Origin of the sequence: Thioclava sp. GXIMD4216 (assembly GCF_037949285.1) — a bacterium.
GTDB classification, from domain to species: domain Bacteria; phylum Pseudomonadota; class Alphaproteobacteria; order Rhodobacterales; family Rhodobacteraceae; genus Thioclava; species Thioclava litoralis.
On the sequence record NZ_CP149927.1, the window covers coordinates 375686 to 433356 of the forward strand.

The window sequence follows — 57671 nt, forward strand, 5'->3', positions numbered from 1 at the left end:
GGGCATCCGTATTCCTTTATACGACAGCGGATATTGCCCCTATGCGCGCGGTCGGGTCGGTCCCGATCCGCCTGATCCGCACCGATCTGCCTATCGCCGCATCATGGGCGGCAGGAGGCACCAACCCCAATCCATGCCAGAACCGGAGGAGGATCACATGGCTTTACGGACACATATCGACCGCGTTTCATCGCAGATCATCGAGAATTTCGAGGCGATCGAACATCGTTTCCTGAGCGCTAAGCTCAAGGACAAGAAACTGATGAACGTGCTTCTGGAGCGGCTGATTGCCTCGGGGTCGCTATGTGCGACATTTCCGGCGGGCACCCTGTTCGAGACGCAGGACGAGCGGGATTGCCTTTACGGGCTGTATGACGATATCCGGCATATTCTCTGTCTGCGCTCGCGCGCGCGGACGGAGCCGCAATCGGTCACGTTCAAATTCCGTCCGGTCGGCGTGGATATCGTGATCATACTCGATCCGCAAGCCAGCGATTTTGTGGACGGGATGACCTTTGTCCTGCGGGCGGCGGTGGATGATTTCGAAGATCTCACCCATGTCGTGCATTGCGATAAAGGCATGACGCCGCGCCTGTTCTTCGACGAGGCGTAACGCTGCAAAACCGCCCGTTCGGTCGTCAGGTTCAGGCCGTCAGGTTCAGGCCGCAGAGGCCGCGAGCAAAAGCCGCACAAAGGCCAGTTCGACCGTTTCGGTGCCGCCATTGGTGACACCGCTTTGCCAAAAGCTGGCACCTGCCGCGTAAAGCCCCGGTGCCAGCCCGCCCTGCACGCATTGGCTGACGACGCGCACCGGAAGGCCGCGTGCGACGGCCTCGGCCACAGCGGTCACAAGTGCCGGATCCTCGGGAAAGGTCCCTGCCCCGTAGATGCGCAAGACGACCCCGTCGAAACAGCCCAGCAGTGCCGTCAGGGCCTGTCCCGACAGTCCCGGCGTCAGGGTGAGCACGCCGATCTGCGGCCCTGTGCCGAACCGCGCGCCGGTGGAGCGAGGGGCTGACGGGGCCTGCGGCACTGACACAAAGGCTGCGCGGGCGTGACTGTCGGTCTTTGTCACCCCTTCGGCCTCAAGGATCTGGCCATTCACGGCCACCCGCACACCCGCCTGTCCCGAAAGCAGATACTCCAGCGCCTGCGCGAGGCTTTCTTCGGCATCGGCATTCTGGCCCAGCGGCTGCATGGCGGCGCACAGGACCACCGCGCGTTCGGGGGCGATCACCTGCGACAGGGCTGCGGCGCTAAAGCCCAGCGTATCGGTGCCATGTGTGATCAGCACGGGTCCGTCATGTTCGGCAATCAGATCGGCCAGCCGGTTCCAGTCCGCGGGGCGGATATTGGCACTGTCGATCAGCGGGTCGAAGGTCACGACATCCAGTGCGGTGCCCTGTGGCAGCGCCGCCCGCAGATGCTGTTCAACGACACCCGCACCGGGCACAAGCCCCTGTTCGGAAGGCACCATGCCGATGGTGCCGCCAGTATCGATGAGACGCAATATCTGCATGACGCTCTCCGCTTGGAATTTCTTGCCCCCGCATCTGGCAGGCAAAGCGGCATTTGACAACATGCTTTAGCGGCGTTTGATCCCGTAACGCTGCATCTGCCGGTGGATTGTCGAGCGGTTTACCCCCAGCCGTCGCGCGGTTTCGGAGATATTGCCGCCGGTCTGTTGCAGGATATGGTTGAGGAGCGCCGCGTGGCCGTGCTCTTTCGAGGCTGCGTCCTGAACATAGTCACGGGCCAGATCGGCCAGCTGCAGCCCTTGTCGGGGCAAAGCACCGTTTTCCACCAGACGGTCAGCGCTGTGACGGGCGAAATCACGCAATTCCAGCAGGTTGCCCGCCCATTCTTGCTGCGTGATCCAGCTGGCAGCCTCTGCGCCGAGTGTTACTGGCTGGGTGAATGCCTCGGAAAGTGCGGTTTCGGCCAGCCAGACCAGATCCTGCCGGTCGCGCAGGGCGGGCAGGTCCAGCACCGTGCCGCGCAGCGCGAAATACAGGTCGCGGCGCAGGCGCCCCTCGGCCACGGCCTGTTGTGCCGGCATGCCAAGCGAGGCGAAGATCCGCATATTGGCTTTTTGCGCCCGCACCGCCCCGATCGGACGCCATGCCCCTTCCGAGATCAGTGCCAGAAGCCGTGCCTGTGCGCGAGGGGGCAGCTCTTCGAGCTTGTCCAGAAACAGCGCGCCCCCTTGCGCCTCGTCGATCATGCCGGGCTCTGTCAGGCCACGGGTTTCGCGCCCGAAAATTGTGGCCTCTTCCTCGGCCAGAAACTCGCCACAGCGCAGGGTGACAAAGGGGCCACCGATGCCCGCCTCGTGGATGGCGCGGGCGAGATGGCGTTTGCCACTGCCCATCGGGCCGGTCAGCAAAACCGCCCCCTGCCCGTTGACCAGACCGGCAGCCTGCGTGATCACGCGCGCCATCGCCGGATCATTCTGCGCCAGATCCCGCAACCCCTGCGGCACCGCAGGCAGGCTCGTGCCGCGATAGGCCGTCACCCGCCGCACAGGCTCGCGTCGGGGTTCGATCGCATGGGCAAAAAGCCTGTACCCATTACGGGTCTCCACATTGCGTTCACGGGCCGGACTATGGCGGGTCAGCGCCTCGATCCCGTTCAGATCCAGATTGAAACTGTCGGAAATCGGGCGCCCCAAGAGCAGATCGGGGCGCCGCCAGTCGCAGCCCAGAGCCGCCGCCATCACCCGTGCCGCGCCATGCGTCATGCCGGTCACCCGCCCCGACGCATCCAACCGGATCGCTGCTTCGGGATCGGTGTCCAGAAATTCGGCGCTGGGGCCAAGGCGTAACACCCAGTCGCGGCGGCTCTCGGCCATGATATTGGCCATTTCAATCCGGCGCGCGGTTTGTTTGACAAGGTTGAGCGCCAGATACTGGCTGGCCCGCGGCCGCGGCGAGGACAGAAGCGAGATGTCGAGCACCGCGCTCAGCCGTCCCGACAGGTCGTGGATCGGGGCGGCTGTGCAACTCAGCCCGCTATGGGTGCTGTCGAAATGGTCGCTCTGATGGACGATGATCGGCTCGCCGCCCTCGATACAGGCCCCCAAGGCACAGGTGCCCGCCCGCGCCTCCGACCATTCCGCGCCCAGATAAAGGCCCGAATGCTGCAGATCGGCCTTGCGCTGGTCCTGCCCCAAAAACTCCACCGTGACACCGGCCGCATCGGCCAGAAGCAGCACATAATCCTGTTCGGCCACCAGTTTATAAAGCTGTTCGATCCCCGAGCGCGCGATAGAGATCAGATCGCCCGAACGTTCCCGATGCTGGCGCAGGATGCGGCTGGGAACGATATAGGCTTCGGAGCGGCGGGCCGGATCGAGTTTGTGCTCTTGCAGGCAGCGCCGCCAGCTTGCGGCCACGGCAGGATCGCGCCCGACGGCCCCCCCGTTCGAGACAGCCTCGATTTCGCGGATATGTTCGCTTACCCTGTGCATGCCGTCCCCTTCCAAGGCCCTCGCGGCCAAGAAAGCCTAATCGACAATGGCTTGGCTGGAAACGGGGTCGTCTGCATGGTGCAGCATTCATGCGGCATCGCAGCATAGCTGTTGCAACCAGATGCAACAGGTGCGGCAGAGAGTGCAACAGGTCAAATTAGCAAGCCATTGAAAACCTTGCTCAAGATAAGTCGGGCTATTTTGTCGCAGACAAGCGCGCATCATGAGAGCCGTAAGTGAGAAGGAGAAGCGTCAATGAAAGCGCTACGTTTCCACGCGGCAAAAGATCTGCGTGTCGAAGATATCGAAGATGTTGCCAAACCCGGTCCGGGCCAAGTGGCGGTGAAGAATCGCTTCGTTGGGATTTGCGGGACCGATTTGCACGAATACGCGCATGGGCCGATTTTCATTCCAAAAGAACCTCATCCTTATACGGGGGCGCATGGACCGCAGATTCTCGGTCATGAATTCGGCGGAACCGTCACAGCCGTTGGCGAGGGAGTGACAAATGTCAAAGTCGGGGATCGGGTTGCAATTCAGCCGCTCATTGGCCCCCGCACAGGAGAATATTTCGGTGAACGCGGCTGGCTGAACCTGTCGCCTGTGCTGGGTCTTGTCGGGCTTAGCTGGCAATGGGGGGGGATGGCTGAAGCCTCCATTCTGAACGATTATAACGTCTACAAAATTCCGGATGCACTCAGCGACGAGGAAGCCGCTCTGGTCGAGCCGACGGCTGTCACCGTTTACGCCTGCGACCGCGCGGGAGTTCGGGCCGGCGATAGCGTGCTGATCACCGGCGCAGGGCCGATCGGTATCTTGGCTCTGCTGACCGCCAAGGCCTTCGGCGCGACAAAACTCTTTGTTTCTGACATGAACGAGACGCGATTGAAGCTCGCGAAAGAGGTTCTGCCGGAGGTGATCACGGTTAATCCGGCGAAAGACAATCTGACCGAGGTTGTGCAGGCGCATACACAAGACAATTTGGGATGTGACATTGCCATCGAATGCGTTGGCAATGAACATGCCCTTCAATCCTGTCTCGATGCGGTCCGGAAGCAGGGGACGATTGTCGCCACAGGTGTGCATCCGGGCGTGGGCAAATTGAACTTCTTTGATGTAACGTTCAAAGATGTGACCCTGAAGGGGTCTTGGTGCTATCCGGCGCATAGCTGGCCGCGGGTGATGGACCTGATTGCCTCTGGCGCTATTCCTTCGAAAAAAGTCGTCACCAAGAAAATCAAGCTCGATGATGCCGTCAAGGAAGGCTTTGACGCGCTGCTTGATCCGGCTGGCAACCACCTCAAGATCCTGATCGATCTGGAGGCCTAATTCACTGCGGCGGCGGTTTTTTGCGGGGGCACGGGGTTTGAGGAGGCTCCGCCCGCAGGATCCGCCGCGGCTTCACCGGAGCCAAGGGAGGAGAACCCATGCTCGATACGACCCAACACGGCGCTTTGCAGGCGCTCGTGAATGATCTTGAACGCGCAATGATTGCCTGTGATGCGCAGGCTGTGGCCAACCTGTTTCTGGAAACGGGATACTGGCGCGATCTTGCCGCCTTTACATGGAACCTGAAAACGCTGGAAGGCCGTCCGGCCATTGCCGATATGGCCGCAGTCCAGCTGCCGGTGATCCGCACGCATTCCATCCATCTTGATCCCGCCGAAGCGGTGAGCGAGGCCGATGGCGTGACCGAAGGGTGGTTGCAGCTGGAGACCTCTCTGGGGCGCGGCGTGGGCTATATCCGTATGAAAGAGGGGAAAATCTGGACCCTTCTGACCACGCTGCACGAACTGAAAGGTCATGAAGAGCCCCGCAAGCTGCGCAGACCTATGGGGGCAGAGCATGGCCATGACCCGAACCGCCTGACGTGGAAGGAAAAGCGCGAGCACGAGGCATCGACCCTTGGTGTGGAGACCCAGCCCTATGTGCTGATCATCGGTGGCGGTCAGGGCGGCATCGCTTTGGGGGCGCGGCTGCGCCAGCTGGACGTGCCGACCATCGTGGTCGATGCGCATGAGCGTCCGGGCGACCAGTGGCGCAAGCGGTATAAATCGCTCTGCCTGCATGATCCGGTCTGGTATGACCACCTGCCCTATATTCCCTTCCCCGACAACTGGCCGGTTTTTGCCCCCAAGGACAAGATCGGGGACTGGCTCGAGATGTATACCCGTGTGATGGAGCTGAATTACTGGTCCTCCACCCGTGCCAAATCCGCGACCTATGACGCGGCCAAAGGCGAATGGACGGTGGTGCTGGACCGCGCGGGGGAAGAGATCACGCTGCATCCCAAGCAGCTTGTGATGGCCACGGGCATGTCGGGCAAGCCCAATATTCCGAGCTTCAAGGGGCAGGATGTCTTCAAGGGGGAACAGCAGCATTCCAGCCAGCACCCCGGGCCTGATGCCTATCGCGGCAAGAAGGTGGTGGTGATCGGGGCGAATAACTCGGCCCATGATATCTGTGCCGCCCTTTGGGAAAACGGCGCGGATGTGACGATGGTGCAGCGGTCCTCGACCCATATCGTCAAATCCGACAGCCTGCGCGAGGTCTGTCTGGGCGCGCTCTATTCCGAAGAGGCGGTGGCCAATGGCATCACCACCGATAAGGCGGATATGATCTTTGCATCGCTGCCCTACAAGATCATGCATGAATGGCATGTGCCGCAATATGCCGAGATCAAGAAACGCGATGCCGATTTCTATCGCGACCTTGAAAAGGCGGGGTTCATGCTGGATTTCGGGGATGATGAATCCGGTCTGTTCATGAAATATCTGCGTCGGGGGTCGGGCTATTATATCGATGTGGGGGCCTGCGATCTGGTGATTGACGGCTCGATCAAGCTGCAATCGGGCAAGGGTGTCAGCCACCTGACCGAAGATGCGGTGGTGCTGGAAGATGGCACCGAGCTGCCCGCCGATCTGGTGATCTATGCCACGGGCTATGGCTCGATGAATGGCTGGGCGGCGGACCTGATTTCGCAAGAAGTGGCGGACAAGGTTGGCAAATGCTGGGGCTTGGGGTCCGATACCACCAAAGATCCCGGCCCGTGGGAAGGCGAACAGCGCAATATGTGGAAACCCACGATGCAGGAAGGGCTGTGGTTCCACGGCGGCAATCTGCATCAGTCGCGCCATTATTCGCGCTATCTGGCCCTGCAGCTCAAGGCACGTCACGCGGGGATCGAGACACCGGTTTACGGGCTTGAGCCGCCGCATCATCTTAGCTGACCTGCACCGCGACAAAGCTCCGGCCCCGCATGGCATATGCGGGGCCGGAGCGCATGGGATGACAGGCCGGCGCATCCCGGGATTGCGCAATCAGCCGTCGCCCCGATCCTTATGCTAAGTGCATAAAATGCCGCGATCCTTGCATCGCACTCCCCGACAGTCCGAAAGCGCGTGCTCTCTGGAGCTGTTTCAGCGGGGTGTTCCGCCCGATCCCGCCCGATCCCGTGCGTGCCGCGCGGCGTTACCGTGTCTGCGCCATCAAGGCCACATCTTGGGCATAATACTGGCGGATCTTTGCGCGGATCTCGTCTGGAAAGAACGATTCTGCCTCGATCATCGGCAGTTTATCCAGTACTTCGGGCAAAAGCTGGTCTGCCCCGAAATGCGCTTGCCCGACGCCGCTGCCGGAGCGGTTCACCGGCGGGCGTTTGAGCTCGATCCCCGACATCTGCTCCAGATCCTGCACGGCGCGGTCGAGATGGTCGAAGTCGTAAAGCGCGCTCCAGCGATGTGCGCCCAGATACAGATGCTGAGGCCGCCAATGCGGGTCCAGCTGCTCGGGCGGTTGGGACAGGATATGGTTGACGAAATCCCGAAACCGGATGCCGCGATGGTAATCGGGGGTCTCCAGCCCCTGTGCTTTCTGGACAGCCTCGATGACCGGTCCGGTATGATAGCGTAGATTGGCCGCATCAAGGCGGTTCACCACGAATTTCTCGATATAGGCCGATAACAGGCGGCGCAGCGGATCGCGCAGGATCGCGAAACTGTAAAGATCGGGGTCGCGCCAGATCGCATCAATCTCTGTCTCGCTATAATCCGAAAGCTGCAGGCCCGTGCAGATATGATCGGTCAGTTGGTGGATCGACCGGTCCAGCACCGCCCGCGCGGGATGCTGGGCCAGCGTGACCATCGCCCGCTTGAAGAAACTACAGGCATTCTTGCCGATGGGGCAGTAGAGGATGCCAAGATCGCGCGCGATGAAATATTGTCGCTCCGGCCAAGGCAGATTGGTCTTTTGCGCTTGTGCCGAGGCCAGAAATTCTTTCGAACCGAAGAGCGCACCGATCAGGGCGCCGAAATCCGCAAACTGGTTCCGGGCTTGCGGGTTCGGGTCGCGTTGCAGGAAAAGCTGGAACGCATCACGCAGAAGTTCGGGCGGCACGGAGGGGGCTGTCTTTTGGGTGGTCAGGGTCATTCCGCAGCCTCTTTCGGGGCGTGATCAAGCTCTGCCAGTATCTCCTCAAGCCGCGCATTGTAGCGTGTAGCGATGGCTTCTGCCGAGAAATTCCGGCGGATATGATCCAGCGCATGGGCCGTTTTGGCTGCCCGTGCCACCGGATCGTCATAGACGCGGCGCAACTGTCGGGCCGCCGCCTCCACATCGGGTTCGGCCCAGACCGCCCCCTTCGGCGTAAAGATGTAATCGCCCTTTTCCAGACCGATCTCGGTGCAGGGCACAAGCCATGCCGTTTGCGCATCGCAAAATTCCAGATTGCCGGAATAGGCCGAACAGACCACCGGCACACCAAGGCTCATCGCCTCGATCATCCCGAAGCCCCATCCTTCGGAGCGATGCAGCGAAAGGTAGCAATCCGAGCCCTTCTTGAGATGCAGCAGATCCCTGTAGGTCAGCGTCTCGTTCATCAGCAGGATACGCGGATCGCGGGCCATCATGGCTTCCATCTCGTCCCAGATCCGGATCTGCACCGGATCGAAAACCGACTGCCGGTTCTGGGTTTTGACGATCAAACGCGCATCGGGCACCCCCGCGAAGGCCTTCTGGAAGCTGCGCAGCGCGTTGAGCGGGTTCTTGCGCTGCACGAACGAAAAACTGTCGAAGGCCACCAGACAGATGAAATGCCGCGCCGACAGACGGAAGCGTTTTTCGACGAATTTCCGTGCCTCCTGCCGGTCGATATCGTCATTCGGTTCGAAACACATGCCGACATTGCAGACGGGGCCGTCGAATTCGGGGCGGTAAATCCGCACGCCGTAATCGGACGAAAGCCAGATTTCATCCAGCATCTCCAGGGCCAGATAGTGGCAGGCGGCGGGGCGGTCGAGCTCCCAGTAGAAATAGCCGATATTATAGGCGCCAGAGAAGACATCAGGCTGATAGGCAAAGGCCAGCGGCACGGATTCGGCATTGAGATGGATCAGATTGACTCTGGCCGGACCATAGGCATCCATGCGCGCCTCCGAGCTGAATCCCTCGGGAGCGGGGTTGTCCATGTCGAAATCGACACAGCGCAGGTGTTTTCCGGTGCGCGAGAGAATGTCTGCCGACAGGCGCGCGGCCTGCCCCAAGCCCGAAGCCTTGGCCAGAGGGCCGATCAGCTGGATATCGGCCAGCGCCCCTTGCGGCACGGGCAGGGCTGCGGCTTCCAGCCGGTGGCCCGCGTCGCAACAGGTCAGGAAGGACAGGCTGTCGAGGTCGAACCCCTTGAGGCGCACGCTATGGGCAAAGCTGGCAAGCGGGAAGGTGCAACTGTCGCGCTCCAGAAGCTGCGCCAGAAACAGTTCCAGTTCGGAACGGCCCTGCCCGTCAACGGGGGTCAGCAGCCGCATGAACAGCTCGCGCGGGATGTAGCGCAGAATATCCGGCCGTTTGAGGGCCATTACCATCAGGATCAGATATAGCTGCTTGCGGCTTTCGGCACAGCGTCCGGGGGCCAGAAAATGCAGCGTGACCGTCGCATTGAAAAACCGTTCGCTGAAGGTGGTCAGGGGCCAGTCGTCGCAGAGGCGCGAGGGCTGGATATGGCGCATCAGATCGGCCATCTTCTGCGGCACAAGGCAATCTTCCAGTTTCAGATGGGCCGCATCCTGCCAGAGCCACCAGAAGACCATCCGCACATAAGAGGCGCGGTCGTTCAGGTCCAGATCGGCCAGCAGATCCCGCCGCCCGCACAACCGCCACCACATGGCGCGGGTCAGGCTATGGCGCACGCCTCCCATGACAAGCGGCTCGTTGAGATAGGCGATATCCTCCGCGCTCAGGGGAATGCGCTGTTTTCGGGTCGCATTATAGGTGGTGAGGTAGAAATACAGAAAGCGGTCACGCTCTGTGTTCTCCGGCGTGACGGGGAATTCCTGATCGACGCGATTGCGATGGCGGGTGAATTCCAGATAGCCGGGCAGGCCGCTCGGGGCACATTGGTCAGGGGGAATAACGGGATCTGTCGCAAAAAGCGCCTGATGCGGAAGCAGCATAGGGGCGGGCGACGGGGCCGCTGTCTGGGGGGGCGTCTCCTCATCCAGAACCCCTGTGAGACCGGCCAGATCCTCGGTCAGGAAGCGGCGGATCAGTGTCGTCATCTCGGGGGTTGCGGGGGCGGTTTCAGGTTGGGGGGTAAGGTGCAGCCGACCGATCTCGCGCTCGGTCGTGCCATGTGTCCGGATCACCACCTCGCCGCCGGCCTGTCTGATCTGGTCCAACAACGAGGCAGAGAGCGCAAAGGCAAACCCGCACTGAACCGTGCAGCCGTAATGTGCTTTGACATCATCGCGCGGATGCTCGACCGCCACCACATCCAGCAGCAGATCTCCCGCATAAAGGCCGATGCGCAGGTCCGACTGCTGCGGCTGGCGAGTGTCATAAATCCACCCGCGCAGCGTGCCGTCCTGATCGAAGACACCCTCGACATGGCCACGATAAGGGGCCTGTTTGCGACGTATTTCGCGGCGCAGCTTCAGCGTTTTGCCGTAAGACAATGCCTTGCGCCCGTAAGACCAGACACCGCCTGCCTTGCGCAGGCCACGCACCGCATTCCGCATGGGTTCCCTCCCTTTGACGACGCTTTCCTAGAGGCCTGCCGCCGAGCGCGCCTGCCCTAGCGAAGCTGCCTTGCCTGCGCATCGTAATCGGCTTTCGCCATCATCATGGCGAGGCTGCGCACATCTGTTTTGGCCTTCCAGCCCAGTTCGTTACAGGCTTTCGAGGGATCCCCGAGCAACAGATCCACTTCGGCGGGGCGGTAGAATTTGGGATTGACCTGCATGAGGCGGCGCCCGCTGAGACGGTCGTAAGCGGCTTCCTGTGGCCCCTCTCCTTCCCAGATCACCTCCATATCCAGCGCTTCCCCGACATAGGTGAAGAAATCGCGGATGGTGGTGCTGGTACCGGTGGCCAGAACGAAATCGCCAGCATTTTCGCGCTGCAGCATCCGCCACATGCCTTCGACATAATCCCCCGCAAATCCCCAATCGCGCTTGGCTGCCATATTGCCAAGTTCCACCGGCGCATTGGCCCCATGCGCCAAAGCCGCCAGACCCATCGAGATTTTACGGGTGACGAATTCCTTGCCACGCAGCGGGCTCTCGTGATTGAACAAGATCCCCGAGGAGGCATGCATGCCGAAACTCTCGCGGTAATTGACCGTCATGTAATGGGCGAAGACCTTCGACACGCCATAAGGCGAGCGGGGATAGAAGGGTGTGCTTTCCAGTTGCGGAACGGCCCGGACCTCACCGAACATTTCCGAGGTCGAGGCCTGATAGAAACGGCATTCGGGGCGCAGGCTGCGCAAGGCATCGAGAATGCGCACCACGGCCATGCCGTCGATCTCGGCGGTGTAAACGGGAAGATCCCACGAGGCCCCGACAAAACTTTGCGCGGCAAGGTTGTAGAATTCATCCATCGGCACATCGCGGATAGTGCGGAAGATATTGTTGGAATCACTCAGGTCGAAATCATGGAAATGGACCTGATCTGTAATTCCCAGCGCATCAAGCCGTGCCATGTCCGGCTGTGAAATCCGCCGCACACCCCCATGAACTTCATAGCCTTTTTGCAGAAGGAGGCGGGCAAGATAGGCTCCGTCCTGTCCGGTCACGCCGGTGATAAATGCAGTCTTGGTCATTTGTCCCTCATTGAGAAATCTCAAGGATCAACCCGAAAGTGCAACATACTGAACGCTAGGGTAAGGATAGTTAACAAAAGCTTACTTGGGAACGGCTTTTCTCTTTCAGGTTGTCTTTTCTGGCCGAGGGGCGATCAGAACTGGCAGCTGTCATAATCGATTTCGCTGATCAATGTGTTGCGCAAGACCACCTCGACATCCTGATCGATGAAAATCGCATCATCCCCCTCTTGCGAGAACTGGGCACGGATATCCTCGATGCTTTGATAGCCAAAGCCTTCAAAAGACAGGCAATCCCAAGGTTGATAATCCACTACCAGATGCGTGCCCGGTGTGTCGGCGGAAAACACGAAGCGGTCCGCCATCATCCCGCCAAACAGGATATTGTCTCCCGCTCCGCCCTCAAGCTGGTTCCACTCGCCCTGATCGACCATCCAGTTTTTCAGCGGGTCCGCCATCTGTCGCGTAAATTCGCCGCTTTGCGAGAACCCTTCCACCACATCGGCGCGGCTCCAGCCCTGATCTTCCATCCGTGCGCACCAGTCGGCCAGCCCCGCCGAACCGGGTGCCCGCCCCAGAACGTTCTCGTAAAGCAGCGTGACGAAGGCTTCGTTGTCCAGTTGGCCATAGCTTTGCTGGAATTCGGTCGAATTGACGAAGCCGGAGACGACATCCTCAAAGGGCGTGCCCTGCGACAGGGCAGTGGTCCATGCGGTGATCCCCCCGAGGTCGGGCGCCCGTCCCAGCGTCGCTTGATAGAGGCGGAACACATCATCCACCCAGTCCGACTGATACCCCGCGCGCGACATGTCCAGAACCTCGGATTGCATGGCGCGGCTGAATTCGGTGCTTTCGGAAAAGCCCACCACCACATCGGCGCGGGTCGTGCCGTCCTGCGCAAGATAGGTCGTCCAGCTTTTCAGACCGGCGGCATCGGGGGCGCGCCCCAGCACGTTCTGATACAGCTGGGTGACGAATTGCGTGTCATTCAGCTCGCCGTAAGTGTCCTGAAACTCGGCAGAATCGACAAAGCCCTGCGCCACTTCGGTCAGCGTTTTCTCTCCGGACAGGATTTGCGCGGTCCAATCCAGATGGCCTTCGGCATTGGGGGCGCGGTCCAGAGTGGCCTGAAACAGCCGGACAACCTGCGCGGAGGCCGTATCGAATTTGCCCTCTTCGATCTCGCCCAGCAGAAGGTCATTGCCCTCTCCTCCCAGCAAGGTGTCGGCCCCGCGCCCGCCGGTCAGCGTATCCGCACCGCTATCCCCCTCGATCCAGTCATTCTGGGCCGTGCCGACCAGATGCTGCGGCCCGACCGTGAGACTGCTGACATCGACATGCCAGATATCGCGCAAATCGGAAATGTCGAAATCGGCGGCGCTCAGGCTTCTGCCATCTGAGGACATCACCGTAAGCGTTTCGCCCCCGATAGTGATCTGCGCCCCGCCCGTGATGGATTTTATCGTCAGCGCATCGACAGTGTAGAACCGCCCGATCTGGGACAGGTCGATCCGGTCGACCCCCACCTCGAAATCCTCGATCCGGTCGGTCGCGCCGTCTTTGGTGAAGACGAATATATCCGCCCCCGCCCCGCCCCACAGCCGGTCGGCCCCCGCGCCATCGGTCAGGATGTCATCGCCCGCCCCGCCCCTGAGCGTGTCCTTGCCGTCGCCGCCCATCAGCACATCATCCGCGCCGCCGCCCGTCAGGGCAGATCCTGCATCCTCGGCCAGCAAGGTCAGACCGGGATCGACCTCGACCCGATAGAGCGAGAGCGCCGCGACACCGCTTTCGGCCTCGCCACGCCCTGCCGCATACAGTCGCAATTCGCCGTCCACCACGGCCAGTTCCAAGGCCGAAGGGGCCTCCAGCGCCATGCCTGTGGTATCGGCCAGCGTTTCAAGATGGACCAGACGCCCGTCGGGCAGCAGGGTCATCAGACTTATGCCGTCATCACCGCCACCGGCCACCACATAGGCGCGCCCGTTGTGATTGATCGCCTCCAGAACGGTGAGTTGCCCGAAGCGCGTCGTGAGATCGTCATTGACCTGATCGGTGATGGTCAGCCGTCCATCCGCTCCCAGAGCCGCGACGGAGACAGAGCCCGATCCCTGCGCGCCGACCAGCACAAAGACCTGATCGCCCAGTGTAACCTGTGCCAGAGCCACCGGATCAGAGACGGCCAGCCCGTCATTCAGGTCAAGATCGCCTTTGGCGGTCACCTTGCCCGTATCGGACAGGCCATAGCAGTTCAGCGAGGGGGGCTGGCCCGAGAGCGCCAGAATATAGCTTGCCCCGTCGATTGTGACGGTTTCCAACGCTGTCAGGTTGCCCGCTGCGATATCGGCCCGTGCCGTCAGGGTGAGCCCGTTATCCGCGCCGACAGACCACACCGAGAACCCGCCCTGCGCGCGCCCTGCGCCCACCAGAAAGTTCTGGCCGCCCTGTGTGACGACTTCCAGTTGGTCGAGGGCGTCAAGGCTCCCGTAATCAAGCGTGAACGCCTGATTGAGCGTGCCATTATTGGCCACCCAATAGCCTGTGACGCCGCTGCTATAAGGCCCCGAGACCAGCAACGCGGCCTTTCCGTTCAGGTCGCAAAGCGCGATTTCGACAGATCCGGACAGGCCGGACCCGCTGGGATAGGCGGCCAGATCCAGCAGTTTGGCCCCCGTTTCGGCATCGCGCACAACGATGCCCCCTCCCTCGCCGGAGGCCTGATATAACAGGCTGCCATCCAGCGACAGCATCAGATCGTCGATTTGCGTCATGTAACGGCTGGTGCCAGAAGTCACCATGCCCAGATGCGTCAGATACCCCATCACCTTTATCCCGACCCAGCACGAGGCCATGACCAAGCGCCCGACCCCGTTTGTTCCCCACATTGCCAAACATGCAAACAAAGCCTGCCCGAAGCCGGATCAAAATGAGAACGAAACAAGGCTTTTCGCTTGGATTTTCGTCAAATGCGGTATGTCGGGACGGGGCTTGCGGCTGCCAGTGGCCCGCGCTCTGGCTTTGGGTCCGGCCCCGGATGTGCGCTGGACAAGCGCTGTGCCAAGGCGCAAAGATGGCCCCATGACCGGACCGCTGACTTCTCTTCTGACCTTTGCCCAGACGCCGCATGTGCGGATCATCATGGCGTGTCGTAACGGGGCCGCCTATCTGCCCGAGCAGCTTGCAAGCTTCGAGCGCCAGACCCACCGGAACTGGTCGCTTGATGCCAGTGACGACGGCTCGACCGATGCCACACGCGAGATTCTGGAAGCCTTCCGCAAGCGTCATCCCCAACAGGTGCGCCTCTTTGATGGCCCCAAAGCCGGCGTCGCCCCCGCCTTTCTGACACTGGCGGCACGGGCGGCCAAAGAGGCTCCGGAGGCGGTTCTGGCCCTGTCGGATCAGGATGACGTCTGGTCCAAGGTCAAGCTGGCCCGTGCCTTGCGCTGGATGAAACGCACAGGCGATCTTGGTCATGATCCGCTGGTCTATGCCAGCCGCACCATTCTGACCGATACCCGCCTGAACAAGCTGGGCCTGTCGCATCTGCACCGGCGGGGGCCATCTTTCCGTAACGCGCTGGTGCAGAATATTCTGGGCGGCAATACGCTGATGCTGTCGCCGCCCGCCGCCGCCATTCTGGCACAATCGGCGCAGGCGGCGATTGCGGCGCGGGTCTCCTATCATGACTGGTGGATCTATATCATGCTCTCCGGCGCGGGAGCCGAGATCTTCAATGATCCCAAGCCGACCCTCTATTACCGTCAGCACGGGTCGAACCAGCTTGGGCATCACGGGCCGGTGCGGGGGCGGCTCAAGCGGCTGGGCACGGTGGCCAAGCGCCATTATGCAGAGTGGCTTGATGCCAACCTGGCCGCACTCTGGGCCAACCGTCTGGCCTTGACCCCCGAGAATGACGCGCTGTTGACCCGCTTTGTCGCGGCGCGCAGAACAGGTGGCGGGGCCTATGCCCGTGCGCTGCGCGAGCTGAATATCCACCGCCAGACCCTGCAGGGGGACCGTGTGTTGCAGGTCATGGCCCGCACCGGACGGCTGTGACCGCTAGAACCATATCGCCCCGCCCAGCATCAGCCGCAAGACGCCCGTCTGGCCGCTGACCCCGAGTCGGGCGTAAAGCTGTTTGGAATAGCTGCGCGCCGTCTCGCGTGACCAGCCAAGCGCCTCGCCCGCAGCGTTGAGCGATAGCCCGTCGCACAGGCAGATCGCCAGCCGCGCCTCGTTTCGGGCCAGTCCGTAGAACTGCATCACATGATTTTCGCCAAGCTCGCTGGCCGCGCGGGATTGCCGCAGCAGCCCCAGCACCGACATGGCCGACGGATCGGCCCGCAGCACCAGTTGCAAGGGCCGCGCAAGCGACAGATCCAGCATCCCCGCAGTCCTGACCACCTCGCCCGATATCGGGGCGATCTGACCCAAGGTCGCACGGAACTGCCGCGCCAGATCGGGGGTGGCAAATTCCGGCCAGCCCTGTTCGGTGATGTGCAAAGCGGTGCCCTCCAGCCTTTGCGCCAGACCCTCGGACTGGGCCAGAACCCGCCCCGCCCCCGAAAACCGCAGCCAGAAACCGCCCAGATCCTGCCCGATCTGCCGTTCCTTCCGGGCGCGCAGCCGTTCGGCCTGAAGCGCCTGCCACGAGATCAGCGCCGGACCGAGATACGGGGCCAGACGTGTCAGCCCGACCCCGTCGCGGGCACGGAAATCGGTTCCGTGGCGGGCGACCCAGATCACGGCATGGCTGGTGGCATCCACCCGCCAGCGCAGAACCCTCAGCGCCATCTCGCCTGCCTGATAGGCTGGCAGGTCTGTCTGGCTATAGACCCGCTGGCTGCGCAGGCGTTCATAGGTGTCGCGCTCGAACTGCGGCACGGCATGGCCCCATGCCCAGCTTTGCCCCACCGCTGTCCCGCGCAGCTGGACAAGCCCCGCCCCGTCGCCGCCGCTCATTTGCGCCAGAGATTGCAGGAAATCCGGCCACAGATCACGCGCGGGGGACGTGCCCGTTTCGGCCACGGGCAGCTCTGTCACCCCCGAGGCGGCGGCAAAGAGTGATTTGAGAACAGTCTCTTCGCTATAGATCACGGCAGCGTTTCCAGAAAAAACCAAATACCCCCCATATGGGAGGTTCGCGACCAAAGTGACAGGCTTACCTCTGGTGTCAACACGAAGTTTGACCAGAGACCATCATGACCAAGACATCTCTTACCCATCTTCAGCGGCTGGAAGCCGAGAGCATCCATATCCTGCGTGAAGTCGTGGCCGAGGCGGAAAACCCCGTAATGCTTTACTCCGTCGGCAAGGACTCGGCGGTCATGCTGCATCTGGCGAAGAAGGCCTTCTACCCTGCGCCGCCGCCCTTCCCGCTGCTGCATGTGGACACCACGTGGAAATTCCGCGCGATGTACGAGCTGCGCGACAAGGCGGCAAAAGATGCGGGGATGGAGCTTCTGGTCTATCAGAATCCCGAAGCCAAAGCCAAAGGCATCAACCCCTTCGACCACGGCTCGCTGCATACCGATATGTGGAAGACCGAAGGTCTGAAACAGGCGCTGGACAAATACGGCTTTGACGCGGCCTTCGGTGGCGCGCGCCGCGACGAGGAGAAATCCCGCGCGAAAGAGCGTGTGTTCTCCTTCCGCACCGCCCAGCACCGCTGGGACCCGAAGAACCAGCGCCCCGAGCTGTGGCGCCTGTATAACGCCCGCAAGAACAAGGGCGAGTCGATGCGGGTCTTCCCGATCTCGAATTGGACCGAGCTGGACATCTGGCAATATATCCACCTTGAGGGCATCGAGATCGTGCCGCTGTATTTCGCAGCTCCGCGCCCGACGGTCGAACGCGATGGCATGATCCTGATGGTGGATGACGACCGCTTCCGCCTGAAAGAGGGCGAAGAGCCGGTGATGCGCTCGGTCCGTTTCCGCACGCTGGGCTGCTACCCGCTGACCGGCGCGGTCGAGAGCCAGGCCACCACGCTGCCGGAGGTCATTCAGGAAACGCTGCTGACCACCACCTCGGAACGTCAGGGCCGTGCGATCGACCATGATCAGGCCGCCTCGATGGAGAAGAAGAAGCAGGAAGGCTACTTCTGATCGCTTTTGGCTCGGGCCGGAAGGCCCGCCTTTCTCCGGATATAAGAATTCAGGTGCACGCACATGACCACCCAAACCAATGACCCGATCTATAAGACCGACGCGCTGATCGCGGAAGATATCGACCAGTACCTGCAGGTCCACCAGCATAAGACCATGCTGCGCTTCATCACCTGCGGCTCGGTCGATGACGGGAAATCGACGCTGATCGGGCGTCTGCTCTACGATAGCAAGATGATCTTCGAAGACCAGCTGGCGACGCTGGAAGCCGATTCCAAACGTGTCGGCACCCAGGGCCAAGAGATCGACTTCGCGCTTCTGGTTGACGGTCTTGCCGCCGAGCGCGAGCAGGGCATCACCATCGATGTGGCCTACCGCTTCTTCGCGACCGAAAAGCGCAAGTTTATCGTCGCCGATACCCCCGGCCACGAGCAATATACCCGCAATATGGTCACTGGCGCCTCGACCGCCGATCTGGCCGTAATCCTGATCGACGCGCGCAAGGGCGTGCTGACCCAGACCAAGCGTCATTCCTATCTGGTGAAACTGCTGGGCATCAAGAATGTGGTGCTGGCGGTCAACAAGATGGACCTTGTGGGCTATAGTCAGGAAACCTTCGACAAGATCGTGGCCGATTATACCGAATTCGGCAAAACCATCGGGCTGGAAGATTTCGTGCCGATGCCGATTTCGGGCTATAAGGGCGACAATATCACCACATCGTCGGACAATATGCCGTGGTTCACCGGCACGCCGCTGCTGCCGCATCTGGAAACCGTCGAGATCACCTCGTCGCATGAGCCTGTCGATGCGCCGTTCCGTATGCCGGTGCAATGGGTGAACCGTCCGAACCTCGACTTCCGCGGCTTCGCGGGGCTGATTGCCTCGGGTCGTGTCAGCCCGGGCGATGAAATCCGCGTGCTGCCTTCGGGCAAGACCTCCAAGGTTGCGAAAATCGTTACCTTCGAGGGCGATCGCGAAGAGGCGATTGCCGGTGAAGCGGTTACCCTGACGCTGGAAGACGAGATCGACTGTTCGCGCGGGCAGGTCATTGTGGCGGCGCAAAGCCCGCTGGAAGTGGCCGACCAGTTTGAATCCACCATCATCTGGATGGACGAGGAAGAGATGATCCCCGGTCGCGCCTACTGGCTGAAGATCGGCACCCAGACCGTTTCGGCCACCGTTCAGGCGCCGAAATACGAGGTGAACGTCAACACGCAGGAGCATCTGGCAACCAAGACGCTGGATCTGAACGCGATCGGCGTGGCCAATATCACCACCGACCGCGAGATCCCCTTTGCGCCCTATGAGGAAAACCACGACCTTGGTGGCTTCATCCTCATCGACAAGATGACCAACCAGACGGTCGCCGCCGGTATGCTGCATTTCGCGCTGCGCCGCTCGACCAATGTGCATTGGCAGGCCACCGATATCTCGCGCGAGAGCCATGCCGCGATGAAGAACCAGAAGCCCGCCGTGCTGTGGCTGACGGGTCTGTCGGGCTCGGGCAAATCGACCATCGCCAATATCGTCGAGAAGAAGCTGGCGCGGATGAACCGCCACACCTTCCTTCTGGATGGCGATAACGTGCGTCACGGGCTGAACAAGGATCTGGGCTTCACCGAGGCCGACCGGATCGAGAATATCCGCCGCGTGGGCGAGGTCGCCAAGCTGATGACCGATGCCGGTCTGATCGTGATCACCGCCTTCATCTCGCCCTTCCGTTCGGAGCGCGACATGGTGCGCTCCATGATGCAGCCGGGCGAGTTTGTCGAGGTCTTCGTGGATACGCCGCTGGAAGTGGCCGAAGAGCGCGATGTGAAGGGTCTCTACAAGAAGGCCCGTTCGGGTCAGTTGAAGAACTTCACCGGTATCGACAGCCCCTATGAGGCGCCTGACAATGCCGAGCTGCGCATCGACACCACCGAGATGACGCCGGAAGAGGCCGCCGATCTGATCATCGCGCGTCTGATTCCGTAACAAACGGTTTTCATGCCGGTTCTCTGCGCCCCGCCTTGATCGGCGGGGCGTTTTGCATGCAAAACCGCCTTTTCCGCCCCGATATTCTGGTCACAGCCGCGCGAGCGCCGTGTGAAAATTTCAGATATCCCGAGCGATCAGCAAGTTTTCACCATTCCGCCGAAATATCCCGCAATATAAGTTTTTGTTCTCTTTTACGTGACGATGAATGCTTGGAATGGCTTGTCATATCGAATTTTGCCGATACCTTCTTCCATGTTTTACCGGATAGTCAAAATTCCGGAAGACCGGATGGCCTTCACAACCGAGGCCCTCCGATGTGACAGAGAGGGGAAATCATGTCGAAGATGACGCGTAGCCTTTTGGCTGCTTCTGCACTCATGCTCGGGCTTTCGGCACCGGCATTCGCGAAAACTTTTGTCTATTGCTCGGAAGCCTCGCCCGAAGGCTTCGATCCCGCGCCCTATACCGCTGGCACGACCTTCGATGCCTCGGCGCATCCGGTCTTCAACCGTCTGGTGGAGTTCAAGAAGGGCACGACCGAAATCGAGCCGGGTCTGGCGACCTCTTGGGATGTGTCCGATGACGGCCTGACCTACACGTTCCACCTGCGCCCCGATGTGAAGTGGCAATCGGTTCAGGGCTATACGCCCACCCGCACCATGAATGCCGATGACGTGATCTTCAGCTTCGACCGTCAGGGCAATGCCGAAAACCCGTGGCATGACTATCTGCCCGGCATAACCTATGAATATTACTCGGCGATGGAGATGGCCGATCTGATTTCCTCGATCGAGAAGGTCGATGATCTGACGGTCAAGATCACCCTGACCCGTCCCGAAGCGCCCTTCCTCGCCAATCTCGCCATGCCCTTCATGTCGATCGTGTCGAAGGAATATGCCGATACGCTGGCCAAAGACGGCAAGCAGGCGCAGTTCAATCAGGTGCCCGTGGGCACCGGCCCGTTCCAGTTCGTGGCCTATCAGCAGGATGCCGTCATCCGTTACAAGAAGAACCCCGATTACTGGGGCACCGCGCCCAAGATCGATGATCTGGTCTTTGCAATCACTCCCGAGGCCTCGGTGCGCCTCCAGCGCCTGCAGGCCAATGAATGCCAGCTGATGCCCTATCCCTCGCCCGCCGATCTGGAGGCGATCAAAGCCGATAGCAATCTCAAGCTCGATAGCCAGCCGGGCCTCAATGTGGCCTATCTGGCCTATAACACCACCGTGGCGCCTTTTGATAAGCCCGAGGTCCGCAAGGCACTCAACATGGCGATCAACAAGCAGGCGATCATCGATGCGGTCTTCCAGGGCGCGGGCGAAGTGGCGAAAAACCCGATCCCGCCGACCATGTGGTCCTATAATGACAGCATTCAGGACGATCCCTATGATCCCGAGAAAGCCAAGCAGATGCTGGCAGATGCGGGGGTGAAGGATCTGGATATGGAAATCTGGGCGATGCCCGTCCAGCGCCCCTATATGCCCAATGCGCGGCGCACCGCCGAACTGATGCAGGCCGATCTGGAAAAGGTGGGCGTGAAGGCGTCGATCGTCTCCTATGAATGGGGCGAATATCTGAAACGCTCCACCGATCCGGCGCGTAAGGGTGCGGTGATCATGGGCTGGACGGGTGACAATGGCGACCCCGACAACTTCATGGGCGTGCTCTTGAGCTGTGCGGCTACGGGCGATGGGGGCTCGAACCGTGCGCAATGGTGCAACAAGGATTTTTCGGATCTGATCACCAAGGCCAAAACCACCACCGATCAGGCCGAGCGCACCAAGCTCTATGAACAGGCGCAGGTGATCTTCAAGGATCAAGCGCCTTGGGACACGCTCGCGCATTCCACCCAATATGTGCCGATGCGGAAAAATGTCGAAGGCTTCGTGATGAGCCCTCTGGGCGATTTCACCTTCGAGACCGTCGATCTGAAATAAGCCTCGCGTCCATCCATATCGGGCGCGCGGGCAGTTTCCGCGCGCCCCATTGCAAGGCGATGACATGATCCGATTCTTCCTGAACAAACTTCTCTATCTGGTGCCGACGCTGATCGGCATCACGATTGTGGCCTTCGGCTTTGTCCGTGTGCTGCCGGGTGATCCGGTGACTTTGCTTGCGGGCGAAAGGGGCATCACCCCCGAACGCCATGCCCAACTGGCCGCGCAACTGGGCTTTGACCGCCCTGTATGGGCGCAATATCTCGACTTCCTCTGGCGGCTTCTGCATGGTGATTTCGGCAATTCGATCGTGACGAAAAAGCCGGTGCTGGATGAATTCCTGCAGCTATTTCCCGCAACCGTGGAACTATCGCTTTGTGCGATCCTCCTCGCCACGCTGATCGGCGTGCCGGTGGGAGTGCTGGCGGCCGTCAAGCGTGGCAGCTGGTTTGACCAGATCTCGATGACCACCGCCCTTGTCGGCTTTTCCATGCCGATCTTCTGGTGGGGGCTTTTGCTGATCATCTTCTTCTCGGGGACCTTGGGCTGGACGCCGGTTTCGGGGCGGATGTCGCTGATGTTCTTCTTTGACACGCCCACGGGCTTCATGCTGATCGACAGCCTTCTGTCGGGGCAGGACGGCGCGTTCCGTTCGGCGCTCTCCCACTTAATCCTGCCCTCCGTGGTGCTGGGCACCATTCCGCTGGCGGTGATCGCGCGGCAGACCCGTTCCGCCATGCTGGAGGTGATGGGCGAGGATTATGTCCGCACCGCCCGCGCCAAGGGCCTGACGGGGCGTCGCGTCGTCATGGTCCATGCGCTGCGCAATGCGATGGTGCCGGTGGTGACCACCATCGGGCTGCAGATCGGGCTGTTGATGGCGGGCGCTATCCTGACCGAGACCATCTTCAGCTGGCCCGGAGTCGGGAAATGGATGATCGATTCCATCTCGCGCCGTGATTATCCGGTCGTGCAATCGGGTCTTCTGCTGATTGCGGGCGTCGTGATGGTGGTGAACCTGATCGTCGATCTGACCTATGGCCTCATCAATCCGAGGATCCGTCACAAATGAGCACAACTCTCCAGATGACCGACGGCCAGATCCGTCGCAAGATGATCGCGGATTTCTGGCATGATTTCCGCCGCAACAAAGGCGCTGTGGTGGGGCTTTGCGTCTTTGCGCTGATGGTGCTGGTGGCGGTTTTCGCGCCGCTTCTGGCCCCGCATGACGCGGCCACGCAATATCGCGATGCGCTTCTGGTGCCGCCCTCATGGGCCGAGGGCGGGCGGCCAGAATTCCTGCTTGGCACCGATGCCGTGGGGCGCGACATGCTCTCGCGGCTGATCTATGGCTCGCGCTATTCGCTGTTCATCGGCGTGGTGGTGGTGCTGGTGGCGCTGTCGGGCGGGATCATCCTTGGCCTTCTGGCGGGCTTCTTTGGCGGCTGGGTCGATACCGTCATCATGCGGGTGATGGATATCATTCTGGCCTTCCCCTCGCTTCTTTTGGCACTCGTGCTGGTGGCAATCTTGGGGCCGGGGCTGACCAATGCGATGATCGCCATCGCCATCGTCTACCAACCGCATTTCGCGCGCCTCACCCGCGCCGCCGTCATGGGCGAGAAATCGCGTGATTATGTGGTGGCGGCACGGATGGCGGGTGCAGGGCCTGTCCGGCTGATGTTGAAAACCATCCTGCCCAATTGCCTCGCTCCCCTCATCGTGCAGGCGACGCTGTCGTTTTCCTCCGCCGTGCTTGATGCCGCCGCCCTAGGCTTTTTGGGGATGGGCGCACAGCCGCCCTCGCCCGAATGGGGCACCATGCTGGCAGAGGCCCGCGAGTTCATCTTGCGGGCATGGTGGGTGGTCACCTTCCCCGGTCTGGCGATCCTGATCTCGGTCTTGGCGATCAACCTGATGGGCGACGGTTTGCGTGATGCCCTCGACCCGAAACTGAAACGGAGCTGATATGGCACTTCTGGATATCAAGAACCTGACGGTCAGCTTCGCCACCTCCTCGGGGCCGTTCAAGGCCGTGGACGGGATCGACACCCGCGTCGATGCGGGCGAGGTGCTGGCCATCGTGGGCGAGAGTGGCTCGGGTAAATCGGTCTCGATGCTGGCGGTGATGGGGCTTTTGCCCGACACCGCCACCGTCACCGCCGACGAGATGAGTTATGACGGGCGCGATCTCTCGCGCATGTCGAAGGCCGAACGCCGCAAGCTGATTGGGCGCGAGATTACGATGATCTTTCAGGAACCCATCGCCTCGCTCAACCCCGCCTTCACGGTTGGCTTCCAGATCGAGGAGGTGCTGCGCCTCAACAAGGGCCTGAGCAAACGCGATGCCCGCGCCGAGGCCATCCGTCTGTTCGAACAGGTGGGGATCCCCGAGCCCGCCACCAAGATTGACGCCTATCCGCATCAGATGTCGGGCGGGCAATGCCAGCGGGTGATGATCGCCATGGCGATTGCCACCGGCCCGAAACTGCTGATCGCCGACGAGCCGACCACGGCTTTGGATGTGACGATCCAGAAGCAGATCCTCGATCTGTTGATGGAGTTGCAGGAGGCGCATGGGATGGGGCTGATATTGATCACCCATGACATGGGCGTGGTGGCCGAAACCGCCGACCGCGTGATGGTGCAATATAAGGGGCGCAAGATGGAGGAGGCCGATGTGCTCTCGCTTTTCGAGGCGCCGCAGCATCCCTACACGAAGGCGCTTCTCTCGGCGCTGCCGGAACTGGCCACGGGCGACCGGCTGCCTACGGTCTCGGACTATTATACGGAGGAAGGCGCATGACCACAGTCGTTGCAGGGCGCGGCCTGACGCAGGATTACCATGTGTCAGGCGGCATGCTTGGCCGCGCGAAGACCGTGCGCGCCGTGAAAGGTGTCGATTTCGCCGTTGAGAAGGGCAAGACGCTGGCCATCGTGGGCGAGAGTGGTTCGGGCAAATCGACACTCGCGCGGATCATCGCTTTGATCGATGCGCAATCGGGCGGCAGCCTTGAGATTGGCGGTCAGGCTGTCGATATCTCGAAACGCAAGCCTGACCATAAGTTGCGCTCGATGGTGCAGATGGTGTTCCAGAACCCCTATGGGTCGTTGAACCCGCGTCAGAAAGTGGGCGATTGCCTGACCGAGCCTTTGTTGCTGAACACTCGGCAATCTGGTCCCGAGCGGCGCGAGAAGGCGGAGGCGATGCTGGAGAAGGTCGGGCTGCAGGCCGCGCATTTCAACCGCTATCCCCATATGTTCTCGGGCGGGCAGCGCCAGCGGATCGCGATTGCGCGGGCCTTGATGCTGAACCCCGAGCTTCTGGTGCTGGATGAGGCGGTTTCGGCGTTAGATCTTTCGGTGCAGGCGCAGGTTTTGAACCTGCTGTCGGATCTGCAGGAGGAGCTGGGGCTGACCTATGTGTTCATCAGCCATGATCTGTCGGTTGTGCGCTATATCGCCGATGAGGTCATGGTGATGAATAAGGGCGAGGCGGTGGAGCAGGCCTCGCGCGAGGCGATCTTCACCGACCCGCAGCACCCTTATACTCGCCAGCTGTTTGCGGCGACTCCGGTGACCGATCTGGCGGCAATCCGGGCGCGGGTGGCGCGCAGGAAGGCCCGCGCGCCCGTGTGATTAAACCGGTGTGATCAGATCTCCTTCAGCGCAGCTTCAACCGTGCTGAGGAGCCGGTCCACATGAGAGCTATCAAAGATCAGCGGCGGGCGGATTTTCAGGATATTCGCCCCCGGCCCCGTCGAGGAAATCAGCACGCCTTTCTTGCGCATCAGGTTGACACAGGCGGTGGCCGTTGCGGCGTCATGGGTCTTGGTGGCGTGGTCGGTCACGAACTCGCAAGCTACATACATGCCCACCCCTCGCACATCGCCGATGCGCTCGTCCTTCAGGCTGCGCAACCCGTCGCGGATGGCATCGCCCATACGCACGGCATTGGCCAGCAGGTTATCCTCGCGGATCGTGTCGAAGACGGCGCGGGCTGCGGCGATTGCCACCGTATTGCCGCCGAAGGTGTTGAAATAGCGCAGGTCCTGCCCGAAGGGGGCCACCACATCATGGCGGACCGCGATCCCCGCCACCGGAAAGCCATTGCCCATCGGTTTGCCCATGGTGACGATCTCGGGGTCGATGCCCAGACGCTGATAGCCCCACATCGCCTCGCCCGAGCGGCCAAAGCCCGATTGCACCTCATCGGCGATCATGATGCCGCCATGCGCGCGCACCACCTCGGCCACGGGTGCCAAAAGGCCCTTCGGATCGGAGTAAATGCCATCGGAGGAAAACAGGCTGTCGGCGATGAAACAGGCGATGCCGTCGCCATGGCGCTCCAGATCCTCGATCTGGGCTTTGACCTCGGCGGCCATCTGCGCGCCCAAAGTCTCCACATCACGGCGGTAGCTATCGGGGGCGGAGACACGGCGCACCCATGTGCCCAAGGGCGATTTCGTGCCCAGCGAGGGCGAATAGCCCGCCGTCAGATGCGAGGTGCCGTGATAGGCCTCGGAGGTGATGATCACCCCGCGCTTGCCGGTCTTATGCATGGCGATACGGGTGGCCAGATCATTGGCCTCCGACCCCGTGCAGGTGAACATCATATGGCCATTGGCCGCGATCTGCCCGCCGAATGTCGGCAGCATTTCCTCGGCCAGATCAAGGATACCGTCCTGCACATAGCGGGTATGGGTGCAGAGCTTCCCCATCTGCGCCGAGACCGCCTCGACCACGCGGGGGTGGGCATGGCCCAGTGAGACCACATTGTTATAGGCGTCCAGATAATCGCGGCCATCAGGGGCATAAAGATAGGCGCCCTCGCCACGGTCAACCGTCAGGGGCTCTTGATAGAACAGCCGATAGGCAGGGCCAAGCAGGCGGCTGCGGCGGTCGATACGGTCTGCCAGCGCGGGGTCAAGATTTGCCGCCTTGGACGGATCGAACCCGTTGACCATACCGATGACAGGCTTGTCGAGGGTATCTGTATTCATGAGAAACTCCGGAGGGGGGCACGCAGGATATCCTCGACCTCAGCGGTCGGGCGCGCCAGAAACCATTGAAGCTGCGCCCAGCTGGGCGCGGCTTTGCGTAGGATATAGGGGGCGTTCTCGGGCATGAGGGCCGCGCGATATTGGGTCATCACCGCCCGCACCAAGACCCGCGCCATGACCATATGGGGCACCATGGCGAGGTCTGTTTTGGCGATGGGCGCAACCTCCAGATAGCCCGCAAGCACCGGATAGGCGGGGGCGAAAATATCCTGATCGGGGGTGAAATCGGTCAGGATCTGCCCCATCATCGCCACTGCCAGATCAATCGCCACCGCCGATTCCACCACATCGCCGAAATCGATGACCCCCGTCAGGCGGCCCGTTTCGGGATCGGCCACGATATTCGAGGCGTAGAAGTCATTATGCACCACCTGACGCTCTAGCGCGGGGATGCGATGCGCGACCTCTGCCAACCGCGCGAAGGCTTGGCCCGCAAGTGCGTGATGGTCCGGGGGCAGGTCGACCTCGGCCAGCAAGGGCCGCAGGCGCATCACATGCTGTACATCCCAGACCAGCTCACGGTTTTGCGCCGGATGGGTGAACCCCGAAAGCGCCAGCCGCAATTCGCCCAATACCCGCCCGATCTCGGGCAGGGTCTCGGGGCGGGCGTCCATCATATCCAGAGGCGTGCCTTCGACAAAGCTAAGCAGCCGGTAGAACCGCCCCGAGGCAGGCTCGCGTAGCATCCCCTCGCCCGAGATCGCACGGATCAGCCGCGGCGCGGGGCGAGCGAAATGCACGGCCAGATGATCAAGCACCGCATTCTGCAGCTCCAGCTCGGCTTGCGCTTCATCGGGATTGGCGATCTTCAGGATATAGCGGGCGTCCGGCGCGCTGATCAGATAGGTGTCGTCCTTTTCGGTCTCAAGCCGCTTCATCGCGCCCGAAATACCATAGGTCTTCTGGCAGAGCGCTGCCGCCTCTTCGGGGCCGATACGGGTGAACCGTGTGGCCAAACCACCCTGCCCTGCAAAGGCAAGCGCGTCCTTCAGGTCTGTCATATCACTCTCCGGCTGTGGCCCGCCCCTGAAAGGGACAGGCCAGAGGCTATCAGCTGCGCGGAGCATCCACAAACGGCGTCGGATGGGCTGCCTGATAGGCCGCCGCCAGCGCCAGAACCACCTCATCCTCGAACCAGCGGCCGACGAATTGCAGACCGATCGGCAGGCCATCCGCATCAAAGCCGCAGTTCACCGAGACGGCAGGCTGTTCGGTCATATTGAACGGATAGGTGAAGGGCGACCAATCCGTCCATTCGGTCATGCCGGAACCGGGCGGCACATCGACACCTGCCTCGAAGGCGGTCAGCGGCATGGTGGGCAGCATCAGCGCGTCATAGCGTTCATGGAACTTCGCCATGGTCACCTTCAGCTGGGCGCGGATCTGGTCGGCGGCGATGAAATCACGCGCGCTCAGCAGGCGGCCCTGTTCGGTGATCGACACGAAACCGGGGTCCATCTTGGCAATCTGCTCAGGCGTCGGGTTCACCTGCTCGACCGCCCAAGCCTGAGCTGCATACCACAGATCCAGAAGCGCCTGCTGCGGGCTTGCAAACCCCGGATCTGCCTCTTCGACAATCGCACCCAGATCGGCCATAGCCTTTGCGGCACGGTCCACGGCCTCGGCCACGGCAGGGGCCACGGGGGCGCCATCCAGCGTACGGGCATAGGCGATACGCATCCCCTTGATCGACCGGCGGGTAGCGGCTGCGAAATCGGGCACCTCCTTAGGCGAGCGGCCATAAAGCGCATTCACCGAAGGCCCCGCCACCGCATTGAGGAACAGCCCGCTATCTTCGACCGTACGGGTCAGTGGACCACGATGGGCCAGTTCAAACAGCCCCGTGGGCGCGGTCGAAGGCACCCAGCCGAAGGTCGGCTTGATCCCGAAGACCCCGCAGAAGGACGACGGAATACGGATCGAGCCCGCCCCGTCCGACCCTTCATGCAGCACCCCCATATTCAGCGCCGCCGCCACAGCCGCCCCGCCCGAGGACCCGCCCGAGGCGCGCGCGGTATTCCAAGGGTTGAGCGTATTGCCGCCCTCCGGCCCATGGGTCAAACCCTTCCAGCCGAATTCCGGCGAGGCAGTAGTGCCCAAAATCGGCGTGCCGGCCTGACGCAGCTTGGTGACGATTTCCAAATCGGTGGGCGACGGCTCTTTCTCGCCCAGAACCGAGCCCTTGCGGAAGGGGATGCCCTTCACGCGGGTCAGTTCCTTGATGGTGGCAGGCACCCCGTCGATGGGCGAGAGCGGCGCGCCCTTGGCCCAGCGAGCCTCGGAGGCGCGCGCCTCGGCCAGCGCCTCTTCGGCCACCACATGGACGAAGGCATTGACCGCGCCATCGAATTTCGCGATGCGGTCAAGCGAGGCCTGCACCGCCTCGACGGGCGAGGCCTCTTTGGCGGCATAGGCGCGGGTCAGTTCGGTGGCGCTCATCTCGCCCAGATCGGTCTTGTCGATCACGTCCATTGCTTACGCCTCCTCAAGAACGCTGCGTGCCAGATCGGTTTCGGCCAGCGCATCCAGCGCGCGACCGATGGCGGCGATCATCTCGTCCACCTGCTCGGCGGTGATGACCAGCGGCGGGCAGAGGCAGATCGCATCGCCAATCGCACGCACGATCAGACCTTCCTCCAGCAGGCAGGCCTGCGCCAGCTGCCCCATCTCGCCCACTTTGGCGGTGCCCTTGATCTCCAGCGCGCCAATCAGCCCGACGCCCCGCGACCACAGCGCCATCGGATGGCTTTCCAGCCCCCTCAGCCCCGAGAGGAACTGGGCTTCCAGACGGGCGGCATTGCCCACCAGATCACGCTCTTCGATGATTTTGATATTCTCAAGCCCCACAGCGGTGGCCACAGGGTGGCCCGAGGCGGTATAGCCATGCGCAAACACCCCCAGACGGTGGCTTTCATCGGCGATGGGGCTGTAGAAGCCATCGCTCATCAGAATGGCCGACAGCGGCATATAGGACGAGGAAATCTGCTTCGAGACCACCATCACATCGGGCGTGATGCCATAGACCTCACAGGCAAACATCTTGCCCGTCCGGCCAAAGCCACAGATGACCTCATCGGCCACCAGAAGGATGTCATATTTGCGCAAGACCGCCTGAATGGCCTCCCAATAGCCCTTGGGCGGCACGATGACACCGCCGGCACCCATGACCGGCTCGCCGAACATGGCGGCGATGGTCTCGGGGCCTTCGCGCAGGATCAGCTCTTCCAGCGCCTCGGCCATACGGGCGGAGAATTGCTCTTCGGTCTCGCCCTCCAGATGGTCGCGCGGGTAATCGGGCGTCAGCGTGTGGATCATCCGGTCAAGCGGCAAATCAAAACTGCCGTGGTTTGCCGGAATACCCGTGACCGAACCCGCCGCAATCGTCACCCCGTGATAGCCCTTCACGCGGCCGATGATCTTCTTCTTCTCGGGCAGACCCAGCGCATTTGAACGGTACCAGATCATCTTCACGACCAGATCATTGGCCTCGGACCCCGAGGAGGTGAAATGCACGCGGGTCAGATGTTCGGGCGAGATCTGCACCAGCTTCTCGGCCAGATCGACCGACGGCCCATGCGCCTTATAGTTGAAGCTGTGGTAATAGGGCAGTTTCTGCATCTGCGCATAGGCCACATCGGCCAGACGCTTTTCATTGAAGCCCACAGCCACCGACCACAGACCGGCAAGCCCCTCGATATAGCGCTTGCCCGCTTGGTCGAAGACATAGATGCCCTCGCCGCGGTCGATGATCAGGCCGCCCTCTTCTTCATAGCGGCGCAGATCGACCGAAGGGTGGAACTGATAGGCAATATCGCGCGCTTCGATGGAATTGGGCGCAATGGTTTTCGATTGAGACATCTTCGTCGTCCTTGGTTTCGGCGCCTTGGCGCCATATGATTTCAGCTGAAGGCCAGATCCCAGTCCTTGCCGGGAATGGCCTCGATCAAAGAGCGGGTATAGGGGTGCTCTGGTGCGTCAAACACCTGCGCCCCCGGCCCGATTTCGACGCAAGCGCCCTTTTGCATGACCATCACCCTATCACAGATCTGGGCGGCGACACGCAGATCATGGGTGATGAACACAAGGCTGAGGCCAAGCTCGCGTTTGAGTTCTTCCAGCAGTTCCAGCACCTGCGCCTGAATAGACACATCCAGCGCCGAGACCGCCTCGTCGGCCACGATGATCTCGGGTTTCAGCGCAAGCGCACGGGCAATCCCGATCCGCTGGCGCTGCCCGCCCGAGAACTCATGCGGGAAGCGTTTCGCCGATCCGGGAAGGCCGACACGGGCCAGCAGCGCCTCGGCCTCGGCCATCGCCTGTTTGGGCGGCGTGCCATGGGCGATGGGGCCATCGGCAATCGCCTGACCCACGCGGATACGCGGGTTGAGCGAGGAGAACGGGTCCTGAAAGATCATCTGCACACGGGCGCGCAGATCTTGCAACGCGGGGCCTGTGGCATGGGTCATATCCTGCCCGTCCAGCAGCATCCGCCCCGCATCCAGATCCTGTAGCTTGACCAGACAGCGCCCGAAAGAGGATTTTCCAGACCCGCTTTCACCAACAATCCCAAGGGTTTCGCCGCGCCCGATGGTCACGGTGATATCCTTCACCGCCTCGACCACACGCGCCTTGCGGAACATGCCGCCACCCGTGCGGTAGGTTTTACACGCGCCTTCCACCTGCATCAGGGGCGGGCGTTCCGGGGCGGCTGCACGGCCAGCGCGCAGCTTGGGGATCGCGTCGATCAGCCCGATGGTATAGGGGTGCTCGGGGTGATGGAGGACGCGCTCGGCGGGGCCTTCCTCGACCACGCGGCCCAGTTTCATCACCGTCACATAATCGGCAATCTCGGCCACCACGCCAAAGTCATGGGTGATGAACATCACCGCCATATTGCGGCTTTGCTGGAGGTTACGGATCAGCTCGAGGATCTGCGCCTGAGTGGTCACATCCAGTGCGGTGGTGGGCTCATCGGCCACCAGAACCTCGGGTTCCAATGCCAGCGCCATGGCGATCACCACCCGCTGGCGCTGCCCGCCCGACAGCTGGTGCGGATAGGCCCTCGCTGCGCGTTTGGGGTCGGGCAGACCGACCTCGGTCAGCAGGTCCAGCGCACGGGCGCGGCGTTCGGCAGGACGCAGAAGACCGTGGGCCTCGAAGACCTCGGCGATCTGATCCTCGATCCGCATCAGCGGGTTCAGCGCCGACATGGGTTCTTGGAAGATCATCGCCACACGTTTACCGCGAAGGGCACGCATCTGGGCATCCGAAAGCCCCACCAGATCTTCCTCACCCAGCCGGATCCGGCCATCATTGACCATCAGCCCCTCGGGCAACAGCCCCATCAGCGCATTGGCCGACATCGACTTGCCCGAGCCGCTTTCACCCACCACGCAAAGGATCTTGCCGGGCCAGAGGTCGAAACTCACGCGGTCCACGGCATAGAGACGGTCGGCTCCTTCGGGCAGCGCGATTTTCAGCCCCTCGATACGGACGGCGGGTTGGGTCACGGTTGCATCGCGCATCACGCTCTCCTTTTCGCAAGACGCGGGTTCAGGGCGTCATTGAGCCCCTCGCCGATCAGGTTGAAGGCCAGAACCGTCAGCAAGATCGCCACGCCGGGGAAGAAGCTGACCCACCATGCCTGCGCCAGAACCGTGCGGCCCGCGCCGATGATATAGCCCCAGCTCATGACGTTGGGATCGCCTAGACCCATGAAATCCAGCGCAGATTCGGTCAGGATGGCGGTAGCCACCATCATCGAGGCCAGCACGATCACCGGCGAGATCGTATTGGGCAGGATCTGGCGGCGGATGATGGTCAGCCCCGATTGACCCGAAAGCTGCGCGGCCTCGATGAATTCGCGGTGGCGCAGGGCCATGACCTCGCCGCGCAGAAGACGCGCCACAGGCGGCCAGCTGACAAGGGCGATGGCGGTGATGATCGACCACAGCGAAGGCTCGAAGATCGCCACCAGCACCACGGCAAAGGCAAAGGAGGGGATCACCTGGAAGAACTCGGTGATGCGCGACAGAATGTCATCCACCCAGCCGCCGAAATAGCCCGCAAGCGCCCCGATCGGGATGCCGATGGCGAGGCTGACGACCGTCGAGATCACCCCCACCAGCAGCGAGACATAGGCCCCATGTGCCAGCCCTGCGGCGATATCGCGGCCCAAAGTGTCGGTGCCAAGGGGTGTCATCTCGTCCTGAAAAGGCGCCACGAAGGGCATATTCACCATATCCCAAGGCGAGGTGGGGAAGAAGAAGGGTGCGGTGATCGACCCAAGCAGCACCACGGCCAGAATGATCAGCCCGACGACCGCACCGCGATTGGCGGCATAGGCTTTCCAGAACTCTTTCATCTTTCTCTCCTTAGGCCAGACGGATACGGGGATCGACCACGCGATACAGCAGGTCGGTGAACAGGTTGAACAGCAAGACCAGCGCCGCCGAGACGGTGAATACCCCCAGAAGCAGGTTGTAATCGCGGCTTTGTAGCGCCTCGAACATCAGCCGTCCGATGCCGGGCCATGCAAAGACCGTCTCGATCAGCACGGCGCCGCCGACAAGCTGGCCCGCATGCAGACCGGCCAGCGTCACCACCGGCAGGATCGCATTGCGCAGCACATGGCGGCGCTGGATCACGCTGGGCTTCAGCCCCTTGGCGCGGGCGGTTTTCACAAAGTCCAGCCGGTTGACCTCCAGCATGGAGGCGCGGGTGATGCGCACATAGGTGGCCATGAAGAACAGCCCCAGCGTCACCGCAGGCAGCACCAGATGCCGGGCGATATCCCACGCGCGGGCAAGGCCCGTATAGCTGGAGGCGGCGGTTTCATAGCCGAAGGCCGGAAACCAGCCGAAGGTCACGGAAAACAGCAAGACCGCCATCAGCGCCATCCAGAACAGCGGCGTGGCATAGAACAGAAGCGCGACGGTCGAGATCAGGCTATCGGACCAGCGGCCCTGACGGGCAGCGGCCACGACACCGGCCAGAACACCCAAGCCAAGCGAGATCACAAAGGCCGAGATCGACAGGATCAGCGTGGCCGGAAGGCGCTCCAGGATCAGCGACAGAACAGGGGCCTGCTGGCGGTAGGAATAGCCCAGATCGCCCTGCGCGAAATGCGACAGATAGGTCCAGAGCTGGATATAGAACGGCTGGTCCAGCCCGAACTGGCGGCGCAGGTCTTCGATGAACTGCGGGTCGGCGTCACCGGCCTCGCCCGCCATCACCAGCGCGGGATCGCCGGGGGCCATATGGATCAGACAGAAATTCAGGACGGTAATGGCGAAGAGGATAATCACGATCTTCACCACGCGCCCGATCAGGAAACGTAGCATGAGAGGGGCTCGTTTTGGTCGGGGAAGGTCCGGGCACGCGCATCGCGCCCAGACAAATCGCGGCGGGACATAGGGATTACTTCTCGATCCAGGCCTCGCCCAGCGAGTTACCGATCCCGTTTGCAGTGCTGATCAGATCATGCACCTTGCAGTCGTAAAGCGCGGGGAAGCTGAGTTCCTGCAGCCATGCCACCGGCACATCTTCCTGCAGCTGGGTCTGGATCTTGGTGTATAGCGCCTGACGTTCGGCATCGGTTGCGGCAACAGCCGCCTCGTCGAACATCTTGTCGATCTCGGGGTTGGAATAGCCCTCGACATTGGCGAAGGGATTGCCCTTCACGATCTGGCTGGAGATATAGTTCCGCGCCACACCAAGGGCCGGATCGCCGTTCTGGTAGAGATAGGTGAAGGCGATGTCATAATCCCATTGCGCGGTCTTCTGGTTCCAGCCCGCCACATCGGTGGATTCGATCTCGACCGGAATGCCCACGGCAGCAAGGTTCTGCTTGACCACCTCGGCCCAGCGTTGCCACGTCTCGCCATAGGGCAGCGGCAGCAGGCGCAGCGGGTGACCGTCATAGCCGACGTCCTTCAGAAGCTCTTTGGCCTTCTTCGGGTCGTAGTCATATTTCGGCTCGACATCATCATAGAAGGGGATGGTCGAGGTGATCGGACCGGTCGCCACCTTGCCGTAGCCGTTCCAGACGACCTTCTGCATCAGCGGGCGGTTCAGCGCATACATCACCGCCTGACGGAACTTCACATTATCCATCGGGGCGGTGCGGTTGTTCAGCCACAGGAAGGACAGCGGGCTGTTATATTCCCAGCCCTTCTCGGTGACGCAGACGCCCTCTTCCTTGGCCAGACGCGGGATGTCGAAGTTTTCGACCGAGCCGCCGGGTAGCACCGAGACGGTGCGGGTTTCAAAGGCGGTGGCGCGGGAGGCGGCATCGGGGACGACGTGATAGACGACTTCGTCCAGATGCGGTTTGCCTTCGGCCCAGTAATCGGGGTTTTTCACCAGATCGATATAGGCGCCCTTCTTCCATTCCTTCAGCTCGAAGGGACCGGTGCCCACGGGCTTGTCGTTATTGGGGTTTTTCGCGAAATCCGTGCCCTCGTAAAGATGGGCCGGAATGATCGGCGAAACGGTATAGCTGAACGAGCGGATGAACGGCCCATAGGGGGCTTTCAGCTTGAAGACGACCGTATTGTCATCGGGCGATTCCAGCGTCTCGACATGGCGCATCACCTCGCGCCATTTCGGGTTGGTCTCGGTCAGGAATTTGGTGAAGGTGAACATCACATCCTTGGCGCTGAAGGGCTCGCCATCGGAGAATTTCACGCCCTTGCGCAGATGGAAGGTATAGGTCATCGCATCATCCGAGACCTCCCAGCTTTCGGCCAGCGAGGGCATCGGTTCGAGGTTGCTGTCATATTTCAGCAAGCCCTCGTAGATCGACCCCGCCACCAGCAGGCTGGGGCCATTGGTGGTGATGCCGATCATCAGGCTCGGCGGTTCGGGCTGGACGACAAGATCGAGGCGCCCGCCCTCGACGGGGCTCTCTTGGGCGAATACGGTCGTTGCGCCCAGACAAAGCGAAAGCGCCAACGCCCCCTGACGGAGCGAAGTTGTAGACATCATGGTTTGGACCTTCCTGTTGGATCGGCCGTGTGATCCGGCCTTTATCATCGGGTCATATCGGGGGCGGCTGTGGCGAAGACAGCCTGCACACCCGAAGGAATATTTCCGGATCGCCCTTGGAAAGCGCTGGTCACATCCCGAAACAAAGCTTGCGACGGGGGGCAGGCGTTGTCGAATTATATTGCCCGATCCACCCTATCAGTCTGCGCTATACAGCCAGAGGGCGCGGGCGCGCGCCCCGTCCCTGCTCCGGCGCGGCGTCTGCGCCGCCGTAAATGCGGCTTTCGGGCGGGTGCGCGGCGACCTGTTCGCTAAACACACGATGCAGCTCGTCGGCAATGCGGGTGCGCAATGCGGCGGGCTGGGTCACGACATAGACGCCCGCCTGCGGGGTGCCCTCGAAGGGGGGCAGACGCCAGAGCCTGCCGGCCGCACAATCGCGTTCGACCACATGCACGGGCAAAGGACCGATGCCGAAACCGGCAATGATCATCCGCTTGATCTCTTCGAGATTATGCGAGCGGCCCACCAGATCGGGCTTCAGCCCGCAGCGCTGGCGCAAAGCGGTCAGCTCATGCAGCGCACGGTTGCTGCTTTCGGCCAGATACCCCACCGAGGCAAAGCCGTTCAGGTCGCTGACCGACAGATCCTCGCGCCCGAACAGCGGATGGCTCGGGCCACAGTAAAGCCCGAAATGCTCTTGGAAGAGCAGCGTATACTCCAGTTGCAGATTGCTATCGCCCACCACACAGACTGCCATATCGGCGCGTTTGGCCGCCACCATCGCCAAGCCCTCGCGCGAGGCTTCGACCTTGAGGGTCAGCCCGACTTGCGGATGACGCTGGTGGAAACAGGCAAGGGCGGCATCGAATTCGGGGCTTTCCACATGCGAGGCCAGCACGATCGTGGCCTCGCCGGTCAGCACTTTCTCGGCCTCGCCCAGCGAGGCGGGCAGGCGCGAGACCGCAGCCGTAATATCGATCGCTTCGTGCAGAAGCCGCCGTCCGGCCTCGGTCAGTTCGAACATGGTCGAAGAGCGCTCGATCAGCCGGTAGCCCACCTGTTCTTCCAGCCGCTTAAGGCAGCCCGACACCGCCGGTTGCGTCAGGCACAACCGCTGCGCCGCATCGGTGATCGAGCAGGATTGCGCGATGGTCACGAAGCTGCGCAGCAGGTTCCAGTCCAGATGCGAAAAGCCGATATCCTTCATGCCGTTCCCCTTTATGCACCCTCCCCGCGCCCCGAGGAGGGTTTCCAGACAGATCAAAGGCGCCCCAGCCCGTGCCTGCGGTCAAGAGAACACCGCCCACAACCCGAAGGCAAGCCCGCCATAAAGACGGCTTTGCCCAAGGATAAGGCAGCGGGCGCCTCGGAATGCCTTGCGACGGGCTTAAGGGGCATCTGCCGCCTCGCAGGCAAGATCGAGCAAGATCTCGGCCCCTCTGGCCGCATCTTCGGGGCGGCACCATTCGGCCTCGCTATGCGAGACGCCGTCCTTGCAGGGCACGAAGATCAACGCGGTCGGGCAGAGCGCGGTAAAGCTGAGCGCATCATGCGCGGTCAGCGTGGGCAGGGTCATGGCCGGTAATCCACGTGCCGCCGCCCGCGCCATCCCCCGCGCGATCAGGGCATCGTCAAAGTGGCAGGGCTCGCGGTAATGGCGATGGTCGATCTCGATCTCCAGCCCCGTCTCGCGCGCGATGTCGGCGGCGGCGGCCTCGATGCGGGCCACGGCGGCCTTTCGCAGGGCCGGATCAAAGCCCACGACCGCCCATGACAGCGTGCTGAGATGGGGAATATTGACGCGGTTATTGGGCCAGTTCTCCAGCACCGAGGCACTGACCATCCCCGCAGGCTCAAGCCCCGCCCCGATCTCTTCGATGGCCAGCACCAGACGGGCCGCCCCCGCCAAGGCGTTCCGCCGTCTGGACATGGCCAGCGTCTGCGTATGGCCATTGGCGCCGCGGATCGTGGCATAGCCCGAGCACATGGCCGAAGAGGTCGTGACCATCCCGATGGTCTTGCCCCGCGTGTCAAGCTCGGGTCCCTGTTCAATATGCAGTTCCAGATAGCTGTGCGGTATACGGCCCGGTACAGGTGCCGTGCCTGCCGTGCCCGTCTGGTGGAGGGCCTGCGCAACGCTGATCCCCTGCGGGTCCTGACGCGCCAGCGCCTCGTCCAGATCCAGCGCACCGGTATAAACGGCCGACCCCATCACCCCGGGCTGGAAACGCGCGCCTTCCTCATTGGTCCAATCCACCACCTCGATGGGACGGCGGGTGACAATGCCGGCCCGATCCAGCGCGCGGCAGACCGCAAGCCCTGCCAGCACCCCCAACACCCCGTCAAAGCGCCCACCCGGCAGTTGGGTATCCAGATGACTGCCGATCATCACAGGGGCCGCCTGCGGATCGCGCCCCTCGCGCCGCGCGAAGAGATTGCCGATCCGGTCGGCCCGCAGGCTCAGCCCCGCCTCAATCGCCCAATGGGAAAACAGCGCCCGCCCCTCGCGGTCGGCAGGGCTTAATGCGCCGCGCATCGACCCGCCTGCGGGCGTGCCGCCAATCGCCCCCAGCGTCATCAGATCGGACCACAGCCGCTCCTGATCGATAAGGCCCTGCCCGTGTCGTGGTTCCATCCTCGCGCTCCCGATCCTGTTCTGCTGCCATAAGGGAAGCACGGGACGCACGCGCGCGCCAATCAAGACGCGCGATGGGGCCTATCACGCGGGCCTATGGGGTGCGGTCGATCCCTGCCTGCACCAGCTCCACCGTGGTGGCGTCAAACAGCAGGCTTTCGGTGGCAGAGCTTAGCCGCACATCCGGCCCCTCGGCCTGCAGCCGGTAGCCCCCCGCCCAATCCGACAGGTCGATCCGCCCGCCCGCATAGCCCGTGATGCGCTGCGGCAATCCGGTCCGTTTGACATGAAAAACCGTCTGCTCGGGGGTCTGGCCGTCGGGCAGGGTGACATGGGTGCGGCCCGCGTTCAGGTGGATCTCGGCACGGCCTGTGCCGCCCGTGATCAGCGTGGCCACCGCCGCCGTATGGATCACGTCATGGCCCGAGCCACAGGTGACCTCAAGGCTGCCCGAGCCGCCATAAATAACATTCCCGCCGCGCTGGCAGTCGATCACATCATGGCCCGACCCGCCGTGGATCTCGGTATCGTTGAAGCCCGCCTCGACCCTGTTGCGCCCTGCCAGAAGCGTCAGATGCAGGGTTTCATGCGCGGTCTCGATCCGGTCGTCACCGCGCCCGCCGCGCACCACCAGATGAAAGCGCTTATGCCCGCCAACAAAATCCAGATGGCAGCCAAGGTCGTTACAATTTACCGTCAGGGTCTCGGCCCCATCCCCGATATCGCCCGCGTAATATAGCTCGCGATAGGCCTCGGGCAGAGTAAGCTCCATATCGGCTCGCGGGCGGATGAAATAACGCCGCCATCCCGGATGGGCGGGGGTCGCGGGGTCCGGCGCCTCGAAGGAAATCACCCCGTTCGTGGGCGGCGTGGCGGGCGGTTTGCCGCCCTCGGGGATGGAGGTGTAAAGCGCAGGCGCGTCGCTTGCCCCCATGCTCAGCCCGTAATCGCGGCAGGTGTCTTCCAGCGTCTCGCGGAGGCGCACACGCGCCGGATCATCGGCCAGATCCGTCATCTGCCACGGGTCCGTCCGCAGGTCATACAGCCTGTCGCTGCCGTCCTGATAGGCGATATAGCGGTGATCGCCCTGCCTAATCGCCGCCGAGCCAAACCAGAAGCTGGGCACGGCACGGCCCTCTACCTGCGCGCCCTCGACCTGCGGGCGCAAAGACCGCCCCGCCGAGCCGCGCATCGGCGCAAGCCCCGCGTAATCCAGCACCGTAGGCCCCACATCCAGCATCGCCACAGGATCTTCCACCACTTGCGGCGCCTGTCGCGGGTCATGGATGATCAGCGGCACCCCTGCGGCCTCTTCCCACAGCGTATATTTGCGGAACCGCCCTTTGTCGCCCATGTGATAGCCGTGATCGGCACCGATGATGGTAATGGTATTGCCCGCATGTCCAGACGCCTGAAGCGCATCCCAGACCCGCCCGATATGGTAATCCGCATGGCTATAGGCCGAGAAGTAATTGCGCACCGTCTTGCGCCAGAAGCGGTCCTTGCGCAGGTCCATATTGGGCGGGAAAGAGCGGTTGGCAAACTCATCATCGGGCGCCTCCCAGCCTTCGGGCATGGTGAAAGCGTCTTCGTCATACATCTCCTTGAAGCGCGCGGGCGTCTTGAAGGGCGGATGGGGGTTATGGAAACCGGCCTCGCGGTAGAAGGGCGCGGAGCCTTGGTAGCTGGTTAGAAACTCCACCGCATCCTGCGAGGAGAAATGGTCATAGTAGCGGCTGTCATCGCGCGGGTCGGTGGTGCCAATGCCACGCCCGCCGCCGCCGTAATCCTTGGAGGGCGCCGAGGAGCGCGGACCGAAGAGGCAGGGATGGGCCTCATGCGAATAAAGCGCCTCGTGGATTTCGGGCGGGCGCGGGATATAGCCGTGATGCAGCTTGCCGGCGGTCGCACAATAATAGCCCGCCGCCTTCAACCTATATGACCACATCTGGTCGGGGCGCAGAAGTTCGAAGATCTCGCTGTAATTGTCGAAGATACCCGTTTGATGCGGCGCCAGCCCCGACAGGAAACTGGCACGTGACGGCCCGCAGACCGGCACCTGACAATAGGCTTGAGGGAAGGCCGTGCCTTGGGCGCAGATCCGGTCCAGATTAGGGGTCTGCAGCCTGACACCGAAGACATCGCGAAAGCGCCAATAGGCGAAGGCGTCATCAAGGCTGATGAAGAGAATATTGGGGCGGCTCATGGGGCCACCTGCAGATCGCTGGGCATCACCGGCAGCCGCGAGGATAACGCATAGCGGTGCAGATGGCGGCCCTCTTGCAGCAGGCTCGGGCGCGACCAGACCTCACGCAGCGCGCCGCGATTGGCGGGGCGGTCATCGCCTGCGGGCGGCAGGCTTTGGCCAAAGGCATAGTCCAGATGCAGCGCGGGGCCTGTCGGCGCGCGGTCGCAATCCAGCACCACAAACTGCCCGCCCGCGCGATGCGGCCCGAGCCCGATCGCGGTGATCTGCGCGCCATTGTCACAGCCCGAGAGCGTAAAGCCATGATGCGGCTGGGTTTCGTCAAATTCCAGCGGCCCGAGGGTGGCAAATTCCGCAAATATCCGCGCGCCATCCACCAGCACCTGCCGCAGGCTGGGGCAGTGCCATTTGCCACCATTCTGCACGGTCTCGATGGCACAGGCTTCCATTTCATCCAGCCAGAGCCGGTCTTCGGGCAGGATCGTGGCCACCGTCTCGGGCATCAGGCGCAGCATATAGCTGGGGCTGGCGAGGATGATCCCCAAGGCGGGTTCATAGATCTCCAGCCGCCCCTCGGCCAGGATCACCTCGGAGGTGCCATCGGTGCGGCTGCCAGCCTTCTGGCATAGGCTCACATGCGGCAGGCTGGAGTGCCCCGCAGCCCTTGCCACCTGCGGCCTGAGCCATTGGATCACCTCGCTATAATGGGACTGAGCCTCCAGTTCCAGCATCTCGGGCGCGCCCGCCAGAAGATCCAGCGAGATCCGGTCGATAAACAGCGACTTCCCCCAGGGGGCCAGAGCCTCTTTCGCCTGTGCGATACGCTGGAACAGCCTCTGGTAGATCGCCGCTTCGGGCAGGGATTCCGCCGCCGTGATCCCCGCCTGCGGCTGCGACAGAGCAATCACATTCCGCAGCGCATGATGGCGCGCGCGGGCCGAGGACAGGCTGGCCACGCCCTGCGCCGTGGCGCCATAGGGCGCACTATCCTGCGACAGGGCCTCATCGCGGATATAGTAATCAAAACGCTCGGGCAAGGGGCGCGGCACCCCCGCCGAGCCCCCCACGCAGGCCATACCCAAAGCCACATCAGGCGTCTGCGCCAAGGTCACCCCGTGACGCTCCTCGAACCCCATCACCTGCCCGCGATATTGGTCGGACAGGTAGCGCAGGCTCTGCCCGTCATCGATCAGCTGCCAGACATTGCCCAAGGTGCGGGGTTTGCGGGCGGGTCCATTCTGGAGTGGACGGGAAGCATCGGGCATAACGATTTCCTTTTGCGCCTCGGGCGCGGATGTTTCCGGAACGGAACCGGCAGGGCGCGTCCTTTGCGCCCGAAGGCGGAAGGCGCGCTGGAAGGCGGGGATACGGGCGGCATGGCCACGATCGGACAAATGCCCTTCCATCACCTTGCGATACAGATACAGATCCTTGCGCCCCCGCGTCAGCCGGTAGAACAGCGCAGGCGTCAATGTGCCGTCAATCGCCGCGCCCATCACCGCTTTCAACTGCTCCATCCGGCGCAGGACCAGCGCGGTCTTATGCCCCTGCCCGAAGGCTTTCAGCGCGATTACCCTGTCTTGCGGCAGGCGTAGCGCCTGGTGGCGGTCGGGTGCGAGGAACGGATCATAGACCAGCCAGATGCGGTTGACGCCCGCAAGGGTCCGCGCCGCATCCGACCGCGGCAGCGTCCAATCCTGCGCACGACCAGGGGCAAAGCGGGTTTCCCACGGTACAAGACCAGCCGCCAGAGTGGTCTGCGGGCTGAAGGCCAGCACATCACAGCCCGGCGCCAGATCGGCAAAGGCCAGCGCGCCAAAGCCGCCCATAGAGGTGCCCGCCATGACCACGCGCTCGAAGCGGCGGAAGAACCCTCGCGCGGCCAAAGCCTCCATCCGCGCAATCAGCGCCGCATCCCGAAACCATGTCGGCCCCTGTGCCACGACGCCCAGATGGCTGACATTGCTGTCACGCAGGAAATTCTCGGCCCATGCGCGGATGTCATAGCCCTTATAGCCCGCATCCGACAGGTTATCGAAAGTCACCACCAGCGTTTCGGGGCCACGATCCACATGGATCAGCGCATGATCTCCGATTTTCTCATAAAAACCGTCGCAACCGCCCGCCGGATAGATTTCGCGATACCATGCCGGCAGGATCTCTTCGGGTGCCTGTTTTTCGGGCAGGCGCGCATGATCCTCGGCGAGGTCTTCGGAATCAGTATCAGACATTGGATGCTCTATAAGAAACGGTCATGAATAGCGGTTTTGCGCATTCTAGCGACAGTTTTTCTTCGGTTCCAAGATTTACCAAGTTAAAACTTGACGCTTATACTGTGATTGCGACTTTCTAGCAGCGGACAGAGCCCGATGGATGCCAAGAACGACAAAGCCGCCCGCGCCGAGGCATGGCGGCAAACGCTATTGGCGCAGGCCGAGCAGAGCGGCTTTTTCGAGGATATAGGCCCCCTGCATAAGGCGATCTATATTCCCGCCACCGGCCCGAAAGCCGATACGCTGGTCGTCGTGTTCGACAATCTCGACGATACGCGCCAGAAGACGGACCGCCTGCCTTGGGCGGTGGATTTCATCTCGGCGCAGGGGTGGTCGTCTTTGGGGCTGATGGCACATGGCGCGACATGGTATCGCGACCCCGCAGTCTGGGCGTTTTTCGAACGGCTCAAAAAGGACGGGTTCTTTGCCCTGTTCCGGCGGGTGGTCTTTTACGGCACCTCGATGGGCGGCTATGCCGCCTGTACCTTTTCCGCCGCAGCGCCCGGCGCAACCGTGCTGGCCATCAATCCGCAATCGACCCTGTCACGCAGTGAAGCCTCCTGGGAGCGGCGCTTCCGTCCCGCTTGGCGCAATGATTTTTCGGGCCCTTACGGTTTTGCGCCGGATATGATCGGTGCGGCAGAAAAGGTCTGGATGTTCTATGACAGCCGCATCGCCGCCGATGCGGCCCATGTCGCGCTTTTCCGCGGGCCGCAGGTCGAAAAGGTCAAATGCCCCTTTATGGGGCATGGGATGCTGTCGGTCTGGCGCGATATGGGAATTTTGAAGCCCATCGTCTCGGCCTGCATCGAAGGACATGCCGACCGCCTCGGGATCGCGCGGCTTTTGCGCGCGCGGCACAGCTCTTTGACCTATAAGAAGCTTGTGCTGCAAAGCCTGCAGAAGGCCGGAAAACACGCGAAGGTCGTGGCATGGTCGGATGCGGTCATGCGCGAGAAGAAAGGCCCCGTTTTCGTCAAGGCGCGACAGGCCGCGCTGGAGGCCCTGCCGCCGCGCAAGCGCGCGGCTCTGGCACAGCGCCGGATAGAACAGCCCTGGATAGAACGGGCCCCGAAATGAGCGGCTGCTGTTCGGGACTGACCCGCCATACCGGCCATCGCGCCGCCACGCTGGCCCCGCACGCCTCCGCCGCGTTCCGCGCCAGTCTGATGCAAGATCTCTGCGAGATTGCGGGCGGGCTGTTCGAGATGGGCACCAATAGCCCGCGATATGCCGCCGACCTCTCCGGCCCTGCCCGACAGGTGCGGGTGTCGCCATTCCGCCTTGCCGCACGGCAGGTCACCAACCGGCACTTCGCCCGTTTCATCGCGGAGAGTGGCTATGTCACAGTGGCCGAGCGCGAGGGCTGGTCCTTTGTCTTCCACCTGTATGCCACCGAACAGGGCGCGCCGTTCAAGGGCCCCGCAGAGGCTCCGTGGTGGCGCGCGGTGCCGGGCGCGTTCTGGGCGGCACCACAGGGGCCCGGTTCGGACTGGCGCGACCGTCCCGATCATCCGGTGGTGCATGTCGCATGGGAGGATGCGCAGGCTTTTTGCCAGTTCACCGGCCTGCGCCTGCCCTTCGAGGCCGAATGGGAATGCGCCGCGCGCGGTGGTCTGGCCCGCAAGGCCTACCCTTGGGGAGAGGACGCGCTGCGCGAAGGACGGTACGGGCATAATGTCTGGCAAGGTCACTTTCCCACCGAAGACAGGGCCGAGGACGGCTTTGCCGGTCTGGCCCCTGTCGGGCAATATCCTCCCAATGGTTTCGGGCTTTATGATATGACGGGCAATGCATGGGACTGGTGCGCCGACTGGTTCGGCCCGTTGCCCCATGCGCAGATGCCACCGCTGCTTGATCCGAAGGGGCCAGCCAGCGGCGAGGAGCGTGTCATACGGGGCGGCTCGCATCTGTGCCACGCCTCCTATTGCGAGCGGTATTTCACCCATTCGCGCACCCGAACCACCCCCGACAGTTCCACAGGCCATATCAGTTTTCGCGTTGCCGCCGATCCGGAGACCACATCATGACATCCCCGCAGCCCAAAGACGCATGGGCGTCCGCCATGAATAACATCGGTGCCGATCAGGGGTTTTTCCGCCAGCTCGATGCCGAACATAAGGCGCTTTTCGTCGAAGGTGGGGACATATTGGTGGTGACCTTCGACAATCTCGATGATGCCCGCCAGCATCCCGAGGACCGTATGCCTTGGGGCGTCAAGTTCATTGCCGCGCAGGGCTGGTCGGCCTTGGGGATCGGCGCGCATGGCTGGACATGGTATCGCGCGCAAGCGGTGCTGGACTTTTTCGACGAGCTGCGCGACAGCGGGTTTTTCGCAAGATTCCGCAAGGTGGTGTTTTACGGCACATCCATGGCAGGCTATGCCGCCTGCGCCTTTTCCTCTGCCGTGCCGGGGTCCATCGTCATCGCGCTCTCGCCACAGGCCACGCTAGATCGCGACATCACCGGCGGCTGGGAGAAGCGCTTCAGAGGCGCGTGGCGGCGGGATTTCAGCGGGCGTTACGGCTATGCACCCGATCAGGTGGCCTGCGCCAAGGCGGTCTGGCTGTTCCATGACCCGTTCGAGCGTGAGGATGCCGTGCATGCGGCGCTGTTCCGTGGCCCCAATATCCACCCCATCCGCTGCCGCCATCTGGGCCATAATATGGCCACCATGCTGACCAAGATGTCGGTATTGAAACCGATCGTGTGCGGCCTTGTGGCCGAAGACCTGACCGAGGCGCAGGTCTATCACCATCTGCGCGCCCGCCGCCGGTTGCCGCTGTACCAGAAGGCACTGTTGACCCGTCTGCTGCAAAGTCGCCGACAAGGGCTGGTCTACGGGTATACGCAGGCCGTGCTGCGCGACAGCCTGCCCGTCAAACGGCCGGTCTTTCTCAACCACTTCCTTGCCGCGGCCAAGGCGCTTGGCCGGACCGGACATCCGCCCGGCCTCTGACGCCTGTTCCACAATTCCGACATGCCGCGCCCGATCGCCGAGCCCGGCTGGCGCCCCCTGTCGGCCAGCGGGCCGCGCTGCATCACCTGCGACACTCTGACGCAGGTCACCCCCCAAAAGCGCCCGAACGGCCCACCGGATGGACGTTCCAAAGCCCTAGTTCCTGATAAATACAATCAGGAAATAGCATCGACATATATCCGCTAACTCTTTTAATTTACTGATCAATCCACCGGCGCGACGCGGGTTTTCTGCTTATTTTATGGGCAGAAACGGGCAAAACTACAGGGAACCCGAAATGGACCGCAAAAGGGATTTTTGCGATATAAATCACGTATCCGTTATTTATCAATAAATTGACCCATGTCATGGAAGGAATGTAGCTCATTGTGAGCACTATTATTTAAGTGTTGAATTAGGAGGAAAGATCCGTGTCCATTCCTGTTGGAAAGATTGCGTTCAGCCCCGAGATCGAAGAGTATCTTCGCACAGACCGTGCAACAGTTTCCGTAAAAAGCACCAATTTTACCGATGTATCGGCGGTGGTTCTTTCCGAAGCGGATATTGATGCCGGTCTTCTCGACCATGTTCAGGCACTGGGCTTCAATATTCCGGTTTTTGCCGTCTCGGACGAAGACCCGAATACCACGCCCGGCCTGAAAGGGCTGACCGGCGTTCTGGCGCGCGAAGAAAACAATGTCGAGTATTTCGGACGTATGGTCGAAGTGGCGGCAGCCAAATTCGACCATGATGTTCTGCCGCCCTTCTTCCGCGAACTCACCCAATACGAGCGGGAAGGCTATGCGCAGTTCGACTGCCCCGGCCATCAGGGCGGACAGTTTTTCCAGCGCCACCCCGCAGGCCGCCGCTTCTATGAATTCTATGGCGAGAACCTGTTCCGCACGGACCTGTGCAATGCCGATGTGAAGATGGGCGATCTGCTGATCCATGAGGGGCTGCCCAAACAGGCCGAAATGCACGCCGCCCGTGTGTTCAATTCGGATTACAGCTATCTGGTGCTCAACGGCACTTCGACCTCGAACAAGATCGCATTGAACGCCATCCTGACCCCCGGGGATCTGGTGCTGTTTGACCGCAACAACCACAAGTCGGTCCATCACGGCGCGCTCTTCCTGTCGCAGGCGACGCCGATCTATCTGGAAACCGCGCGCAATGCCTACGGGCTGATCGGCGGGATCGACGAGCACTGCTTCGAGGAAAGCTATATCCGCGAGCGGATCGCACGGATCGACCCCGAGCGGGCCAAGGCCGAGCGCCCGATCCGGCTGGCCGTGATCCAGCTTGGCACCTATGACGGCACCATCTACAACGCGCGTCAGGTCATCGACCGTATCGGCAAGCTGTGCGACTATATCCTGTTTGACAGCGCCTGGGTCGGCTACGAGCAGTTCATTCCGATCATGTCGGATTGCTCGCCGCTGCTTCTCGATCTCAAACCCGAGGATCCCGGCATCATCGTCACCCAGAGCGTGCATAAACAGCAGGCCGGGTTCTCGCAGGCCTCGCAGATCCACAAAAAGGACGCGCATATCGCCTCGGAGCCGCGCTATATCAATGGCGACCGCTTCAACAATTCCTACATGATGCATTATTCGACCAGCCCGTTCTATCCGATGTTCGCGGCGCTGGAGGTGAACGCGAAGATGCATGCCGATGGCGGCGGCAAACGGCTTTGGGCCAATGCGCTGCGGGTCGGCATCGAGGCGCGCAAGATGATCCTGCGCCAATGTTCGATGATCCGTCCTTTCGTGCCCAAGAAGGTCTATGGGCGGCTGTGGGAAGATGCCCCGACCGAAGAAATCATGAACGACCGCGCCTATTTCGCCTTCGATCCCGAAGACGACTGGCATGGGTTCGAGGGCTACAAGAAGGGGCAGTATTTCGTTGACCCGAACAAGCTTCTGCTGACCACACCGGGGCTGAAGGTCGAAAGCTTCGATTACGAGGATTTCGGTATTCCCGCGAATATTCTGGCGAATTTCCTGCGCGACAACCATATCATCAACGAGAAGGCCGATCTCAACTCGATCCTGTTCCTGATGACGCCTGCCGAGCTGATCACCAAGATGCAGAATCTGGTGGCCACGCTGATCCGCTTTGAAGAGGCCGTACAGCAGGACCAGCCCTTGGCGCGTGTTCTGCCCGGGATCTATACCGAGCATGCGGCCCGCTATCGCGGCTACACGATCCGGCAGCTCTGTCAGGAAATGCATGATTTCTACAAGGCCAAGAACGTCAAGCAGATGCAGAAGGACATGTTCCGCGAGCCGAATTTCCCGCCGGTGCGCCGCCCTGCCCATGAGGCAAACTGGGACTTCCAGCGCGGCAATGTGGATCTGGTGCCGCTGAGCGAGATTTCGGGCCGCATCTGTGCCGAAGGGGCGCTGCCCTATCCGCCGGGCATCCTGTGTGTCGTCCCCGGCGAAGCCTGGACCGACCTGACGCGCGATTACTTCCTGACCCTTGAGGAAGGCATCAACAAATTGCCCGGTTTCGCGCCCGAATTGCAGGGCGTCCACCTGAAAACCGAGGCCGATGGATACATCCGCGCCTATGGTTACGTGCTTAAAAATTAAGGAACCCCGTAATGGCACATAAACAAGAAAACCGGATGGGCCTTGTCTCGTTAACCACGATCACGGTGGTGAACATGATGGGCTCCGGCATCATCTTGCTGCCTGCGAACCTTGCGCAGGTGGGCAATATCTCGGTCCTGTCATGGATTGTCACCGCCATCGGTGCCATGCTTCTGGCCTATGCGTTCGCACGGGCGGGCACCTATTCCAACCACCAAGGCGGGATGGGCGGCTATGCCGAATATGCGCATGGCCGGTCCGGCAACTTCATGACCAACTATACCTATTTCGTGTCGCTGGTTATCGCCAATGTGGCGATTGCGGTCACGACGGTGGGCTATGGGGCCTCGTTCCTCGGGGTGGAACTTTCACCGCTGATGACGGGATTGCTGACCATCGGCTGCCTGTGGCTGGCTTCGGTGCTCAATTTCGGCGGCCCGAAGATCACGGGGAAGCTGGGCACCTTTACCGTCTGGGGCGTGATCCTGCCGGTGGCGGGTATCGCCCTTCTGGGCTGGTTCTGGTTTGACCCCAGCCGCTATGTCGCGGCATGGAACCCCCATGACATGCCGACCTTCCAGGCGTTGAGCGCCTCGATCTCGGTCACGCTCTGGGCGTTTCTGGGGCTGGAATCGGCCAGCGCCAACGGCGATGCGGTGGAAAACCCCAAACGCAATATCCCCCTTGCCGTGCTGATCGCGACCGGCATCACGGCGTTGCTGTATATTGCCTCGACCAGCGTGATCGCGGGGATCGTGCCGATTGACCAGCTTGCGGCCTCGAATGCGCCTTTCGGTCTGGTTTTCGCCCAGATCATGGACCCGACCGTGGGCAAGATCGTGATCGGCCTGATGGTGATCTCGTGCTTCGGTTCGCTGCTGGGCTGGCAGTTCACCATTGCCGAGGTGGCGCGGTCTTCGGCTGTTACGGGCTATTTCCTGCCCTTCTTCGCCAAAGTCACCCAATCCGGCGCGCCGATCGTCGGGATCTGCGTGATCACGCTGGCGCAAACGGCACTGTCGCTGATGACCATCAGCCCCACGCTGAACACACAGTTCTCCTTGCTGGTCAATCTGGCGGTGATGACCAACCTGATCCCCTATATCCTGTCGATGTCGGCACTCAGCTCGTTGCAGCATGCCGAGAAAGTGCCGGATTCTGCGGCGCGGACTACCAATATCGTGGCCATCATCGCCGCCCTCTACAGCCTTTATGCGCTTTATGCCACGGGCACGCAGGCAATGATGTATGGTGGTCTGGTGACCTTTGCGGGATGGGTGCTGTTCAGCCTTGTGGCCGCGCGGCTCAATCACCGTCCCGTGCGTCAGCCGGGCACGGGCGAGACAGCCGCAGCCCCCGATGCCAACGGCACCTATACCGCCGTGGCCGCCAGTGCGCAGAAAGCCGTGCTGGAAGAAAGCCGCTAATCCGGCGCGTACCGGATCTGCTTGCACAGACCTCTTGCAACGGGCCCTTCCGGGCCCGTTTCCTATGGCGCTTGACAAAGGATGGTTGGCGAAGCGGGCTTAGTAGCCGCGCAGGCGATCGACCAGATAGGTCAGTGCCGCCCCGTCCCGCAGCTCTCTTGCGGTCTGCACGACCTGCTCGGCCACGACGTCTGGCAAAGAGTCACTGGCCACATGCGGCGTGATCCGCAGCCGCGGATGTGTCCAGAACGGATGATCTTGCGGCAGCGGTTCGGTGCGGAACACATCCAGCGTCGCCCCCGCCAGCTGCCCCGACTCCAAGGCGGCCAGCAAATCGGCCTCGACCAGATGTTCGCCCCGACCGATCTGCACCAGATAGGCCCCCTGCGCCAGACAGGCGAAAAGCGCGCCCTGCAGCACATTCTCGGTGGCGGGGGTCAAGGGCAGCACATTGACCAGATAGCGCGCCTCCTGTGCGGCCTCCCGCATGGCCTCGGGGCCAAAACAGTATTCCACCCCTTCGATGCGGGCCGCGGTCTCGGGCAAGGACCGGCAGGCCACCCGCACCCTGAACCCCAAGGCCCGCATCGCGCGCGCCACGGCTCGCCCCATCGTGCCATGCCCCAGCACCGCCACAACAGACGCCGCAGGTGCCCGCAAGGGCAGCGGGGCCCAGCACCGCGCCTGCGCCTGCGCGGCCAGCGCGCCAAAGGACCGTTCGTGATGCAGCACCTCATGGGCCGCGAAACCGGCCATGAGATCGGCCTGATGCGGGTCGCGCACCCGCGCGATCTGCACGGGCGGGCGCGGGCCTTGCCCCTCAAGCCCCGGATGCGTCAGAAGCGCATCCACCCCCGCCCCGATCGACATCGCCAGATGCAGGTTCGGATAGGGCGCAAAGGCCGTGTCTTCGGGCAGCCAGCAGATCGCGAAGCGGATCGCGGACGGATCGGTCACCTCCTCGGGGCGGCAGAGCACGACATCGGCACCTTGCGCATGCAAGGCCGCGCCATACAGCGCCTCAAGGTCCAGAGTCTGGCTCAGATAGACGCCGTGAATGACCGTCTCGGGCATTGTCATGTTCCTTCTGTGCGGACTGTTTCGGCTTTTTGTTGCACAATCGTATAATTGATGCCAAGGAGAAACTCCCAACGCCTCTGCGAGTGTAGCATGACCCACTTCCCCCCAAGCGAGACGGGCATCAACGATCTGACGCGCCGGATCGATGACAAGGTGGCCGAGATCGCCCCGCATCTGGTCGCGCTGCGCCGCGACATCCACGCCCATCCGGAAATCGGCTTTGAAACGCAGCGGACGGCGGATCTGGTCGCGCATGAATTGCGGCAGATGGGGCTTGAGGTCACCACCGGTATCGGACGCACCGGCGTGATTGCCGAAATCACGGGGGCCCTGCCCGGCCCCTGCCTGATCCTGCGCGCCGATATGGATGCCCTGCCCATCGAGGAGCGCACGGATCTGCCCTTCGCCTCGCAGATACAGGGCGCGATGCATGCCTGCGGGCATGATATCCACACATCGGCCCTGCTGGGGGCGGCCTATGTGCTCAGAGATCTGACACAAGAGCTTGCCGGACGGGTGCGACTGGTGTTCCAGCCTGCCGAGGAAACCGTTGAAAGCGGTGCCGCCGCGATGATCGCAGACGGGGCTGCGGAGGGCGCCGATATGGCCATCGCCTTCCACAACCAGCCGGAACTCCCCGCAGGAGAGCTGCGCCTGATCCACGGCGCCAGCACCGCCTCGAGCGATGAATTCTGCGTGACGGTTCTCGGGTCTTCGGGCCATGCCGCGCGGCCACATCTTGCGCTGGACCCGATCGTGGCCTGCGCGCATATCATCACACAGTTGCAGACCATCGTGTCGCGCCGGATGGACCCCGCCGACCCGATGGTGCTGACCATCGGCCAGATCGCGGGCGGGTTCACCGAAAATATCATCCCCGATAGCTGTAGCTTCAAAGGCACGATCCGTTGCCGCTCGGCACAGACCCGCGACATGGCCGAGGAACGCTTCCGCCAGATCTGCACCGATACCGCCCGTGCGCTCGGGGTCCGGGCCGAGGTCACCTATCTGCGCGGTGCGCCTGCGTTGCAAAATGACAAAACGCTGGTCGACCGTGCCCTGACCAGCCTGAGCGCGCATTTCGGCACCGCTCCCCATACGCAGACGGGCACCGATTTCGGAGCCGAGGATTTTTCCTATTTCTCCGAACGTCTGCCCGCGCTGCAATTCCATGTCGGCTCGGGCCAGCCCGGTCGGGATGACCGCCTGCACAATTCGGATTACCAACCCGATGAAAGCGCCATCACGCTTTCGGCAAGAGCCCTCAGCCGGTTGGCCGCCGATTTCCTAAGCCCTGCGCGATAAGCGCGATTGGAGGACCCTTTCAATGACCACCATCACTCTCCTCGACGGCGGCATGAGCCGCGAATTGCAACATTGGGGGGCCGAACTGCGCCAACCCGAATGGTCGGCGGTCGCGCTGATCGAAACCCCCGAGATCGTGCAGGTCGCGCATGAGGCCTTCCTGAAAGCCGGTGCGCAGGTTATCACCACCAATAGCTATGCCGTCGTGCCTTTCCATCTGGGCGAAGAGCGCTTTGCCCGCGATGGGGCCGCTCTGGCAACCGATGCCGCCCGTCTGGCCCGCGCCGCCGCCGACAAATTCCCGGGCGCGCGCGTGGCAGGCAGCCTGCCGCCGCCCTGCGGCTCCTATATGCCCGAAGCTTTCGACGCGGCCATCGCCCGCCCGATCCTCGACATGCTGGTCGGCGCGATGCAGGACAAGGTCGATCTGTGGGTGGCCGAAACGCTTAGCAGCCTTGCCGAGGCCCGCTGTGCCGTCGCCGCCGCCAAATCCAGCGGCAAGCCGGTCTGGCTGTCCTTCACCCTGCATGACAGCGAAGGGGCACTGGACCAGCCTCCGGCCCTGCGCAGCGGTGAGAGTGTCGCGGAGGCTGCCCGTCTGGCGCAGGAACTGGGGGCCGAGGCGCTGCTGTTCAACTGCTCCATGCCCGAAGTCATGGAACCCGCCATCAAGGCCGCCCGTGCCGCCTTTGGCGACGCACAACTGCCGATCGGCATCTATGCCAATGCCTTTGAATCGCAAGATGATGACGGGGCCGCCAATGAAGTGCTCTCGCAGGTCCGCAAGGATCTGACGCCGGCGGGCTATCTGCAATGGGTCGATCAGTGGATCGCGGCAGGGGCCACGATGGTGGGCGGATGCTGCGGGATCGGCTCCGAGCATATCGCAGCGATTGCCGCGCATCTGGCGCAGAAAGCCTGAGCGGGCTCTGACGCACATCCCAACTGGCGCCCCGCAGGTTTTCCCTCGCGGGGCGTTTTCTGTTACGATGGCGCCGGTGGCCTGCCGGACGCCCCGCGGGGGGGCTATCAGGGCGGATCATCCCAAAGCCCGGCTCATCCCAAAACCCGGATCATCCCAGAGAATGCGCCGAAAGCCCGTAGATCTGTAGCCCGTCCTGCGGGCGCCGCATCACGCCATTGCGCATTTCGGTGACGGTATCGAAGACCCCAAGACCCGCCGATGCCAGAAAGGCCGCGAATTGCTCGCTTTCAACCGGCGTATCCAGACGGGCGAACTGGCCCTCCAGCGCTTGTAGGAACGGAGTTGCCAGCTGCATGGCGATGCGGTCATTTTCGGCCACAAGCGGCCCGATTACCACGCCCTTTCCGAAGTCGCGTTTGAGCGCATAGCCCACCACCCGACCCTCTCGCAGGGCCACCATCCCGTCGGAAAGCCTCACGAACATCTCCAGCATCGCATGACGATCGGCCCCGTAGGCATGGCTGTCAAGCGCGTGGATCTGCGCCAGATCGGCAGGCTCCAGCGGGCGCACCTCCAGCCCCGGCACAGCGGTGGGCGGCCGCATGGGCCGCACGATACCCTGATGCTGCCAGATCGTGCCCACCGGCACGAAACCGGCATATTCATAAAGACGGTAGGCTGCACGGGTGGCAGACAGCCGCAAGTCGCGGCCTTCACAATCGCGCATGATCCGCCGCAAGAGGCGCGCGCCTGCCCCGTAGCTTTGCAGACGCGGTGTGGTGATCATCATCCCGAACATGGCGTAATCCTCGCCCACCGGAAAATACATCGCCGACCCCAAGGGGCGCCCGATCCCGTCTATCGCCAGATAGCCCCGCCCGAGCGCCAGAAACACATCCAGATCCCGCGCGCGATGGGGCCAGAACACCGAGACCGTCAGTTCGTGCAGCGCCTGCCGGTGCGCGGGGGTCAGCGTGATGATATCGGCTTTATAGCTATCGATCTGAATGGAATTCTCGTCGGCCACATGTTGATGCGCCATGAAATCAATATACCGCGTTCTTGCCGCCTGAGGCATCGTTTCGGAACACGGACCAATCGTGGTATTGCGGCTCATGCACCCTTCCTCATCAATAGGTCGCGACCAGTCTAAACGACAAAACAAAGCCGTTTATACCGTATCTGCGCGCCAGTTGATAGATTCTGCTGGAGTGATGCTTTTTGTCGCGATGCCCTGCCCCCGACGGGACAGGGCCGGACAGCAGGGCGTGTAAAGGCGGTGGGGCCGTGCCCTAGAGGGTGAAGGCCGCGACGAAGGCCGCGACGGCTGCATCGCTATCCCCCTGCGCCCATGCCTCCAGCCCGACAGGCCCATGATAGCCCATCGCCTGCAAACCACGGGCGATGACCGGATAATTGATCTCGCCAGTGCCCGGCTCGCAACGACCGGGCGTGTCGGCCACCTGCAGCTCGCCGATCCAAGGCAGGGATTTCTCGCACCAGCGCAGCAGATCCCCCTCCCCGATCTGCGTATGATAGAGGTCGAGATTCATCCGCAGCTCGGGGCGGTCAATCGAAGACACAAGCGCCAGAACATCCCCCGTCGCCCCGAAAGGACAGCCCGGATGGTCCATTTGGTTGAGATTTTCCAAGGTAAAGACCACGCCCTCCTCGGCGGCCAGATCGCAGATCCGCTCGAGCGTGTCGCGAGCTTTCAGCCACATCGGCCCCGTGACCGTCTCGTGCCGCCAGATCGGCAAACCGCCCTCGCCCAGACCGGTGCCGTGCAGATTGAGCCGACGCACGCCAAGCCGCTTGCCCACCTTGATCGTCTCGCGGGCCGAGGCGAGGAGCAGATCCGCCCCCTCCGCATCGGCCAGCCGTCCTTCGAGATAGCCGTTCATGATCGTATAATCGGCCCCCACCGCTTCGAGCTTGGCCAGATCGTGATCGGGCCAGTTCCAAAGCCCCACGCCGAGACCTTGCTCGGTCAGGCGCGCGGCGCGCCATTCGATGGGTTTGTCGCGCCAGAGCATCTCGGCGCAGGCGGCAAGCTGGAAAGGCTGTGTCATCCTAGGGTCTCCAACAGGCATGAAATCGCAGGCTCAGGCCCCGACGGTCTCGGGGTGCGGGGACGGGACAAGATCGAATCCGACCTCTTTCGCGATCCGTTTGAGCGTATGCAACCCGAGGGTTTGATACAGGAGCGGATTGCGTTCATGGGGGTCTTGCTCTGCCTCGATCACGATCCAGCCGTCATAGCCGTTCTGCCGGAGGATCCGCAGAAGCGGCGCGAAATCGACCGCGCCCTCCTGATCGCCGGGTACGGTGAACGCCCCCGCCCGCACGCCTTGCAGGAAGGAGAGGTTTTCAGCACGCACCTTGGCCGTGATCTCGGGGCGGATATTCTTGGCATGGAAATGCGCGACGCGCTTGATATGGCGGGCCAGCACCAGTGCCGGATCGCCACCGCCGAAGGCGCAATGGCCCGCATCGAACAGCAGATGGGTTGCGGGACCAGTGGCGGCCATGAAAGCATCGATATCTGCGGGGCTTTCCACAACGGAGCCCATATGGTGATGGTAGGCCAGCGTCACGCCCTCGCCCGCCAGATAGGCCGCAAAAGCTTCCATCTTGGCACCGAACCCGGCCATTTCGACGGCGTTCAGCACGGGGCGGTCATTGACGGGTGTCAGAGGCTGTCCGTGGACGGTATTGGAGCATTCGCACACGATGCAGACCTTGCAGCCATTGTGTTTGAGTTTGGCCAGATGCCCCTGAACGGCTGCGATTTCCTCTTCCACCGAGCGGGTCAGGAGTTCGGTGGAATACCAGCCCGAGATGAAAACGAGCCCGTATTGCGCCAGCAGACTGCGCAGGGCTTCGGGGTCGTCCTGCGGCCAGCGGTGGCCGTTCTCGATCCCGTCGAAGCCGATCAGACGGCCCGCCTCTTCGAGGATGCGGGCGGTGGGAATATCCGCACCGATGGACTGGTCGTCATCATTGGCCCATGCGATGGGGTTGGTGCCGAATTTGATCATGGAACTCTCCTTTTACGGTTGCGGGCCGCGATTGGGGGCATCGAGCCCCCTGCACGCGGCGTCGGAGCCCCCCTGCGGGGGCCCTCCGGCGCGCATGTCAGTTGACGGTCTGCTGTCGGGTGATGTTGTCGATGTAACGCTGATAGGCGGCGGCACGGTTGGGGGCGTGGCCCGTGGCGGGAATGGCGACATCCCAGAACTGCCCGGCCTCGCCGGCCGTGGTCTCGATACCGGTGCCGGGGAAGTCTTTTGCCGTGGTCTCGATCACGATCACGGTCGGGAGATCGCGGGTGCGGGCCAGTACCAGCTGCGCCTCCAGGTCCTTGATATCTTTCGCCTTCACCGCATATGCGCCCATGGATGCCGCATGAGCCGCATAATCAATCCGCGGCTGGGCCTCGATGGTGCAATCGACATACATATTGTTGAACGGATTGCCGCCGCAGCCCAGCGTCTGCAGGCGGTTGATACAGCCATAGCCCGCATTGTCGGTCAGCACCACGGTGAAGGGGATACGCCGCATCACCGCTGTGGCCAGTTCCGAATTGGCCATCATATAGGAGCCGTCGCCCACAAAGCAGATCACCTCGCGGTCAGGATTGGCAAGTTTGAGCCCCATGCCGCCTGCGATCTCGTAGCCCATGCAGCTATAGCCATATTCCATGTGATAGCCGCCCTGCATTGGCTGCCAGAGCAGCTTGAGCGCGCCGGGCATGGTGCCGGCGGCGCACATCACGATGCTTTCGGGGGCGGCGCGCTGGACCGCACCGATGACTTCGGCATCAAGAGGGCGTTCGCCTGTCGCCCGCTCGTCGCTGCGGTCGCGGCAATGATGCGTCACAGCGCGCAGCCAATCCTCGCGCGCGCTCTGGTCGGCCTCCCCGGCGCGATACTCCCCAAGCCCTGCCGTAAGCGCCGCGAGCGCCACTTTGGCATCGGCCATCAGGGGCTCGGCCCCATGTTTCACCGCATCATAGGCCGCGACATTGATCGACAGACGCCTTGCCCCGGGATTGGCAAAAAGCGTGCGCGAGCCAGTGGTGAAATCCTGCAGCCGCGTGCCGATCCCGATCACCAGATCAGCGCGGCGCGAGGCGGCATTGGCGGCAGCCGAGCCATCGACACCGGAGGCGCCAAAATTCATCGGGTGGAATTGCGAGAGCGCCGACTTGCCCGCCTGCGTCTCGACGACGGGGATATTGTGGCGGGTGGCAAACTCGGCCAGCATGGCCTCGGCCCGGGAATAGATCACCCCGCCGCCTGCGACGATGACAGGGCTTCGTGCCGCGCGGATCATCGCAATGGCGTTTTCCAGCTCGCGCGCATCGGGCGCGGGGCGGCGGATATGCCAGGTTCTGGGGGTGAAGAATTCGGCCGGGTACTCATAGGGTTCCGATTGCACATCCTGACAGAAGGCCAGCGTGACGGGGCCACAGGAGGCCGGATCGGTCATTGTGGCCAGCGCGCGGGGGAGCGCTGTAAGCAGATGTTCGGGCCGCGTGATCCGGTCGTAATAGCGCGAAACGGGGCGCAGGCAGTCATTGGCCGAGAGCGTGCCATCCTCGAAGGCTTCGACCT

At 62.2% G+C, this 57671-nt stretch carries 42 protein-coding genes (1 of these 42 cut by a window edge); 18 read left to right on the forward strand and 24 right to left on the reverse strand.

Annotation, left to right across the window (positions count from 1 at the left end; genetic code table 11):
- Positions 1-157: 157 nt before the first annotated feature.
- On the forward strand, positions 158-613 hold the full coding sequence (locus tag WDB88_RS15025) for a hypothetical protein (RefSeq protein WP_330647081.1): 456 nt from the start codon (positions 158-160) through the stop codon (positions 611-613).
- Between the two features lie 45 nt (positions 614-658).
- Here the strand turns inward: WDB88_RS15025 and WDB88_RS15030 are convergent, their stop codons facing one another.
- The gene (locus WDB88_RS15030; RefSeq protein ID WP_339109631.1) at positions 659-1519 is read right to left on the reverse strand and encodes an asparaginase domain-containing protein; all 861 of its coding nucleotides are present in this window, start codon (positions 1517-1519) and stop codon (positions 659-661) included.
- 66 nt (positions 1520-1585) lie between these two features.
- Positions 1586-3469 (reverse strand): sigma-54-dependent Fis family transcriptional regulator, encoded by a 1884-nt coding sequence (locus WDB88_RS15035; RefSeq protein ID WP_339109632.1) that lies wholly within the window; start codon positions 3467-3469, stop codon positions 1586-1588.
- A gap of 255 nt (positions 3470-3724) precedes the next feature.
- On the opposite strand from WDB88_RS15035, the gene WDB88_RS15040 reads away from it, so the two are divergent.
- Positions 3725-4798 carry a 2,3-butanediol dehydrogenase gene (locus WDB88_RS15040; protein WP_330647078.1) on the forward strand — a complete coding sequence of 358 codons (1074 nt, stop codon included), beginning with the start codon at positions 3725-3727 and terminating at the stop codon, positions 4796-4798.
- Between the two features lie 158 nt (positions 4799-4956).
- A complete protein-coding gene (locus tag WDB88_RS15045; protein WP_330647280.1) occupies positions 4957-6699 on the forward strand; it encodes an NAD(P)/FAD-dependent oxidoreductase in 1743 nt (580 codons plus the stop codon).
- A 241-nt stretch (positions 6700-6940) separates the two neighbouring features.
- Here the strand turns inward: WDB88_RS15045 and WDB88_RS15050 are convergent, their stop codons facing one another.
- The 4 genes from WDB88_RS15050 to WDB88_RS15065 form a co-directional block, all read right to left on the reverse strand.
- The gene (locus tag WDB88_RS15050; protein ID WP_339109633.1) at positions 6941-7897 is read right to left on the reverse strand and encodes a sulfotransferase family 2 domain-containing protein; all 957 of its coding nucleotides are present in this window, start codon (positions 7895-7897) and stop codon (positions 6941-6943) included.
- Entirely contained in the window at positions 7894-10479 is a 2586-nt protein-coding gene (locus tag WDB88_RS15055) for a glycosyltransferase (protein ID WP_339109634.1), read from the reverse strand. The genes WDB88_RS15050 and WDB88_RS15055 overlap by 4 nt, the downstream gene beginning before the upstream one ends.
- A gap of 56 nt (positions 10480-10535) precedes the next feature.
- Complete coding sequence (gene gmd / locus WDB88_RS15060; protein WP_330647075.1) at positions 10536-11564, reverse strand: GDP-mannose 4,6-dehydratase; 1029 nt, start codon at positions 11562-11564, stop codon at positions 10536-10538.
- 134 nt (positions 11565-11698) lie between these two features.
- Positions 11699-14386, reverse strand: a complete 2688-nt coding sequence (locus tag WDB88_RS15065) for a DUF4214 domain-containing protein (protein ID WP_339109635.1) — start codon at positions 14384-14386, stop codon at positions 11699-11701.
- A gap of 256 nt (positions 14387-14642) precedes the next feature.
- Here WDB88_RS15065 and WDB88_RS15070 point away from each other — a divergent pair, with 256 nt between their 5' ends.
- A complete protein-coding gene (locus tag WDB88_RS15070; RefSeq protein ID WP_339109636.1) occupies positions 14643-15620 on the forward strand; it encodes a glycosyltransferase in 978 nt (325 codons plus the stop codon).
- Between the two features lie 3 nt (positions 15621-15623).
- Here WDB88_RS15070 and WDB88_RS15075 read toward each other — a convergent pair whose 3' ends face one another.
- Complete coding sequence (locus WDB88_RS15075) at positions 15624-16661, reverse strand: hypothetical protein (protein WP_339109637.1); 1038 nt, start codon at positions 16659-16661, stop codon at positions 15624-15626.
- Positions 16662-16765: 104 nt separating this feature from the next.
- Here WDB88_RS15075 and cysD point away from each other — a divergent pair, with 104 nt between their 5' ends.
- The 7 genes from cysD (at position 16766) to WDB88_RS15110 (ending at position 25230) form a co-directional block, all read left to right on the forward strand.
- Entirely contained in the window at positions 16766-17671 is a 906-nt protein-coding gene (gene cysD / locus WDB88_RS15080; RefSeq protein ID WP_330647071.1) for a sulfate adenylyltransferase subunit CysD, read from the forward strand.
- A 63-nt stretch (positions 17672-17734) separates the two neighbouring features.
- On the forward strand, positions 17735-19651 hold the full coding sequence (gene cysN / locus WDB88_RS15085; protein ID WP_339109638.1) for a sulfate adenylyltransferase subunit CysN: 1917 nt from the start codon (positions 17735-17737) through the stop codon (positions 19649-19651).
- 338 nt (positions 19652-19989) lie between these two features.
- The gene (locus WDB88_RS15090) at positions 19990-21591 is read left to right on the forward strand and encodes an ABC transporter substrate-binding protein (protein ID WP_339109639.1); all 1602 of its coding nucleotides are present in this window, start codon (positions 19990-19992) and stop codon (positions 21589-21591) included.
- Between the two features lie 64 nt (positions 21592-21655).
- Positions 21656-22663, forward strand: a complete 1008-nt coding sequence (locus WDB88_RS15095; protein WP_339109640.1) for an ABC transporter permease subunit — start codon at positions 21656-21658, stop codon at positions 22661-22663.
- The gene (locus tag WDB88_RS15100; protein ID WP_339109641.1) at positions 22660-23559 is read left to right on the forward strand and encodes an ABC transporter permease subunit; all 900 of its coding nucleotides are present in this window, start codon (positions 22660-22662) and stop codon (positions 23557-23559) included. Before WDB88_RS15095 ends, WDB88_RS15100 begins: the two co-directional genes overlap by 4 nt.
- Position 23560: 1 nt before the next feature.
- On the forward strand, positions 23561-24397 hold the full coding sequence (locus WDB88_RS15105; protein ID WP_339109642.1) for an ABC transporter ATP-binding protein: 837 nt from the start codon (positions 23561-23563) through the stop codon (positions 24395-24397).
- The gene (locus WDB88_RS15110) at positions 24394-25230 is read left to right on the forward strand and encodes an ATP-binding cassette domain-containing protein (RefSeq protein ID WP_339109643.1); all 837 of its coding nucleotides are present in this window, start codon (positions 24394-24396) and stop codon (positions 25228-25230) included. Before WDB88_RS15105 ends, WDB88_RS15110 begins: the two co-directional genes overlap by 4 nt.
- 14 nt (positions 25231-25244) lie before the next feature.
- Here WDB88_RS15110 and WDB88_RS15115 read toward each other — a convergent pair whose 3' ends face one another.
- The 12 genes from WDB88_RS15115 to WDB88_RS15170 form a co-directional block, all read right to left on the reverse strand.
- Positions 25245-26594: an aspartate aminotransferase family protein gene (locus WDB88_RS15115; RefSeq protein WP_339109644.1), complete on the reverse strand. Its 1350-nt coding sequence runs from the start codon at positions 26592-26594 to the stop codon at positions 25245-25247.
- Positions 26591-27655, reverse strand: a complete 1065-nt coding sequence (locus WDB88_RS15120; RefSeq protein ID WP_339109645.1) for a phosphotransferase — start codon at positions 27653-27655, stop codon at positions 26591-26593. The genes WDB88_RS15115 and WDB88_RS15120 overlap by 4 nt, the downstream gene beginning before the upstream one ends.
- A gap of 49 nt (positions 27656-27704) precedes the next feature.
- Positions 27705-29126 carry an amidase gene (locus WDB88_RS15125; protein WP_339109646.1) on the reverse strand — a complete coding sequence of 474 codons (1422 nt, stop codon included), beginning with the start codon at positions 29124-29126 and terminating at the stop codon, positions 27705-27707.
- 3 nt (positions 29127-29129) lie between these two features.
- Positions 29130-30512, reverse strand: coding sequence for an aspartate aminotransferase family protein (locus WDB88_RS15130; RefSeq protein WP_339109647.1), 1383 nt, complete (start codon positions 30510-30512; stop codon positions 29130-29132).
- A 41-nt stretch (positions 30513-30553) separates the two neighbouring features.
- Positions 30554-32179, reverse strand: a complete 1626-nt coding sequence (locus WDB88_RS15135; RefSeq protein WP_339109648.1) for an ABC transporter ATP-binding protein — start codon at positions 32177-32179, stop codon at positions 30554-30556.
- Entirely contained in the window at positions 32179-33018 is an 840-nt protein-coding gene (locus tag WDB88_RS15140) for an ABC transporter permease (RefSeq protein ID WP_339109649.1), read from the reverse strand. Before WDB88_RS15140 ends, WDB88_RS15135 begins: the two co-directional genes overlap by 1 nt.
- 10 nt (positions 33019-33028) lie before the next feature.
- On the reverse strand, positions 33029-33997 hold the full coding sequence (locus tag WDB88_RS15145) for an ABC transporter permease (protein ID WP_339109650.1): 969 nt from the start codon (positions 33995-33997) through the stop codon (positions 33029-33031).
- A gap of 76 nt (positions 33998-34073) precedes the next feature.
- On the reverse strand, positions 34074-35642 hold the full coding sequence (locus tag WDB88_RS15150; protein ID WP_339109651.1) for an ABC transporter substrate-binding protein: 1569 nt from the start codon (positions 35640-35642) through the stop codon (positions 34074-34076).
- 208 nt (positions 35643-35850) lie between these two features.
- Positions 35851-36852: a LysR family transcriptional regulator gene (locus WDB88_RS15155; protein ID WP_339109652.1), complete on the reverse strand. Its 1002-nt coding sequence runs from the start codon at positions 36850-36852 to the stop codon at positions 35851-35853.
- A gap of 180 nt (positions 36853-37032) precedes the next feature.
- Positions 37033-38280, reverse strand: coding sequence for a Zn-dependent hydrolase (locus WDB88_RS15160; RefSeq protein ID WP_339109653.1), 1248 nt, complete (start codon positions 38278-38280; stop codon positions 37033-37035).
- Positions 38281-38374: 94 nt separating this feature from the next.
- Positions 38375-40486, reverse strand: coding sequence for a sulfatase-like hydrolase/transferase (locus WDB88_RS15165; protein WP_339109654.1), 2112 nt, complete (start codon positions 40484-40486; stop codon positions 38375-38377).
- A complete protein-coding gene (locus WDB88_RS15170) occupies positions 40483-42717 on the reverse strand; it encodes a hypothetical protein (RefSeq protein WP_339109655.1) in 2235 nt (744 codons plus the stop codon). The genes WDB88_RS15165 and WDB88_RS15170 overlap by 4 nt, the downstream gene beginning before the upstream one ends.
- Positions 42718-42855: 138 nt before the next feature.
- Here WDB88_RS15170 and WDB88_RS15175 point away from each other — a divergent pair, with 138 nt between their 5' ends.
- From WDB88_RS15175 to potE, 5 genes are all read left to right on the forward strand, one after another.
- Positions 42856-43839 carry a hypothetical protein gene (locus WDB88_RS15175; protein WP_339109656.1) on the forward strand — a complete coding sequence of 328 codons (984 nt, stop codon included), beginning with the start codon at positions 42856-42858 and terminating at the stop codon, positions 43837-43839.
- Positions 43836-44789, forward strand: a complete 954-nt coding sequence (locus WDB88_RS15180) for a formylglycine-generating enzyme family protein (protein ID WP_339109657.1) — start codon at positions 43836-43838, stop codon at positions 44787-44789. Before WDB88_RS15175 ends, WDB88_RS15180 begins: the two co-directional genes overlap by 4 nt.
- Positions 44786-45718 (forward strand): phosphoadenosine phosphosulfate reductase, encoded by a 933-nt coding sequence (locus WDB88_RS15185; protein WP_339109658.1) that lies wholly within the window; start codon positions 44786-44788, stop codon positions 45716-45718. The genes WDB88_RS15180 and WDB88_RS15185 overlap by 4 nt, the downstream gene beginning before the upstream one ends.
- Before the next feature lie 437 nt (positions 45719-46155).
- Positions 46156-48315 carry an ornithine decarboxylase gene (speC, locus tag WDB88_RS15190; protein WP_339109805.1) on the forward strand — a complete coding sequence of 720 codons (2160 nt, stop codon included), beginning with the start codon at positions 46156-46158 and terminating at the stop codon, positions 48313-48315.
- Positions 48316-48326: 11 nt separating this feature from the next.
- Positions 48327-49742 (forward strand): putrescine-ornithine antiporter, encoded by a 1416-nt coding sequence (potE, locus tag WDB88_RS15195; RefSeq protein WP_339109659.1) that lies wholly within the window; start codon positions 48327-48329, stop codon positions 49740-49742.
- Positions 49743-49841: 99 nt separating this feature from the next.
- Here potE and WDB88_RS15200 read toward each other — a convergent pair whose 3' ends face one another.
- The gene (locus WDB88_RS15200; protein WP_339109660.1) at positions 49842-50816 is read right to left on the reverse strand and encodes an NAD(P)-dependent oxidoreductase; all 975 of its coding nucleotides are present in this window, start codon (positions 50814-50816) and stop codon (positions 49842-49844) included.
- Between the two features lie 96 nt (positions 50817-50912).
- Between WDB88_RS15200 and WDB88_RS15205 the strand changes: the two genes are divergently transcribed.
- Positions 50913-52127, forward strand: coding sequence for a M20 family metallopeptidase (locus WDB88_RS15205; protein WP_330647037.1), 1215 nt, complete (start codon positions 50913-50915; stop codon positions 52125-52127).
- Between the two features lie 22 nt (positions 52128-52149).
- Positions 52150-53049 (forward strand): homocysteine S-methyltransferase family protein, encoded by a 900-nt coding sequence (locus WDB88_RS15210; protein ID WP_330647036.1) that lies wholly within the window; start codon positions 52150-52152, stop codon positions 53047-53049.
- Positions 53050-53200: 151 nt separating this feature from the next.
- Here WDB88_RS15210 and WDB88_RS15215 read toward each other — a convergent pair whose 3' ends face one another.
- The 4 genes from WDB88_RS15215 to iolD form a co-directional block, all read right to left on the reverse strand.
- Positions 53201-54169 carry a GNAT family N-acetyltransferase gene (locus WDB88_RS15215; protein ID WP_339109661.1) on the reverse strand — a complete coding sequence of 323 codons (969 nt, stop codon included), beginning with the start codon at positions 54167-54169 and terminating at the stop codon, positions 53201-53203.
- Between the two features lie 175 nt (positions 54170-54344).
- Positions 54345-55124 carry a TIM barrel protein gene (locus WDB88_RS15220; RefSeq protein ID WP_330647034.1) on the reverse strand — a complete coding sequence of 260 codons (780 nt, stop codon included), beginning with the start codon at positions 55122-55124 and terminating at the stop codon, positions 54345-54347.
- A gap of 33 nt (positions 55125-55157) precedes the next feature.
- A complete protein-coding gene (iolE, locus tag WDB88_RS15225; RefSeq protein ID WP_339109662.1) occupies positions 55158-56093 on the reverse strand; it encodes a myo-inosose-2 dehydratase in 936 nt (311 codons plus the stop codon).
- A 97-nt stretch (positions 56094-56190) separates the two neighbouring features.
- Positions 56191-57671 carry the 3' portion of a 3D-(3,5/4)-trihydroxycyclohexane-1,2-dione acylhydrolase (decyclizing) gene (gene iolD / locus WDB88_RS15230; protein WP_339109663.1) on the reverse strand. It continues 382 nt past the right edge of the window, so only the last 1481 of its 1863 coding nucleotides appear in the window; its start codon lies beyond the right edge, outside the window; it ends in the stop codon at positions 56191-56193.

Bases quoted from the DNA above. Each gene is read 5' to 3' on its own strand.
- WDB88_RS15210 (WP_330647036.1), top strand. From the start codon at position 52,150: ATGACCACCATCACTCTCCTCGACGGCGGCATGAGCCGCGAATTGCAA.
- WDB88_RS15025 (WP_330647081.1), top strand. From the start codon at position 158: ATGGCTTTACGGACACATATCGACCGCGTTTCATCGCAGATCATCGAG.
- WDB88_RS15205 (WP_330647037.1), top strand. From the start codon at position 50,913: ATGACCCACTTCCCCCCAAGCGAGACGGGCATCAACGATCTGACGCGC.
- iolE (WP_339109662.1), bottom strand. From the start codon at position 56,093: ATGATCAAATTCGGCACCAACCCCATCGCATGGGCCAATGATGACGAC.
- WDB88_RS15220 (WP_330647034.1), bottom strand. From the start codon at position 55,124: ATGACACAGCCTTTCCAGCTTGCCGCCTGCGCCGAGATGCTCTGGCGC.
- WDB88_RS15030 (WP_339109631.1), bottom strand. From the start codon at position 1,519: ATGCAGATATTGCGTCTCATCGATACTGGCGGCACCATCGGCATGGTG.
- WDB88_RS15055 (WP_339109634.1), bottom strand. From the start codon at position 10,479: ATGCGGAATGCGGTGCGTGGCCTGCGCAAGGCAGGCGGTGTCTGGTCT.
- WDB88_RS15200 (WP_339109660.1), bottom strand. From the start codon at position 50,816: ATGCCCGAGACGGTCATTCACGGCGTCTATCTGAGCCAGACTCTGGAC.
- WDB88_RS15070 (WP_339109636.1), top strand. From the start codon at position 14,643: ATGACCGGACCGCTGACTTCTCTTCTGACCTTTGCCCAGACGCCGCAT.
- WDB88_RS15105 (WP_339109642.1), top strand. From the start codon at position 23,561: ATGGCACTTCTGGATATCAAGAACCTGACGGTCAGCTTCGCCACCTCC.
- WDB88_RS15050 (WP_339109633.1), bottom strand. From the start codon at position 7,897: ATGACCCTGACCACCCAAAAGACAGCCCCCTCCGTGCCGCCCGAACTT.
- WDB88_RS15145 (WP_339109650.1), bottom strand. From the start codon at position 33,997: ATGCTACGTTTCCTGATCGGGCGCGTGGTGAAGATCGTGATTATCCTC.
- WDB88_RS15095 (WP_339109640.1), top strand. From the start codon at position 21,656: ATGATCCGATTCTTCCTGAACAAACTTCTCTATCTGGTGCCGACGCTG.
- cysN (WP_339109638.1), top strand. From the start codon at position 17,735: ATGACCACCCAAACCAATGACCCGATCTATAAGACCGACGCGCTGATC.
- WDB88_RS15125 (WP_339109646.1), bottom strand. From the start codon at position 29,126: ATGGACGTGATCGACAAGACCGATCTGGGCGAGATGAGCGCCACCGAA.
- WDB88_RS15150 (WP_339109651.1), bottom strand. From the start codon at position 35,642: ATGATGTCTACAACTTCGCTCCGTCAGGGGGCGTTGGCGCTTTCGCTT.
- WDB88_RS15160 (WP_339109653.1), bottom strand. From the start codon at position 38,280: ATGGAACCACGACACGGGCAGGGCCTTATCGATCAGGAGCGGCTGTGG.
- WDB88_RS15045 (WP_330647280.1), top strand. From the start codon at position 4,957: ATGATTGCCTGTGATGCGCAGGCTGTGGCCAACCTGTTTCTGGAAACG.
- WDB88_RS15100 (WP_339109641.1), top strand. From the start codon at position 22,660: ATGAGCACAACTCTCCAGATGACCGACGGCCAGATCCGTCGCAAGATG.
- WDB88_RS15135 (WP_339109648.1), bottom strand. From the start codon at position 32,179: ATGCGCGATGCAACCGTGACCCAACCCGCCGTCCGTATCGAGGGGCTG.
- WDB88_RS15175 (WP_339109656.1), top strand. From the start codon at position 42,856: ATGGATGCCAAGAACGACAAAGCCGCCCGCGCCGAGGCATGGCGGCAA.
- WDB88_RS15170 (WP_339109655.1), bottom strand. From the start codon at position 42,717: ATGTCTGATACTGATTCCGAAGACCTCGCCGAGGATCATGCGCGCCTG.
- potE (WP_339109659.1), top strand. From the start codon at position 48,327: ATGGCACATAAACAAGAAAACCGGATGGGCCTTGTCTCGTTAACCACG.
- WDB88_RS15040 (WP_330647078.1), top strand. From the start codon at position 3,725: ATGAAAGCGCTACGTTTCCACGCGGCAAAAGATCTGCGTGTCGAAGAT.
- WDB88_RS15165 (WP_339109654.1), bottom strand. From the start codon at position 40,486: ATGAGCCGCCCCAATATTCTCTTCATCAGCCTTGATGACGCCTTCGCC.
- WDB88_RS15180 (WP_339109657.1), top strand. From the start codon at position 43,836: ATGAGCGGCTGCTGTTCGGGACTGACCCGCCATACCGGCCATCGCGCC.
- cysD (WP_330647071.1), top strand. From the start codon at position 16,766: ATGACCAAGACATCTCTTACCCATCTTCAGCGGCTGGAAGCCGAGAGC.
- WDB88_RS15110 (WP_339109643.1), top strand. From the start codon at position 24,394: ATGACCACAGTCGTTGCAGGGCGCGGCCTGACGCAGGATTACCATGTG.
- WDB88_RS15115 (WP_339109644.1), bottom strand. From the start codon at position 26,594: ATGAATACAGATACCCTCGACAAGCCTGTCATCGGTATGGTCAACGGG.
- WDB88_RS15130 (WP_339109647.1), bottom strand. From the start codon at position 30,512: ATGTCTCAATCGAAAACCATTGCGCCCAATTCCATCGAAGCGCGCGAT.
- WDB88_RS15185 (WP_339109658.1), top strand. From the start codon at position 44,786: ATGACATCCCCGCAGCCCAAAGACGCATGGGCGTCCGCCATGAATAAC.
- WDB88_RS15120 (WP_339109645.1), bottom strand. From the start codon at position 27,655: ATGACAGACCTGAAGGACGCGCTTGCCTTTGCAGGGCAGGGTGGTTTG.
- WDB88_RS15035 (WP_339109632.1), bottom strand. From the start codon at position 3,469: ATGCACAGGGTAAGCGAACATATCCGCGAAATCGAGGCTGTCTCGAAC.
- WDB88_RS15215 (WP_339109661.1), bottom strand. From the start codon at position 54,169: ATGAGCCGCAATACCACGATTGGTCCGTGTTCCGAAACGATGCCTCAG.
- WDB88_RS15065 (WP_339109635.1), bottom strand. From the start codon at position 14,386: ATGGGGTATCTGACGCATCTGGGCATGGTGACTTCTGGCACCAGCCGT.
- WDB88_RS15155 (WP_339109652.1), bottom strand. From the start codon at position 36,852: ATGAAGGATATCGGCTTTTCGCATCTGGACTGGAACCTGCTGCGCAGC.
- WDB88_RS15140 (WP_339109649.1), bottom strand. From the start codon at position 33,018: ATGAAAGAGTTCTGGAAAGCCTATGCCGCCAATCGCGGTGCGGTCGTC.
- WDB88_RS15090 (WP_339109639.1), top strand. From the start codon at position 19,990: ATGTCGAAGATGACGCGTAGCCTTTTGGCTGCTTCTGCACTCATGCTC.
- gmd (WP_330647075.1), bottom strand. From the start codon at position 11,564: ATGACCAAGACTGCATTTATCACCGGCGTGACCGGACAGGACGGAGCC.